Source organism: Candidatus Binatota bacterium, from assembly GCA_012960245.1.
In the GTDB taxonomy this organism is placed as follows: Bacteria; Desulfobacterota; Binatia; order UBA1149; family UBA1149; genus UBA1149.
This window is the reverse complement of sequence record DUBO01000038.1, coordinates 1-57,671: the sequence shown is the minus strand read 5'-3', so window position 1 is coordinate 57,671 and position 57,671 is coordinate 1. Positions and strand designations below refer to the sequence as shown.

The 57,671-nt window shown below is 65.2% G+C and carries 50 protein-coding genes (1 of these 50 running past the window's edge); 30 read left to right on the top strand and 20 right to left on the bottom strand.

Annotated elements, in window-relative coordinates:
- Positions 1-269, top strand: the 3' end of a protein-coding gene (locus EYQ35_06420; GenBank protein ID HIF63768.1) for a hypothetical protein. The gene continues 337 nt to the left of window position 1, outside the view; the window shows 269 of its 606 coding nt (coding positions 338-606); the start codon falls outside the window, past its left edge; the stop codon is at positions 267-269.
- On the opposite strand, the gene EYQ35_06415 is transcribed toward EYQ35_06420, so the two are convergent.
- Complete coding sequence (locus EYQ35_06415; GenBank protein HIF63767.1) at positions 257-1,321, bottom strand: phosphotransferase family protein; 1,065 nt, start codon at positions 1,319-1,321, stop codon at positions 257-259. The genes EYQ35_06420 and EYQ35_06415 overlap by 13 nt on opposite strands.
- A 30-nt stretch (positions 1,322-1,351) precedes the next feature.
- On the bottom strand, positions 1,352-2,686 hold the full coding sequence (locus EYQ35_06410) for an acyl-CoA dehydrogenase (protein ID HIF63766.1): 1,335 nt from the start codon (positions 2,684-2,686) through the stop codon (positions 1,352-1,354).
- 151 nt (positions 2,687-2,837) lie between these two features.
- Here EYQ35_06410 and EYQ35_06405 point away from each other — a divergent pair, with 151 nt between their 5' ends.
- Both EYQ35_06405 and arsM read left to right on the top strand, forming a co-directional pair.
- Positions 2,838-3,107: a transcriptional regulator gene (locus EYQ35_06405; GenBank protein HIF63765.1), complete on the top strand. Its 270-nt coding sequence runs from the start codon at positions 2,838-2,840 to the stop codon at positions 3,105-3,107.
- Positions 3,108-3,116: 9 nt separating this feature from the next.
- Positions 3,117-3,935 (top strand): arsenite methyltransferase, encoded by an 819-nt coding sequence (arsM, locus tag EYQ35_06400; protein HIF63764.1) that lies wholly within the window; start codon positions 3,117-3,119, stop codon positions 3,933-3,935.
- Between the two features lie 66 nt (positions 3,936-4,001).
- Here the strand turns inward: arsM and EYQ35_06395 are convergent, their stop codons facing one another.
- A complete protein-coding gene (locus EYQ35_06395; GenBank protein HIF63763.1) occupies positions 4,002-5,726 on the bottom strand; it encodes a CoA transferase in 1,725 nt (574 codons plus the stop codon).
- Here EYQ35_06395 and EYQ35_06390 point away from each other — a divergent pair.
- Entirely contained in the window at positions 5,341-7,092 is a 1,752-nt protein-coding gene (locus EYQ35_06390) for an amidohydrolase (protein ID HIF63762.1), read from the top strand. The genes EYQ35_06395 and EYQ35_06390 overlap by 386 nt on opposite strands.
- Here EYQ35_06390 and EYQ35_06385 read toward each other — a convergent pair.
- Complete coding sequence (locus tag EYQ35_06385; protein ID HIF63761.1) at positions 7,082-8,152, bottom strand: alpha/beta hydrolase; 1,071 nt, start codon at positions 8,150-8,152, stop codon at positions 7,082-7,084. The two genes, EYQ35_06390 and EYQ35_06385, sit on opposite strands and share 11 nt — an antisense overlap.
- Before the next feature lie 92 nt (positions 8,153-8,244).
- On the opposite strand from EYQ35_06385, the gene EYQ35_06380 reads away from it, so the two are divergent.
- Complete coding sequence (locus EYQ35_06380) at positions 8,245-9,066, top strand: taurine dioxygenase (GenBank protein ID HIF63760.1); 822 nt, start codon at positions 8,245-8,247, stop codon at positions 9,064-9,066.
- Between the two features lie 2 nt (positions 9,067-9,068).
- On the opposite strand, the gene EYQ35_06375 is transcribed toward EYQ35_06380, so the two are convergent.
- The gene (locus tag EYQ35_06375; GenBank protein HIF63759.1) at positions 9,069-9,806 is read right to left on the bottom strand and encodes a GMP synthase; all 738 of its coding nucleotides are present in this window, start codon (positions 9,804-9,806) and stop codon (positions 9,069-9,071) included.
- Between the two features lie 66 nt (positions 9,807-9,872).
- Here EYQ35_06375 and EYQ35_06370 point away from each other — a divergent pair, with 66 nt between their 5' ends.
- Together EYQ35_06370 and EYQ35_06365 are read left to right on the top strand one after the other, a co-directional pair.
- Complete coding sequence (locus tag EYQ35_06370) at positions 9,873-11,240, top strand: alanine:cation symporter family protein (GenBank protein HIF63758.1); 1,368 nt, start codon at positions 9,873-9,875, stop codon at positions 11,238-11,240.
- 80 nt (positions 11,241-11,320) lie between these two features.
- Positions 11,321-12,316, top strand: coding sequence for an LLM class flavin-dependent oxidoreductase (locus tag EYQ35_06365; GenBank protein ID HIF63757.1), 996 nt, complete (start codon positions 11,321-11,323; stop codon positions 12,314-12,316).
- A 10-nt stretch (positions 12,317-12,326) separates the two neighbouring features.
- Here the strand turns inward: EYQ35_06365 and EYQ35_06360 are convergent, their stop codons facing one another.
- On the bottom strand, positions 12,327-13,034 hold the full coding sequence (locus tag EYQ35_06360) for an SDR family oxidoreductase (protein HIF63756.1): 708 nt from the start codon (positions 13,032-13,034) through the stop codon (positions 12,327-12,329).
- A gap of 209 nt (positions 13,035-13,243) precedes the next feature.
- Between EYQ35_06360 and EYQ35_06355 the strand changes: the two genes are divergently transcribed.
- Genes EYQ35_06355 through EYQ35_06345 form a run of 3 tightly spaced genes read left to right on the top strand, consistent with a single transcriptional unit; the run spans position 13,244 to position 14,985 of the window.
- Entirely contained in the window at positions 13,244-13,456 is a 213-nt protein-coding gene (locus EYQ35_06355; protein HIF63755.1) for a hypothetical protein, read from the top strand.
- Positions 13,457-13,474: 18 nt separating this feature from the next.
- A complete protein-coding gene (locus EYQ35_06350) occupies positions 13,475-14,599 on the top strand; it encodes a phospholipase (GenBank protein HIF63754.1) in 1,125 nt (374 codons plus the stop codon).
- Entirely contained in the window at positions 14,596-14,985 is a 390-nt protein-coding gene (locus EYQ35_06345) for an MAPEG family protein (protein ID HIF63753.1), read from the top strand. Before EYQ35_06350 ends, EYQ35_06345 begins: the two co-directional genes overlap by 4 nt.
- A gap of 38 nt (positions 14,986-15,023) precedes the next feature.
- Here EYQ35_06345 and EYQ35_06340 read toward each other — a convergent pair whose 3' ends face one another.
- Positions 15,024-15,401, bottom strand: a complete 378-nt coding sequence (locus tag EYQ35_06340) for a hypothetical protein (GenBank protein HIF63752.1) — start codon at positions 15,399-15,401, stop codon at positions 15,024-15,026.
- Positions 15,402-15,430: 29 nt separating this feature from the next.
- Complete coding sequence (locus tag EYQ35_06335; GenBank protein ID HIF63751.1) at positions 15,431-16,708, bottom strand: cytochrome P450; 1,278 nt, start codon at positions 16,706-16,708, stop codon at positions 15,431-15,433.
- A gap of 141 nt (positions 16,709-16,849) precedes the next feature.
- Here EYQ35_06335 and EYQ35_06330 point away from each other — a divergent pair, with 141 nt between their 5' ends.
- A complete protein-coding gene (locus EYQ35_06330) occupies positions 16,850-17,953 on the top strand; it encodes a hypothetical protein (GenBank protein ID HIF63750.1) in 1,104 nt (367 codons plus the stop codon).
- Between the two features lie 6 nt (positions 17,954-17,959).
- On the opposite strand, the gene EYQ35_06325 is transcribed toward EYQ35_06330, so the two are convergent.
- Together EYQ35_06325 and EYQ35_06320 are read right to left on the bottom strand one after the other, a co-directional pair.
- Positions 17,960-19,156 (bottom strand): hypothetical protein, encoded by a 1,197-nt coding sequence (locus EYQ35_06325; protein HIF63749.1) that lies wholly within the window; start codon positions 19,154-19,156, stop codon positions 17,960-17,962.
- Positions 19,156-19,443: a metal-sensitive transcriptional regulator gene (locus EYQ35_06320; protein HIF63748.1), complete on the bottom strand. Its 288-nt coding sequence runs from the start codon at positions 19,441-19,443 to the stop codon at positions 19,156-19,158. The genes EYQ35_06325 and EYQ35_06320 overlap by 1 nt, the downstream gene beginning before the upstream one ends.
- 262 nt (positions 19,444-19,705) lie before the next feature.
- Between EYQ35_06320 and EYQ35_06315 the strand changes: the two genes are divergently transcribed.
- Genes EYQ35_06315 through EYQ35_06305 form a run of 3 tightly spaced genes read left to right on the top strand, consistent with a single transcriptional unit; the run spans position 19,706 to position 25,171 of the window.
- A complete protein-coding gene (locus tag EYQ35_06315) occupies positions 19,706-22,507 on the top strand; it encodes an exo-alpha-sialidase (GenBank protein HIF63747.1) in 2,802 nt (933 codons plus the stop codon).
- A gap of 59 nt (positions 22,508-22,566) precedes the next feature.
- Positions 22,567-24,144 (top strand): propionyl-CoA carboxylase, encoded by a 1,578-nt coding sequence (locus EYQ35_06310; GenBank protein ID HIF63746.1) that lies wholly within the window; start codon positions 22,567-22,569, stop codon positions 24,142-24,144.
- Between the two features lie 49 nt (positions 24,145-24,193).
- Complete coding sequence (locus tag EYQ35_06305; GenBank protein ID HIF63745.1) at positions 24,194-25,171, top strand: TIGR03560 family F420-dependent LLM class oxidoreductase; 978 nt, start codon at positions 24,194-24,196, stop codon at positions 25,169-25,171.
- Positions 25,172-25,225: 54 nt separating this feature from the next.
- Here EYQ35_06305 and EYQ35_06300 read toward each other — a convergent pair whose 3' ends face one another.
- Positions 25,226-29,182 (bottom strand): hypothetical protein, encoded by a 3,957-nt coding sequence (locus EYQ35_06300; GenBank protein HIF63744.1) that lies wholly within the window; start codon positions 29,180-29,182, stop codon positions 25,226-25,228.
- 432 nt (positions 29,183-29,614) lie between these two features.
- On the opposite strand from EYQ35_06300, the gene EYQ35_06295 reads away from it, so the two are divergent.
- Together EYQ35_06295 and EYQ35_06290 are read left to right on the top strand one after the other, a co-directional pair.
- A complete protein-coding gene (locus tag EYQ35_06295; GenBank protein ID HIF63743.1) occupies positions 29,615-30,466 on the top strand; it encodes an SDR family NAD(P)-dependent oxidoreductase in 852 nt (283 codons plus the stop codon).
- A complete protein-coding gene (locus tag EYQ35_06290) occupies positions 30,463-31,131 on the top strand; it encodes an SAM-dependent methyltransferase (GenBank protein ID HIF63742.1) in 669 nt (222 codons plus the stop codon). Before EYQ35_06295 ends, EYQ35_06290 begins: the two co-directional genes overlap by 4 nt.
- A gap of 31 nt (positions 31,132-31,162) precedes the next feature.
- On the opposite strand, the gene EYQ35_06285 is transcribed toward EYQ35_06290, so the two are convergent.
- From EYQ35_06285 to EYQ35_06270, 4 genes are all read right to left on the bottom strand, one after another.
- Positions 31,163-33,388 carry a DUF3604 domain-containing protein gene (locus EYQ35_06285; protein ID HIF63741.1) on the bottom strand — a complete coding sequence of 742 codons (2,226 nt, stop codon included), beginning with the start codon at positions 33,386-33,388 and terminating at the stop codon, positions 31,163-31,165.
- A 96-nt stretch (positions 33,389-33,484) separates the two neighbouring features.
- Positions 33,485-33,775, bottom strand: coding sequence for a 4Fe-4S dicluster domain-containing protein (locus EYQ35_06280; protein HIF63740.1), 291 nt, complete (start codon positions 33,773-33,775; stop codon positions 33,485-33,487).
- An 11-nt stretch (positions 33,776-33,786) separates the two neighbouring features.
- Positions 33,787-34,290, bottom strand: coding sequence for a hypothetical protein (locus EYQ35_06275; GenBank protein HIF63739.1), 504 nt, complete (start codon positions 34,288-34,290; stop codon positions 33,787-33,789).
- A complete protein-coding gene (locus EYQ35_06270; GenBank protein ID HIF63738.1) occupies positions 34,278-35,468 on the bottom strand; it encodes a ferritin-like domain-containing protein in 1,191 nt (396 codons plus the stop codon). Before EYQ35_06270 ends, EYQ35_06275 begins: the two co-directional genes overlap by 13 nt.
- 100 nt (positions 35,469-35,568) lie before the next feature.
- On the opposite strand from EYQ35_06270, the gene EYQ35_06265 reads away from it, so the two are divergent.
- The 8 genes from EYQ35_06265 to EYQ35_06230 all read left to right on the top strand — a co-directional run bounded on the left by EYQ35_06265 (position 35,569) and on the right by EYQ35_06230 (position 43,326).
- Positions 35,569-36,198 carry a TetR/AcrR family transcriptional regulator gene (locus EYQ35_06265; GenBank protein ID HIF63737.1) on the top strand — a complete coding sequence of 210 codons (630 nt, stop codon included), beginning with the start codon at positions 35,569-35,571 and terminating at the stop codon, positions 36,196-36,198.
- Between the two features lie 27 nt (positions 36,199-36,225).
- Positions 36,226-37,044 carry an SDR family oxidoreductase gene (locus EYQ35_06260; GenBank protein ID HIF63736.1) on the top strand — a complete coding sequence of 273 codons (819 nt, stop codon included), beginning with the start codon at positions 36,226-36,228 and terminating at the stop codon, positions 37,042-37,044.
- A 76-nt stretch (positions 37,045-37,120) separates the two neighbouring features.
- Positions 37,121-38,302: an alpha/beta hydrolase gene (locus EYQ35_06255; GenBank protein HIF63735.1), complete on the top strand. Its 1,182-nt coding sequence runs from the start codon at positions 37,121-37,123 to the stop codon at positions 38,300-38,302.
- Between the two features lie 99 nt (positions 38,303-38,401).
- Positions 38,402-39,268, top strand: a complete 867-nt coding sequence (locus EYQ35_06250; GenBank protein HIF63734.1) for a gluconolaconase — start codon at positions 38,402-38,404, stop codon at positions 39,266-39,268.
- Positions 39,269-39,280: 12 nt separating this feature from the next.
- Positions 39,281-40,255: a hypothetical protein gene (locus EYQ35_06245; GenBank protein ID HIF63733.1), complete on the top strand. Its 975-nt coding sequence runs from the start codon at positions 39,281-39,283 to the stop codon at positions 40,253-40,255.
- Complete coding sequence (locus tag EYQ35_06240; protein HIF63732.1) at positions 40,252-41,130, top strand: NAD-dependent epimerase/dehydratase family protein; 879 nt, start codon at positions 40,252-40,254, stop codon at positions 41,128-41,130. Before EYQ35_06245 ends, EYQ35_06240 begins: the two co-directional genes overlap by 4 nt.
- Entirely contained in the window at positions 41,127-42,083 is a 957-nt protein-coding gene (locus tag EYQ35_06235) for an alpha/beta hydrolase (GenBank protein HIF63731.1), read from the top strand. Before EYQ35_06240 ends, EYQ35_06235 begins: the two co-directional genes overlap by 4 nt.
- The gene (locus tag EYQ35_06230) at positions 42,037-43,326 is read left to right on the top strand and encodes a hypothetical protein (protein ID HIF63730.1); all 1,290 of its coding nucleotides are present in this window, start codon (positions 42,037-42,039) and stop codon (positions 43,324-43,326) included. Before EYQ35_06235 ends, EYQ35_06230 begins: the two co-directional genes overlap by 47 nt.
- A gap of 24 nt (positions 43,327-43,350) precedes the next feature.
- Here the strand turns inward: EYQ35_06230 and EYQ35_06225 are convergent, their stop codons facing one another.
- Positions 43,351-44,610, bottom strand: a complete 1,260-nt coding sequence (locus EYQ35_06225) for an alpha/beta hydrolase (GenBank protein ID HIF63729.1) — start codon at positions 44,608-44,610, stop codon at positions 43,351-43,353.
- Positions 44,611-44,901: 291 nt separating this feature from the next.
- Between EYQ35_06225 and EYQ35_06220 the strand changes: the two genes are divergently transcribed.
- Both EYQ35_06220 and EYQ35_06215 read left to right on the top strand, forming a co-directional pair.
- Positions 44,902-47,397, top strand: coding sequence for a hypothetical protein (locus EYQ35_06220; protein ID HIF63728.1), 2,496 nt, complete (start codon positions 44,902-44,904; stop codon positions 47,395-47,397).
- A 77-nt stretch (positions 47,398-47,474) separates the two neighbouring features.
- On the top strand, positions 47,475-48,656 hold the full coding sequence (locus tag EYQ35_06215) for an acetyl-CoA C-acyltransferase (protein HIF63727.1): 1,182 nt from the start codon (positions 47,475-47,477) through the stop codon (positions 48,654-48,656).
- A gap of 18 nt (positions 48,657-48,674) precedes the next feature.
- Here EYQ35_06215 and EYQ35_06210 read toward each other — a convergent pair whose 3' ends face one another.
- Positions 48,675-49,199 (bottom strand): hypothetical protein, encoded by a 525-nt coding sequence (locus EYQ35_06210; protein HIF63726.1) that lies wholly within the window; start codon positions 49,197-49,199, stop codon positions 48,675-48,677.
- A 95-nt stretch (positions 49,200-49,294) separates the two neighbouring features.
- Here EYQ35_06210 and EYQ35_06205 point away from each other — a divergent pair, with 95 nt between their 5' ends.
- From EYQ35_06205 to EYQ35_06190, 4 genes are all read left to right on the top strand, one after another.
- Positions 49,295-50,734 (top strand): DUF3179 domain-containing protein, encoded by a 1,440-nt coding sequence (locus EYQ35_06205; GenBank protein ID HIF63725.1) that lies wholly within the window; start codon positions 49,295-49,297, stop codon positions 50,732-50,734.
- A 111-nt stretch (positions 50,735-50,845) separates the two neighbouring features.
- A complete protein-coding gene (gene lpdA / locus EYQ35_06200; GenBank protein HIF63724.1) occupies positions 50,846-52,240 on the top strand; it encodes a dihydrolipoyl dehydrogenase in 1,395 nt (464 codons plus the stop codon).
- Positions 52,233-53,171, top strand: a complete 939-nt coding sequence (gene lipA, locus EYQ35_06195; protein ID HIF63723.1) for a lipoyl synthase — start codon at positions 52,233-52,235, stop codon at positions 53,169-53,171. The genes lpdA and lipA overlap by 8 nt, the downstream gene beginning before the upstream one ends.
- 190 nt (positions 53,172-53,361) lie before the next feature.
- Positions 53,362-53,898 carry a hypothetical protein gene (locus EYQ35_06190; GenBank protein HIF63722.1) on the top strand — a complete coding sequence of 179 codons (537 nt, stop codon included), beginning with the start codon at positions 53,362-53,364 and terminating at the stop codon, positions 53,896-53,898.
- Between the two features lie 12 nt (positions 53,899-53,910).
- Here EYQ35_06190 and EYQ35_06185 read toward each other — a convergent pair whose 3' ends face one another.
- The 3 genes from EYQ35_06185 to EYQ35_06175 all read right to left on the bottom strand — a co-directional run.
- Positions 53,911-55,323 (bottom strand): phosphatidylserine/phosphatidylglycerophosphate/cardiolipin synthase family protein, encoded by a 1,413-nt coding sequence (locus tag EYQ35_06185; protein HIF63721.1) that lies wholly within the window; start codon positions 55,321-55,323, stop codon positions 53,911-53,913.
- 9 nt (positions 55,324-55,332) lie between these two features.
- On the bottom strand, positions 55,333-56,511 hold the full coding sequence (locus EYQ35_06180) for a lipid-transfer protein (protein ID HIF63720.1): 1,179 nt from the start codon (positions 56,509-56,511) through the stop codon (positions 55,333-55,335).
- Positions 56,508-57,671: protein dehydratase (locus EYQ35_06175; GenBank protein ID HIF63719.1), on the bottom strand; the 1,164-nt coding region annotated here is incomplete at its 5' end. The genes EYQ35_06180 and EYQ35_06175, both read right to left, overlap by 4 nt.

Sequence of the window (57,671 nt, the reverse complement as noted above, 5' to 3'; positions counted from 1 at the left end):
TGCTGTTTACCTGGTTCGTGGCGCAGAACGTTTTTATTGAAACGGTAGTGTACCACGAGCAGGTGAGCGCTGGTTTCAGGCTGTCCTGGGGGCCCATGATGCCGGGAGGTCCGTGGTTCAACCCGATCCTGTTCGAGCTGGGAGGGCGTCCCGTGCAGCTGCAGACCCAGTCGCCGTGGCTGTTGATGACGCCGTTGTTCTACTGGATGACGATCGCCTGTTACCGGCGCTGGGGCGGAGGCAATTCGGGTGGCGCTCAGCTGTCGTAGTCGGTACTGCGCGCGAGCTCGGCAGCTCGACGTGCCATGTCGAGCACCACGTCGCCGAACATCGCCATCTTGGGGTTGTCTGCGCCGCCTTTCTTGTAGCGCGCATAACCACCCTCGAGAACACAGGCCATCTTGAAGCGGGCCAGCACGACGTAGTAGTCGATGTCGTCGGTGCTTCGTCCGCTCACGCGCGAGTAGCGTTCGCACAGCTCGTCGCGGTTGGGCATGCCGGTGTAGTCGACGTAGCCCGAGGCCGAACGGTCCTCGCCCTCGTCGGGCCAGCCCATTATCACCCAGGCGAGGTCGAGCAGGGGGTCTCCCACGGTGGCCATCTCCCAGTCAACGATGGCGGCCATTCGCGCGGGCGCTCCGTGGCGGAACATTACGTTGGCAAACTGGTAGTCGCCGTGCATTATTCCCGGCCGGTAGTCCAGCGGGCCGTGTTCCGACAGCCAGCCGGCGGCCTCGTCGAGTCCGGGCAGCTCGCGGAACTTGAACGAGTCGAGGTGAGCCGTCCATCTCGCCACCTGCCTTTCGTGAAAACCGTCCGGCCGCCCGAAACCCTGCAGGCCGTTGGCTTCCCAGTCCACGCGCGACAGCCTGGCTATGGCGTCCACCAGTTCCCAGGCCAACGATCGGCGTACCACGAGGTCCTCGTCGAAGGGCTCGGGCCAGCCGTCAAGGTTCATGCACGACCAACCGTCGACGTGCTCCATCAGGTAGAAACACGCACCCACCAGGCCGATGTCTTCGCAGGCGGCCAGCACCCGCGAGTGGGGCACGTCGGTGTCGCGCAGGGCGCTCAGCACGCGGTACTCCCTGAGCATGGTCTCGTTACGGCCGCGGGGCACTTCCAGGGGCGGCCGTCTCATGACCAGGCGTTCGCCACCGCGCTCGAGCAGGAAGATTTCGTTGGACGCGCCGCCGCTTATGAAGCTCGCCTCCACCGGCGAGCCGGCGCCGGGCAATCCTTGCTCGTCCATCCAGCGGGCCAGCGCCAGGGGATTGACGGCTTTCTGGATGTGCTCACTGCTGTCCTGCTTGTCGGGCATTGGTTTTTTCTCGGCGCCGTGGGGAGTAGTTCAGAGGTTGGCGATTTCGTTTTCGAGGGCGTCGGCCACGCGACGGCGGGCTTCCTCGGTTCGTTCGGGCAGAAAACGATCGGGCCACGGGCCATCGGCTGGCTTGTAATCCTTGAGCACCTGCCTGGCGACGGTGATCTTGTGCACCTCGCTGGGGCCGTCGGCCACGGCCATGATGGGTACGGTCATCCACAACCGTGCCAAGGGCATTTCGTTGGAGCAGCCCAGCGCTCCGTGCACCTGCACCGCCCGCCTGACGACGTCGTGCAGCACCTCGGCCATCTGTATTTTTACGGCCGCTATGTAAGTGCGCACCTGGTCGCGGTGGCCCTGGGCAATCTTCTCATCGGCGCTGTTCGCCTGGTCTATGTGCCAGGCGGTGTAGAGCACCAGCAGTCGGAACTGCTCGATCTGCAGGAAGCTGTCGGCTACGTACTGCTGCATCATCTGGTGACGGGCGAGTTCTTTGCCGCGTGTGCGGCGGCTGAGCATGCGCTCGCACATCATGTCGAAGGCGCTCTTGACCATGGCCATGGTGCGCATGGCGTGGTGCACGCGGCCGCCGCCCAGCCGGGTCTGCGCGATGGCGAAGGCCTGGCCCTCGCCGCCCAACAGGTGGTCGGCGGGTACGCGCACCTTGTTGTAACGCAGGTGCGGGTGGCTACCGGTGCCCAGGGGCTCCCAGCCCAGGCCGGTGTTGCGTATAACCTCGAGCCCCTCGGCGTCGCCGGGCACGAGAAACATTGACGCGCCCTGGTACACGGGCACCTCGGTGTCGGTGATCGCCATCACGATGATGAAGTCTGCGAAGTCGGCGTGCGACGAAAAATATTTTTCGCCCTCGATGACCCAGTGGTCGCCGTCGCGCGTGGCGGTGCAGCGGAACTCCGACGGGTCGGAACCCGCCTGCGGCTCCGTCATTGAAAAACACGATACCATTTCGCCGTCCATCAGCGGCTGCAGGTAGCGGGATTTCTGTTCGTCGCTGCCGTAGTGGGCCAGGATCTCGGCGTTGCCGGTGTCCGGCGCCTGGCAGCCGAACACCGCCGGGGCCCAGGCAGAGCGCCCGAGGATTTCGTTGAGCAGCGCCAGCTTTAACTGTCCGTAGCCCTTGCCGCCCAGCTCGGGTCCCAGGTGGCAGGCCCACAGGCCCTGTTCGCGCACCTGCTGCTTGAGCGGATCGGTCAGGCGCTTGAAATCAGGGTTGCTGCGGTCGAAGGGTGCCGTTGGGTCGGGAAAGGCCAGGTCGAGGGGCTCGATTTTCTCGGCTACGAAGCGGTCGGCCCAGTCGAGCTTTTCCTGGTATTCGGGGTCTGTCTGAAAATCCCATGCCATAACCGCTCTGTTTACCCACCCACCGCCTCTATCGGAAGGGGAAGAGGTCGCAATTCTGCTTGACTAGATACGATAGTTGCTTAATAATGGAAATATGGAAACAAGGATAACGAGAACGGCGCCCCCCGTAGAAACGGCCGTTGCGGTCGAAATGTTGGGGGCACTTGCCCAGGAGGCCCGGCTCGAGATATTCCGCCTGCTGGTAAAGGCCGGTCCCGGGGGCCTGGCAGCCGGCGCGGTGGCCGCAGAGCTGGGCCTGGCCCCGGCCACGCTGTCCTTCCATCTCAAGGAGCTCAGGACCGCCGGCATCGTGATTTGCCAGAAGCGCGGCCGGTCGCGTATTTACAGCCCCGACTTCGAATCGATGAAACAACTGGTGGGGTTTCTCACCGAGGACTGCTGCCGGGGACTGGCAGCGTGAGGATGAACGATGAGTGCTGAAAATCGACCGGCCGACAACGAGCAACTGAGAGACGAGGTGCGCAAGGGTTACGCGCGGGTGGCCGTGGACGGTTCGGCCGTCGGTACCGAAGACGTCAACGCCGCCAGCGCGCGGGTGGGCTACCAGGCCGAGCAACTCGAGGCCGTGCCCGACGGCGCCAACCTGGGCGTGGGTTGCGGTAACCCGACGGCTATTGACTCGCTGTCGGCGGGCGAGGTCGTGGTCGATCTCGGCTCGGGCGCCGGCATGGATTCGTTTCTCGCGGCTGCTGCGGTCGGTCCCACGGGTCGCGTGATCGGCGTGGACATGACCGACGAGATGCTCGAAAAGGCGAGGGTCAATGCCGAGGCCGGCGGCTACCAGAACGTGGAGTTCCGCAAGGGTTTCATCGAGCAACTGCCGCTCGAAGACGAAAGCGTCGACGTCATCCTGTCGAACTGCGTCATTAACCTCTCGCCCGAAAAAGAGAAGGTCTACGCCGAGGCCTACCGCGTACTCAAGCCCGGCGGGCGCGTGATGGTGAGCGACATCGTGCTCGACCGCGAGCTGCCCGCCGAAGTGCTGGGCAGCATCGACGCGTGGATAGGCTGCGTGGGCGGCGCCTCGCTGCGAGAACGTTATCTCGACACCATACGCGAAGCCGGTTTTGCCTCTGTGGAAATCACGAAGGAGTCCTGCTTCGGCGACATGTTCTCACTCGACGACCCCGACGTGGCGCGCATGATCGAGTCCATGGGCATAAGCCGCGAGCAGGCCGACGAGTACCGCAAGGCCATCGTCAGCCTGCACATACTGGCGCGCAAGTAATGGCGTGGGCCCTTCCAGGGGCCGAAAGATCTTGCCGTCAGCTGGCACGGCCAGGAGCCCAGCCGATCAGCGCAGCTTGGTGAGGTCGAGCCCGCCGAAGGCTTCGCGGTTGGCGCGGTCGCGCTCCTCGATGCGGGCTATGTGTTCCTCGTCGGTGCCGAGTTCGACCAGCAGCTCGCGGCTGTGTTCACCCAGCAGGGGTGAGCAGCTACCGAGTCCACCCGCCTGCTCGTCGAAGACCAGCGGCGGCCTGGGCAGCCTCGACTTGCCGCCCAGCGGGTGCTCGACCTCCACCAGCGTGCCCGAGTGCTGCACCTGCGGGTCTTCGTGCACGTTGCCGGGACCGTTGACCGCGGCCACCGGGATGTCGAGCTCGTCGAGCAGGCTGCACACCGCCTCGGTGTCGTGGCCGGCGAGCACGCGGTTCATCTCATCTGCCAGCTCACCGCGGTTGGCAACGCGGCCGGCAAAAGTGGCAAAGCGTTCGTCGCTGTGCAGTTGGCAGCCCAGCCCCTCGCACACGCGGGCGAAGTCACCGTCGACTATTACGATCATGGCTACGTGGCCATCGCTGGTAGCAAACAGCGGAAAGTAGTCGGCCAGTTCGCCCTGTTCGCTGATGTCGTCGCCCAGTAGCGTGTGCCGCCACATGGCGTCGGGCCACAGGAAGTATAGTCCGGCGTCCATCATGGACACGGGCAGAAATTGTCCGCGGCCGCTGCGTTGGCGCTGCAGCAGGGCTGCGGTCACGGCCTGGGCAGCGGTCATGCCCGCCACCTTGTCGAACAACACCGTGCGCACGTTGGCCGGCTTGCCGTCCTGCCCGCCCGCTCCCTGGGCAACGGCCATGCCGATGGTGGCCTGGACCAGTGGGTCGTACACGCGCCGGCGGGCGTAGGGGCCCGACTGGCCGTAGCCGGTGATCGACGCGTAGACCAGCCGCGGGTTGATGCGTGCGAGCGATTCGTAATCGAGGCCCAGCGCAGCAGTTTTGCCGGGCCGGTAATTCTCGATGAGAACGTCGGCGGTTTCGACCAGCCCCAGCAGCACGGCCTTGTCGTCGTCCTGCTTGAGGTCGAGCGCAACCGAGCGCTTGTTGCGGTTGATGGTCGAGAACATGGCCGCCGTGCCGTTGCGGATGTTTCCCATGAAGCGCGCGAGGTCGCCTATGCCCGGCGGCTCGATCTTGATGACGTCGGCGCCCTGGTCGGCCAGTATCATTCCCGCGAGCGGGCCAGACACGGTGGAGGTGAGTTCGATTACCCGGTAGCCGGCCAGCGGCCCAGCGACGGTGCGTTGGCCGTAGCCCTTGTTCTCCATGGGGGTAATATTTTGACTCGCCCACGCTGTGTCCAATCCCGAAAGGGGGTTATCGGACGCCTCCCCGTTTTGATAGGGTTCGCGCATGCTCCATACGATTTCAGGTTGGCGCCAGCATAAGCTGGCTGTTTCGGCGATCTGCGTGGCTCTTACCGCCGCTGCTGCTTGCACGCGTGCACCGGCCGTCACGGTTTTCACGGCCAGGAGCGTGGTAACCATGGACCCGGCTCGTCCCCATGCCGAGGCCGTGGCGGTGGCCGATGGAAGGATCATCGCGGTGGGCAGCCGCGAGGAGCTCGCGCCGCTGGCCGGCTGCAATGGGTGCGTCATTGACGAACGCTTTGCCGACGAGGTGCTGTTGCCCGGCTTCGTGGAGAACCACCTGCATCCCGACATGGCCGCAATGCTGCTGGCGTTACCCATAACGGCACCGTTTGACTGGGAGCTACCCGGCGGAACGATCAAGGGCATACGCGGCAGGCCAGCTTTTCTCGACAGGCTGCGCGAACTCGATGCCGCTCTTGACGACGCTGAGCAGCCGTTGATCACCTGGGGCTACCACGATTTCTTTCACGGTGCGGGACTCGACCGTGACGCGCTCGACTCGGTGTCGACCACGCGCGCAGTGGTGGCCTGGCACCGTTCGTTTCACGAGGTCATAGCCAATTCGGTCGCGCTCGAGTGGATGGGAGTCACCCGCGAGACGGCGGCGCGCTTGCCCGGTGTCGCATTGCGCGCAGATGGCGAACCCACTGGCCGCCTGTCGGAGCTGGGGCTGCTGGTCGCGCTCGGCACTCTGTCCCCGGTGGTGCTGGGCGAAGAGGCCATGGATCGCGGTCATTCCATCGTGCGGCAGATGATACACAGCGGCGGCATCACTACGGTTGTCGACATGGCCTACGGTATGTTCAGCGACGAGCGCGAGTGGCCGATTCTCAAGCGTAACCTCGACCGCGACGACGTGCCTTTTCGCACCCGCCTGGTGCCGCTGCCCTTCGCGTTGGGACGTGAGTGGGGCGATGAACTATTCGATAAAGTAGAGGCCCTGCCGCAACGCAACAGCGAGCGCCTGGCCTTTTTGCGCCAGGTCAAGATGATAGGCGACGGCGCGTTCTTTTCCCTGTTGATGCGGATGCAACCGCCGGGTTACCTGGAGGGGGGAGTGGGCGAGTGGAACACCGAGCCAGGTCGCATGGCCGACGGTCTCGCGCCCTGGTGGAAAGCGGGCTACCAACTGCACGTGCACAGCAACGGCGACGCGGCCCAGGTGGCGGTGCTCGACGCGCTCGATCAGCTGCAGGCCGAGCACCCGCGAGAGGATCACCGCTTTACCTTTCATCACTTTGCGCAGGCGCGCCCGGCCGAGTTGGATCGCCTCGCCGCGGCCGGCGCGTTGGTGTCAGCCAACGTGTACTACAACTACTTCATGGCCGACATATACGCCGAGCGTGGGCTTGGCCTGCCGCGCGCAGAAAAGATCACGCCGCTGGGGTCGCTGGTCAAACGCGGGGTGAAGGTGTCGCTGCATTCCGACCTGCCCATGGGGCCGGCGCGCCCTCTGCTCGCGGCCTGGGCCGCTGCCACTCGGCTGACCCATGAAGGCAATACCCGTGGCGCCGACGAGGCGCTTACCCCGGGACAGGCCCTGCTCGCGATCACCAGCGACGCGGCCTACGCGGTCGGTATGGAAGACGAGCTGGGCAGTATACGAGTGGGCCTCAGGGCCGACTTCGTGGCGCTACCCGACGATCCGCTGGTAGTGGGCGTCGATGCGTGGCCCGACCTTATCCCGGTGGCCACCGTGCTCTCGGGTAAAGTTTACCCGGTCAGCCGATAGCCGCCGACAGCGCCGCGGCTGCTTCTGCCATTGCGCTTCGCGATCCCTCGCTTATCCAGGTGGTATTCGCGAAGCCGTGTACCAGGCCTTCGTGGCGTTTCAGGGTAACCGGTACGCCTGCTTCCTTCAGTCGCTCGGCGTATGCTTCGCCCTCGTCTCTGAGGGGGTCGAAGCCGGCCGTGGTGACGTAAGCCGGTGGCAGGCCCGAAAGGTCTTCTGCCAGCAGTGGCGAGGCAGAGGGGTTTTCGGCGTTTTCGCGATTGCTGGCGCTATAGTGGTCGATGAACCAATCCATCTGGTCAGCGGTAAGGAAGAAGCCCTCGGCGAACAGGCGATACGACTCGGTCCGGTTGGCGAGGTCGGTCACGGGGTAGATGGGCATCTGGAAAGCAGGCGTGGGTCCATCGTCGCGGGTTGCGCGTAGCGATACCGCGGCCGCCAGGTTACCGCCGGCACTGTCCCCGGCCACGGCGATCCGTGCCGGGTCGACAGCCAGGCTGTCGGCGTGCTCGACCGCCCAGCGGAACGCGGCGAGAGCATCGTCACAGGCGGCTGGGAAAGGATGCTCGGGAGCAAGACGGTAATCGATCGACAGGACTTTTACGCCGGCCTCGCTGGCGAGAAAGCGGCAGGGCAAATCGTGGGAGTCCAGGCCACCGATGACCCAGCCACCACCGTGGTAGTACACCAGCAGTCCGCCACCGTCCTCGCACCCAGGTGGTACGTAGAACCTTGCAGGGATGTGCCCGGCCGGACCGGGTATTACCAGTTCCCGTACGGTTTCCATCTGGATCGGAGGCCCGCTTATCACTGCCACCCCACTGTCCATCTGCTCACGTACCTCGGCCACCGTCATGTTGTCGAACGATCTCTCTCCCGCAAGCTGGGTCAAGCGAATCAACAGTTGCGTGTCGCTGTTAAGGGTCTGCCCGTCAATCTCGATATGGCTGCCGCCGGACAGCAGGCGCTGCAGGCGTTCGGGCAGTGCCATCATCGATCGCAGCAACAGGCGTTGGGCTTTTTCAGCGAGGCTGAGCGGGCGTGGTTCCATGGTGGTCATCCTCCGCGGTAACACGATTACGATATCGCGGAGGGTGAGACCAGAGCCGGCGGGCAGTTACATACCGGGGACAAGATGATAAAAGTCTTCGGGTGGAAGTTTTTCCTTCAGGGGCGGCCCTCGGGGCCGAAGTAAGGGGGCTTGGTCTTACCCGCGAATTGACGGGTACAGAGATAGCAGGGGTGATGGCGGCGCTGGTCGAGCACAAGGTGCTGTTCTTTCGCGACCAGCCTCTTGAGCCAGCCGATCACCACCGCTTTGCGTCCTGCTTTGGTTCGTTGCAACGCCACCCGGCGTTTCCCCACGTGGACGACTACCCCGAGCTCACCATACTCGAAAGCGACCGCGCGCGTCCTTCAAAAATAGACAAGTGGCACTGCGACATGACTTACCTCGAGTGCCCACCGCTGGGCAGTGTGCTCAGGGGTACAGTCATTCCTGACGAGGGCGGCGACACCATGTGGATTAATACCGAGGCAGCATGGGCAGCGTTGCCGGCGGCCCTCAGGCAACAGCTCGAAGCAATGACCGCCGAGCACAGCTTTGCCCACGGCTACCGCGAGAGCCTGGCCGAACCTGGTGGTAGGGAGCGGCTGGCCGTGGCGGTGGCCGACAACCCGCCTGTGCTGCACCCGGTGATGCGTCGTCACCCGGTGAGCAATCGCCCCTGCCTGTTCGTCAACAGCCTGTTCACCACCCGCTTGCTCGGCGTCGAAGAGCAGGAGAGCGAGCAGTTGCTTGCCCGGTTGTTTGAGCACCTCGAGAAGCCGGAGTTCCATTGCCGCTTTCACTGGGAGGTCGACTCGATCGCTTTCTGGGACAACCGCGCCACGCAGCACAAGCCGGTACAGGATTGGTGGCCGGCGCGCCGTTGCCACCAGCGCATTACCATAGAGGGCGACCGACCGGTGTGAAGTCAGTCGCTGTCGGCGGCGTCACGAAAAAACTCTACCGCCCACCGGGCGATGACCCCGCCGTCGGTGTCCTCGGCCAGCGAAGCCAGTGACCGGTTCCACAGATCATCCGCGTACAACCCGCGCCTGCTTTCGTACAAGCCCAGCGCATACTCGGGGCTGAACTCCGGATGGCCCTGGCAACTCATCACGTGCTTGCCGATGCGGTACATAGAAACAGGGCAGGAATCGCTGGAGCCCACGAGGCTGGCACCGTCGGGCAGGCGCGTCACCTGGTCGCGGTGGCTGTGTATGAGCCGCAGCTCACCGTGCGTGCCGGCAACGCTATCTCCGCCGGCAACGGCCCAGGGAAACGGCGACTCGATGCGCGTGCTGTGCACACCGAGCGTCCACCCCTGCTCGGCCAACTCAGTGCGGCCGCCCAGTGCGCGGGCAACCAACTGGTGGCCAAAGCACACGGCGAACAGCGGCCAGCTCGCTTCGGCCAGCCGTACGACGTAGCTCTCGAGCGGAGCGATCCACTCCAACTCGTCGTAAACACTGTGCCGGCCGCCGGTCATCAGGTAGCCATCGCAATCGTCGATCGAGTCGGGAAACTCGCCGCGATGCACATCCCAGCAAGCGAACTGCAGAGAGGGGTCCACGCCACCGAGCAGGCGGGCGAACATGTCGCTATACTGGCCGTGCGTGGCGGCGAGCGCGGGCTGGACTGAGTCGGTGAGAAGGATGCCTATCTTCATGGGGGGAACAGTTTGAACAGCATAGACGTCGCGGTCAACGAAGTCCTTGGTCCCGTGGCCGACGCCATGGCCGCGGTAGTTTTCTACGCTGTACCCATAGGCGACGCGCAGGTGCCGCTCATCGTGGCCTGGTTAATAGGCGCGGGCCTGTTTTTTACCTTCTACCTGCGCTTCATCAATTTTCGTGGCATGGCCGAGGGCCTGCGCATAGTTACGGGCAAGCGCCGCTCACCGAATTCAAGCGGGGAGATCAGTCCCTGGGGCGCGCTTTCGACGGCCGTGTCGGGCACCGTGGGCATCGGCAACATAGGCGGCGTGGCCGTGGCGATTTCAATGGGTGGCCCCGGGGCGACGTTCTGGCTCCTGGTCGCCGGCCTGCTGGGCATGGCCAGCAAGTGTGCCGAGTGCGTGCTGGGGGTACGCTACCGCCAGGTCGACGAGAACGGCCAGGTGTCGGGCGGCCCCATGTACTACCTGCGCGCGGGTTTCGCCGAGCGCGGCTGGCCGCTGGCTGGTCGAGCGCTGGGCGGGTTCTACGCGGTGGCCATAGTGCTGGGCTGCCTGGGCGCGGGCAACATGTTCCAGAGCAACCAGGTCTTCGAACAACTGCTGGTCGTGACCGGTGGTGCCGACGGCCCCATGGCCGGGCGCTCACTGGAGGTGGGCCTGCTTCTGGCCGTGGCCGTGGGCCTGGTGCTGGTGGGCGGCATACAATCCATAGCCCGTGTCACCACTCGCCTGGTGCCGTTCATGGCCTTGTTCTACTGCCTGGGTGCGCTGCTGGTCATCGGCCTTAACTTCGACAAGGTCCCGGGTGCGTTTGCTTCGATATGGCACGGGGCGTTCTCGCCCGAGGGCATAAGCGGTGGCGTGCTGGGCGTGATGATGCTCGGGTTTCGCCGCGCGGCTTTCTCAAACGAGGCTGGACTCGGCTCGGCCGCCATCGCCCACTCGGCGGTCAACACCCACCACCCTGCAACCGAGGGCCTGGTCGGATTGCTCGAACCGTTTATCGACACGGTCGTGATCTGCACCATGACGGCGCTGGTGATCCTCACCACGGTGTACGAACCATCGCTGGCGGGCAGCGGGGTACAGGGAGTGGCGCTTACCTCGCGCGCTTTTGAGAGCACGCTGTCGTGGTCGCCGGCAGCCGTCGGCCTGGCCGCGCTGCTGTTCGCGTACTCCACGATGATCGCCTGGGGTTACTACGGGCTCAAGGGTTGGACCTACCTGGTGGGCGACTCGCGCGTGGCCGAGCTTTCTTTCAAGTTGGTCTACTGCGCTTTCGTCGTGCTGGGCTGTGTGCTTGATCTTGACGCCGTGCTCACCATGTCCGACGCGCTGTTGTTCGTAGTAGCGCTGCCCAACGTCATAGGACTGTACGTGTTGGCGCCGCGCATACGCGAGAGCCTCGACGACTACTTCTCCTGACCACGGCTGGCGCGCCGGTTGCCTTTGCGACCTGAGACGGCGACACCTTGTCGGCGCCGCTGGCGCGCAAGGGAGACGTCATGGAGTATGCAGTAGTAGTCGGGGGAGGGCAGGTCGAGCAGGAAGGGCACGGGCTGGATGCTTTTGTTGAGCAGGCCCAGCTGGCCGAGTCGCTGGGTTATACGACCGTCTTCGTGCCCGACCATTATCTTTTTGAACAGATGGGCGAGCTCAAGACCGAGCAGCCAACCTACGAGTTGTTTGCGCTGCTTGGTGCCATCGCCCAGCGCACGCGTAGCATCAAGCTGGGCAGCCACGTTGCCTGCACGCTGTTTCGTCACCCGGCCATGCTCGCTCGCCAGTTTGCCCAGCTCGACGAGCTCAGTGGAGGTCGCGTGATTGCCGGCGTAGGTGCCGGCTGGACGAGGGCCGAGTTCGAGATGTTCGGCCTGGACTTTCCGCCCGTGTCCGAGCGCCTGCGCATGATGGACGAGGCGGTAGAGATCATGCAGGCACTGTGGACCGGTGAGCCTTGCAGCTTTGACGGCGAGCACTATCGGCTGCACGACGCCGTGGTCAGGCCGACCCCGACGCAACAGCCGCGACCACCGCTGATGCTGGGCGGCGGTGGCAAGGGCATACTCAGGCGCGCCGGGCGCTGGGCCGATATTCTCCACATGGTGCCCGAGATCGGCAAGGCCGGTACGACCACGTTGGAAAGCGTGAGTGCCTTCGGCGACGAATCGGTCGCCGAAAAGCTCGCGCTGGTGCGGGAGGAGGCCAAAGCCGCTGGCCGGACGGACGGTGCCGTGCGTTATGCTACGACGATTTTCGTTTACCAGCCCGCCGACAGCGAGAAGCAGGCCGCCGAGACCGCCGAGGGCGCGGCTGCCATGTTCGGGCTCACGGCCGAGCAGTTCTGCCGTCACCCGGCCGTGCTCGCGGGCACTACCGCTCAGATGGTCGAGGAACTGCAGCGCCGTGAGCAGGTGCACGGATTGTCCATCGTTGCGCTGGAGGCAACCGGGCTCGACAGTATCCGCAATTTCGCCGAGCGTATAATCGCCAACGGCTAACGGAGTGGACTCAGGCCGCCGGCCAGGCCGTGCCGCCGTCCACCTTGATTACAGAACCGCTGGTGTAGCTCGAAGCGTCGCTGGCCAGGTACAACGCCGCTCCCACGATCTCGTCGGGTTGGCCGCCGCGTTGCAACGGTATGTGGGCGGTGGCGCTCTGCTCGAAGGCATCCATGTCCCAGGCCTTGCTGATGTCGGTGAGAAACGGCCCGGGCATGATGCAGTTGACCCTGACCGAGGGAGCGTAGGCGCGGGCCAAGCCCAGGGTGAGCGCGTTGAGCCCGGCCTTGGCCGTGGCGTAGGGCAGCTCGTTGGGCGTGGGCTGCACCGCGGCGATGCTGCTCACGTTGATAATAGACCCGCCGTCGCCCGCCGCCATTCGCTCGCCCACGAGCGCCGACAGCCTGAAGGGCCCCTTGAGGTTTACGCCTATGACCTTGTCGAAGAGTTCTTCGCTCACCTCGGCGAGCGAAGGGTACAGCGGCGACATGCCGGCGTTGTTTACCAGCACGTCGACGCGGCCGAAGTGCTTGTAGGCCGTGTCGACCAGCTCCTGGCACTGCTGCCAGTGGCCGGCGTGAAAGCCGACCCCCAGCGCGCGTCGACCGGTGAGCTCGGTGAGCTGCGTGGCCAGTTCCTCGCATGCCTTCTCCTTGCGGCTGGCGACCACCACCTCGGCGCCCGCACGGGCGAAGGCCATCGCCATCTCCTTGCCCATGCCGCGGCTGCCGCCGGTGACGAGAGCCACGCGGCCCTCGAGATTGAAGAGATCGTTTGCCTGGGAGTCGTTTTTTTTCACGATTTTTCCTGTTTTCACGGGTGGCGTGACTGTCTTTCTGCCTGATGTGCGCGGCTGATACGAGGCATTTGCCGTTGCGTTTTGGTCGGCAGCGAGCAGCGCGGCTGCAGGCGCGCTACAATGGCCCGATGAACAATGTCATCAACGGTCGCCGTGCCAGCTGGATGTGGGTCGCCCTGCTGCTGGGTTGTTTCATGAGCACCGGCTGCCTGCTGACCAAGATCGTTTCGGTGCCGCTGCGGGTCGCCGGTGCGGTGGTTTCCATAGTCCCGATCGCGGGCAACCAGGCCCACGACGCCATCGACGCCACGGCCGACACCCTCGACGAACTGCCGTTCTGATTGCCGCGGGGTACGTAAGTGGCTGATGATTACGAAGCGGTGATGGCGGCTGCGGTGGGCCCGCTGCTGGCCACTCTCGACGGCTTCGAACAGGTGCAGCGCCGCCTCCATCCGCCCGAGCTGCCCGCCCTGCGTGCAGCCATGAAACCGGTGGGACAGCGCCTCGCCTCGGGGCTGGACGGTATTGCAGCTGCCAGCCCGCCCGAGGCCTTGCGCGGCTTCAATGACCAGCTGTTGGCCGGTGGCCGATCGCTGGCCGAGGCCTTCGATCTTTTCTGCTCAGAGGCGTCGGCCGAGCAGGGCATCATGCAGGTGCTCGCGTCGATGGGTGCCTTCACCCGTTCGCTCGAACAACTCTACCCACTGCGCACCTTCCCGCCGCTCGGGCGATTCTTTGTCGAACAGGAGTTTCACGATCGCCTCGACGAGCTTGATCCCGAGCCGCGCGAGGGTGTGGCCACGGGCGTGCACCTGGGCGGTGACGCCAACGATCGCAAGGCACGCGGTGGCTTCGCGCTCTACGTTCCCGAGTGGTGGGACGGCAGCGCCGAGATGCCGCTCGTGGTAGCCCTGCACGGAGGCTCGGGCGACGGGCGCGGTTTCATGTGGAGCTGGCTGAGGGAGGCCCGCGGCCGTGGTTTTTTTCTGCTCGCTCCTACCGCCCAGGGCTCGACCTGGTCGATGATGGGCGAAGACATCGACGGCCCGGCCCTGCGGGCCATGGTAGAGCTGGTCGCCGAGCGCTGGCCGGTAAAGCGCTCGAGCATCCTGCTCACCGGCCTGTCCGACGGCGCGACATACTCGCTGCTCACCGGCCTTGCCGAAGATTCACCTTTTACTGCGTTTGCTCCGATGTCGGGGGTACTGCACCCCGGAAACCTCGAGCGAGGCAACATGCAGCGCGCCGCGGGCAGGCGTATTTATCTCGTGCACGGCGCCCTGGACTGGATGTTCCCGGTGGAAACAGCGCGTTGGGCCGCCGGGCAGCTCCGGGAAGCCGGCGCGGATCTTGTATACCGGGAGATAGACGGTCTGTCGCATACCTATGCCCGTGACGAGAACGACCGTATACTGAGTTGGTTCGATGCTTCGCTGGCCCTGCCCGGCGACGGCGAGAAGAACAAGGGAGGAAACGAAACATGACTACCGATCTATTGATGCTGGTTTACTGTTGCACCCTGGCGCTGCTTAGCCCCGCGTTGTACCTGGCCGGACGTTTCGGAGCGGCTGGTGGCATGGAGTGGCTGATGGGCAATCGCGACAGCGCGCTCGAAGTGCCTGAGTGGACCGATCGTGCGGTACGCGCTCACTACAACCTCATCGAGAGCCTGGTGCCGTTTGCCGCTCTCGTGCTGGTTGCCCACACGGCGGGCCTTGCCAACGAGACCACGGCCCTGGGGGCCACGGTGTTTTTCTGGGCCCGCGTTCTTTACGTGCCCGTGTATACGGCCGGCCTTCAGCCCTGGCGCACGCTGGTCTGGTTCGTGGGCCTGGGCGGTCAGCTCGTCATACTCGGACAGCTGATCTGAGCTGGCAGCTTTTCTGCTGGCGCGGGCCGCCGTTCGGCTCAGCTACGCCAGGCCAGCAGCTGCAGCATCGGTTGGCCGGTGAAGCGCTGGGTGCCGAAGACGTAAACGAGACCGATTACTCCGTCGAAGACCACCAGGGCGTACAGACCGGGATGGGCCAGGCCCGCGGGCACCGCGTATATAACCGAGGCGACGGCGGTCAGTCGCACAAGGCCCTGCCAGACGATTACCGGGGCGCGCGCGGCGATGTCTTTTGACGCCCACACGAGGCAGGCGGCGGCCATCATCAGGAACATGCCCAGGGTCATGTTGGCCACGAAGTGGTCGGGGGCGGGGGCGGCCAGCGCGCCTCCCCAGGTGGCCAGTCCCACCAGGTAGTCCAGGGCTCCGGTAATAAGAACAAATTTCTGCAACATGCTTGTCTCCCCTTTTCTGTGCGCGGGACTCAGCCCTCGCTGGCCTCGGCGTCAAACTCAACCTGCATCTTTTTCAACCCGGTAACGAAGTGGGACACCAGCGGTCGTGCTTCACCCACCAGGCGCGGGTTGCGCAGGCGCGGAATGATTTCTTCGAACATCACCGAGAGTTCCAAGCGCGCGAGGTATGCCCCGATGCAGTAGTGGTGGCCTATGCCGAAAGTGCGGTGTTCTCCTCTCAGGTCGTGCATCCGCTCGGCGCGGGTCACGTCAAAATGATCGGAGTCGTCACCGAATACCGCTTCGTCGCGGTTGGCCACCGGGTAGAACATTTTCACTATGTCGCCCTCCTTAATTTCCATGTCGCCCAGCGTGAGGTCCTTGGTGGCGGTGCGCTGCATGAAATTAAATGGAGGGTGAAATCGAAGAATCTCTTCAACCGCGCCGGGGATCAGCGAAGGGTCGTCGACGAGTTTCTGCAGCTGGTCGGGGTATTCCATCAACAGTCGCATGCCCTGGCCCGTGGCCGTGCGCGTGGTTTCAACACCCCCGGCGATGAGTATGAGACAGAAGCAGCAGAATTCGAACTCGTCCAGCGCCTCGCCTTCCACCGCGCCGGTCAGCAACGCGTCGAGCACGGTGCCCTTTTTAGGGTTGGCCTTGTGTTCGGTCGCCAGCCCCATCGCGACCTCGAAGATCCGCGCCGCCGCGAGTTGGCCGTCCACCGAGCTTACGTTGAGCTCGGGGTCGTCCATGCCGAGCATGGTAGTGACCAGCTCCGAGAACTCCTGCCGTCCCTCGGTGGGCATTTCCATCAACTCGCAGATGACGAACAGCGGCATTTCCGATGCGACCTCGGACACGAACTCGCAACTTCCACGCGGCGCAACCTTGTCGACTATCTCGCGAGCTCTCTCTCTCATCATCGGTTCGAGCTTGTCGATGGCCCTGATCTTGAACGCGTTGCTTACAACTTTGCGATACTGGTTGTGCTCAGGCGGGTCCATGTTGATGATCAAGCGGCGCACTATATCGCTGACCCCGGGGTCCTGGTCGCCCGGGAGGGGGTGGGAACCGTTGGTCGCCGACGAGAACAGCTCCGGGTGCTTGGAAATATAATCGATCTCCTCGCGGCCGGTGATCGCCCAGAACTTGTCGCCGTGCTCGGTTTTATCCTGCAGTGCGACGGGGCACTCTCGTCTCATGGCGGCCAGGTCTTCGTGTGGAAGCCCCTGGCTCATGAGCTCTGGGTTCATCAGGTCTAACTGGTGGGGGCACGAGGCCCCACGCGGAATGTTATCGGCCATGTTATTGGTTTTCCTGGTTACCAGGCCCGTGTCTGCACATAGTAAAGTTCGCCGCTAGCCCAGAGACCGTAATGCAGTGACACGGTTTCGTCCAGCAGCGGGGCTTGGCATGGGTGCTACCGGGGGGCACTGTGGCTGGCGATGTCGACTACTGGCCACCTGGACTTACCTGTGATCGACCGGGCAACACCGGCCTCCGTTCCGGCGGGGTGCAGGGCACTGGGAGAGGGCGATCTGCCCCTGCTACTGGGGCCCGCCGGCGTGGACTCCGGGCCGGGGCTGGTTTCCTGGCTACTGCGCAACAGCGACTGGGTGCAGGCGAGGCTGGTCGAACACGGGGCGCTGCTGTTTCGCGATTTCAACATCACCGACGCTGTCGGCTTCGAGGCCGTGGCCCGCGCTGTCGCGCCCCGGCTGGGCAAAGAGTACCTCGGCACCTCGCCCCGCGAGCCGCTGCAGGGCAGCGATTACATTTTTTCTGCCAGCGAGTTGCCCGCCCACTTTCCCATAGCCCAGCACGCCGAGATGACCTTCGTGGCCAATCCTCCCGGGAAACTGTTTTTCTGTTGCTTCGAGCAACCGGGTGAAGACAGCGGCGAAACACCGGTGACCGACCTGCGCAGGGTGTGGCGCGAACTCGACGAGGATTTAAAGGCGCGACTGGTCGAAGGAGGCCTGCGCATCGTGCGCAACTACTGCGGTCCCGGCGTGAAGTCCCGTAGCCCGTTTCAGCTCAAGGGCTGGGACGAGATGTTCGGCACCACCGACCGCGTGGCCGTGGAAACCAAGTGTCGCGAGCAGGGGTTTGATGTCACCTGGCTTGACGACAACGGCCTGCGCCTGGTGAGTACCCAGGCGATCAGCAGGGACCATCCTGAAACGGGCGAGGCTGCGTGGCACAATCACCTGCAGGTGTTTCACTTGTCGTCTGCCGCCGGCGAGTACCGGCGTATTTTCAGGATGCGGCCAACCTTGCGAAACTTCGCGGTGTGGCAGTTCGCGAAACTGCTGACCCTGCTGCAACGCTTTACCCGCAGCAGCGAGGAGCAGGCCATGCACTGTACCCGGCTTGACGGCAGCGAGATCCCGAACCGCGACGTGGCGGCAGTATTCGACGCCATCTGGCGCAATATGAAGGTGACGTCCTGGCATCGCGGCGACGTGCTGGTGATAGACAACCATTCCACCTCGCATGGCAGGCTACCCTACTCGGGGCCTCGCGAGATCGCCGTGGCCTGGTCCTGACGGCAGTCAGTCACCCGTGGCCGGCAGGGGGGTGTAGCCGGCCTCGCTTATCGCTTCGCGGACCTTTTGCTCGTCGACATCGCCCCATACGCTGGCGCCGCCCGGCTCGAGCACGACGACCGCCGATTTGACGCCCGGTGTCGCCAGCAGCGCTGTCTCCAGTCGCGTGCGGCAGTTGTTGCAGGTCATGCCTTCGACGGTCAGCTCGAGGTCGGCCGTCCTGCGCGAGGTCATGGCCCGGGTAAGCGCCGTGCGCAGTTCGCCCACGGCAAAGCACGCGAGCACTCCCGTGAGCAGCAACGCCGAGCCCAGTTCCCACCAGGCCGGCCCGTTGCCGTGGTGGGGCAGGGCAGCGGCTCCCACGGGCAGCAGCGAGTCGAACAGCAGGCCGGCTGCAATGGATCCGACAACGATGGTGCCCAGGTACACGGCCAGCGTGCGGCCACCCAGCGCCCGGTAGACGGCACCGATGGTGGCCACGTTGGTGGCCGGGCCAGCCATGAGAAATACCAGCGCGCTGCCCGCGGGCAGGCCACCGGCAACCAGGGCCGCGGCTATGGGCACCGAGCCGGTCGCGCACACGTACAGCGGCACCGACACGGCCAGCACCGCCAGCATAGAGGCCATGCTGCCCAGCCCGGCCAGTGAGCCCGGCGGTACCCAGGTCGAGATTGCGGCCGACGCCAGCACGCCCACGGCGATCCAGCGCCATATGGTGCGCAGGATACTGATCGAGTGTGACGCCATTCCCCGCAGGCTGCGCTCGGCCTGTTCGTCGGGCGACTGTTGTTCGTCGCCTTGTACGGCTCCCGGCGAAACCGCGCCCGCCAGGTAACCGCCGGCTATGCCCGTGACCGCGGCCGCCGCTATCTTGAACAGGGCAAAGGGCCAGCCGAGGAACGACGCGCTCACCAGGGCCGAGTCAACACCGGTCTGCGGCGTGCTTATCAGGAATCCAACCGTGGCACCGCGACCGGCGCCGTCGCGACGTAACCCCAGCGCGGCGGGGATGACTCCGCAGGAACAAAGCGGCAGCGGCACGCCCAGCGCGACGGCCTTGAGAACGCCCAGCCGCCCGCCCAGCTCGCGGTGTACGAAGCCGGCCGGGAGCGCGACGTGCAGCAGACCGGCCACGACGGCGCCCAGCAGCAGCCAGGGTGCCAGCGAGAGCATCACGCCCCAGGCTTCGGCCAGGAAAACCATCAGCGCGCCCCTATGCGGCTGTAGCGCGAGAACACTTCCATCAGCTCGTCTACCTTGGCCGCGCGGTCGTCGGCGCTGCCGCTTTCAAACGCGTGGCTGACGCAGGTCTCGATGTGGTTCGACAGTATCATCTCGCCCGCGCGCCCGAGCGCGCCCTGGGCGGCCGCGACCTGGGTGAGCACGTCCACGCAGTAGGTGTCCTGCTCCACCATGCGCCGCAGGGCCGCCACCTGCCCCTCGGCCCGGTTGAGCCGGGTCAGAACCTTCTTGCGGGTCTCATCGTCCATGCCGGGAATATACCCCCGGGGGGTATATATGTCAAGGGGGATGGGGGTGCCGGCAAGGGCCGCCTGGCGGGTGCCTGAACGGCTACCCCCCGGTTGCGCCAACAGTGTTTTCGTCTCCCAGCAGGCGTACGCGGGCAATAAGCGCCTGTAACCCGTTACCGGCGTCGTTGGCATTGCCGTACGGGTAAAAGTTTATTAGCGTGCCCGGACACTCCCGTCCCCGCGCTGGGCCGCGGCCGATGGGTAAAGGGGGCCTTACGGCATGGATTCAGACGTGGTTTCAATTTCAAGGTTGGAGACTGTCCGGAGCGTTGTGAGCGTAGCGGCTTTAACGGTGGCGGTGCTGGCGATGCTGGTACTGTCGGCCGCACCGGTGGGAGCCGCCGGCATGAAGTTCGGAGATGCGGCGCCGCTTAACAGCTACGCTGCTGTTGATTTTCATGGTGGGTATAGCAGTTCTAACGGGGACAGGGTCCCCGAGCTGACAACCGACGGCGCCGGCAACTGGGTGGCGGTGTGGAGGAGTGAATACGGCACCGGCGGCATAGGTGGTGATTGGGACATCCTGTTCGCGCGCTCGACCGACAACGGCGCGACCTGGAGCGCGGCCGCACCGCTTAACAGCTACGCAACAGTTAACACTGACTGGAATTGGAACCCAATCAACAACGGCGGGGGGGTCCCGGTGACAACCGACAGCGCCGGCAACTGGGTGGCGGTGTGGACCAGTGGGTACCCGACTACTGATCCTGCCATCATGTTCGCGCGCTCGACCGACAACGGCGCGACCTGGAGCGCCGCTGCGCCGCTTCACAGCCCAAGTACTGGTGACGGTACTATTGACTGGTCCCCCCAGCTGACAACCGACAGCGCCGGCAACTGGGTGGCGGTGTGGTGGAGTCGCTACGGTAATGATTCTGACATCCTGTTCGTGCGCTCGACCGACAACGGCGCGACCTGGAGCGCTGCGGCGCCGCTTAACAGCTACGCTGCTGTTGATTCTCCTGGGTGGGATGGTGATTCTGACTTATTCCCCCAGCTGACAACCGACAGCGCTGACAACTGGGTGGCGGTGTGGTGGAGTCGCTACGACACGGGCGGCATCGGTAGTGATTATGACATCCTGTTCGCGCGCTCGACCGACAACGGCGCGACCTGGAGCGCTGCGGCGCCGCTTAACAGCTACGCTGCTGTTGATCCTGGTGGTGACTATGATGACCTGCCCCCCCAGCTGACAACCGACAGCGCCGGTAACTGGGTAGCGGTGTGGGGGAGTAAATACGACACGGGCGGCATCGGTGATGATTATGACATCCTGTTCGCGCGCTCGACCGACAACGGCGCGACCTGGAGCGCGGCGGCGCCGCTTAACAGCTATGCTGCTGTTGATTCTGATTCTTCGGATTTTTCTAGTCTTTGGAATTACTCCTACCCCCAGCTGACAACCGACAGCGCCGGCAACTGGGTGGCGGTGTGGGAGAGTTCCTACGATACGGGCGGCATCGGTGATGATCCTGACATCCTGTTCGCGCGCTCGACCGACAACGGTGCGACCTGGAGCGCTGCGGCGCCGCTCAACAGCCACGCTGCTGTTGATTCTGTCTGGGACTTCGTCCCCCAGCTGACAAGCGACAGCGCCGGCAACTGGGTGGCGGTGTGGGCGAGTGAATACGACACGGGCGGCATCGACAATGACTGGGACATCCTGTTCGCGCGCGGGGCGATCTGCGGCGACGGCATGGTCGGCCCGGGCGAAGACTGTGATCCGCCGTTCAGCGAGGGGGGTAGTCCCTTTTGCTTCGACGATTGCACCTCGGCGTTCGAATTTCCGGAGGGCGCCCCGGGCTGCATTGCCGCCATGAACAAGGCGGCGTTCAAGCTGGCCAAGGTCCAGGAAAAAGAGAATGCCTCCTGCGTCAAGGATGCCGGTCGCGGGCGCGAGGCCAGCGTGGCCGAGTGTGTTCGGGCCGATCGCAGGGGCAAGGTGGCAAAGGCTATCGCCAAGCTGGAAAAGGTGGACACGACGAAGTGCGAAGTCTTCGCGCTCAATCCGGCGCCCCCCTATGGCTACGTGGCGGCGGCCGACGCCGCGGCCGAGGTGCTCGACCACGAGGTAGGAACGCTCGTTGACCTGCTGGGTGACGACGCCGACGCAGCGATTATCGCGGATGACATTGACCGGGACGGCGCTCGCTGCCAGGCGGTCGTATTCAAGGCCATGGGCGGGGTAATGAAATCGGGCCTGGGGAGCTTTGCGTACTGGAAGAAGAAAGGCCTGCTCGAAGTGCCGGAGTTGCCGGTACTTCCCGGTCCGCTGGTCGAAGGCTTCGAGGCGATCAAGACTGACGCTCGCGGCAAACTGGCGCGGTCGGTCGCCAAGGTAGAGAAGGCGGTGTTAAAGAAGTGCGCGACGGTGGATCTCGGGCTGGCGTTTCCCGGTGAGTGCGCACTCGCTGACCGCTCTGTCGCGCCGGCGGCGTTCGTGGACTGTGTCCAAAGGGTCGCACTTGCGCGCATGGCGCGGCTGATCAACGGCGTTGACAACCTGGAGTATGACTGCGACCAGTTCGACAACGACGTGACGGACGGTAGCTGCTGGCCGTGGAAGCTGTTGCCCTGCGTCGTGGCGTCGTCGCCTGCCTGCGCGGGCACCTGCCCGTATCCTCAGCTCTGTGAGCAGTCGGGTGTAGTGACTGCCGCCCTGTGCGAGTGCGTTGACCCGCCGGGGGATCCCTGCGAGTCGCTGGCCGGACCCACCTGTGACGGGTGGTGTAGCACCCCCGGCCAGGTCTGCGAGTACAGCGCCGGACTGCAGGAGTGCGAGTGCGTTGACCCGCCCGAGGACCCCTGCGAGTCGCTGGCCGGACCCACCTGCAACGGGGTGTGCATTAATCCCGGCCAGGTCTGCGAGTACAGCGCCGGGCTGCAGGAGTGCGAGTGCGTTGATCCACCCGAGGACCCCTGCGAGTCGCTTGGCGGACCCACCTGCAACGGGGTGTGCGCCGATCCCGCCCAGGTCTGTACCGTCGATCCCACCGGCGCACCGGGCTGCCTGTGCCTGTAGAAAGAGGTGGGTAAATGACGCGGCCTTTCATCACGGCCGGGGTTTGCTAAAACCAGTCCGTGGGCTGGGACAAGGAAACCGAGGGGATACGGGCGCGCCGCGAGGCCGCGCTGGCCATGGGCGGCGCCGAGGCCGTTGAGCGTCAGCACGGCAAGGGCCGCCTGACGGTGCGCGAGCGCATTGACGTGCTGGTCGACGAGGGGAGCTTCGCCGAGCAGGGCCCGATGGCCGGTCACTCCGAGATCGACGACGAGGGACGCCTGGTCGAATTCACGCCGGGCAACTACGTGCTGGGCATGGCGCGCCTGGACGGTCGGCCCTGCGTGGTAGGGGGCGAGGATTTCACGCTCAAGGGCGGGTCGCCCACGCCGGCCGGCCTGCGCAAGAGCGTCTACGCCGAGCAACTGGCCGTGCAGTACCGGGTGCCCCTGGTGCGCCTGCTCGAGGGCGGCGGCGGCAGCGTGGCCGGAACACGTGGCGGCAAGAACGCGGGCAAGGGTGGCGGCGGAGCCCACGCCGGCGATCCGGTTTACGTTACGCCCAGGTTCATGTCGTTTGCCGAGGCCATGGCGGCGGTGCCCGTGGTGTCGGTGGCACTGGGGCCGGTGGCGGGTTTCCCGGCTGCGCGCCTGGTGTCTTCTCACTTTTCCATAATGGTGCGCGATACATCCCAGGTGCTCATCGCCGGGCCGGCGGTTGTTGAGCGCGCGCTGGGCGAGAAGAAAACCAAGGAAGAACTCGGCGGTGCGGCCGTGCACATGCACAGCGGCGTGGTCGACAACCTGGCCGACGACGAAGCGGGTGCGCTGGCGCAGGTAAGGCGCTTTCTTTCCTACCTGCCCACCAACGTCTGGGAGCCGGCGCCCCGGGTGGCCTGCGACGACGATCCATCCCGGGCCGAAAGCGAACTCAACTCGATCATCCCGCGCGACCGTCGCAAGGCCTTCGACATCAGGCGGGTGTTGGAACTGGTATTTGACGCGGGCAGTTTCTTCGAGATGTCGGCCGGCTACGGGCCTTCGCAGGTCACCGGCCTGGCGCGACTGGACGGGCAGGCGGTGGGCGTGTGGGCCAACGACTGCCGCTTCTGGGCTGGCGCGATGGACGCCGACGGGGCGCAGAAGGCCAGGCGTTTCATTGACCTCTGTGACAGCTTTCACCTGCCCATCATCAGCCTGGTCGACGAGCCCGGTTTCATGATAGGCACCGGTGCCGAGGCGGCCGGCACCATCCGCTACGGCGCGCAGACCATATTTGCGGCCAACCAGTCATCGGTGCCCTGGGCGGCGGTTCACCTGCGCAAGGCCTTCGGCGTGGCCGCCGCGGCCCATTTCGGCCCGGACTCGTACGTGCTGGCCTGGCCCTCGGCCGAGAGCGGCGCGCTGCCCGTCGAGGGTGGCGTGGCGGTGGCCTTCGGACGCGAGATAGCCGCCGCCGATGATCCCGACGCCCTTCGCAGCGAGCTCGAGGAACAGTTCGCCGCCTCGCGCACGCCGTTTCCGCGCGCCGAGTCCTTCGGTGTGCACGATCTCATCGAGCCCGCCGAAACCCGCGAGCGCCTGTGCCGCTGGGTGGAGTGGATACAGCCGCGCCTGGCCACGCTGGTGGGGCCCACCAGTCATACGGTTCGCCCTTGAAGCGGGCCGCCTGATTGCCAGAGCGGGGGCGCTCGCCTAACTAACCGTCATGGCCGTTGAATATGGAACGTTCGTGCCGCAGGGCTGGCGCATGGAGATGCAGCATCTCCAGGGCGGCGAGTCCCAGTGGAATGCCTTGACCGCGAGTGCGCGCGCGCTTGAAGACGCTGGCTACGACTCGTTGTGGTTGTACGACCACTTTCACACCGTGCCGCGCCCGGCCATGGAGCCAACCTTCGAGTGCTGGAGTACGATGGCCGCTCTCTCGCAGGTGACAAGCCGAGTGCGCTTGGGACAGTTGGTGACCTGCAGCGCCTACCGTAACCCGGCTTACCTCGCCAAGCTCGCCAGCTGCGTGGACGTGATGAGCGGCGGCAGGGTCGACCTGGGTTTAGGCGCCGGCTGGAAAACCGAGGAGTTCGAGGCCTACGAGTACCCGTTTGCCGGCATACGCGAGCGGCTCGACCGCATGGAGGATACGGCGCGCATCTGCCGGGCGATGTTCGCAGACGAGAAAGCCACCGTGGAGGGTGTGCACCACCGGGTGACCGACGCCATAAACGAGCCAAAGCCGCTGCAGGCCGGGGGGCCCCCGATATGGATAGGCACGCAGGGCGAAAAAGTCGGCCTGCGCATGGTGGCCGAAGTGGCCGACGGCTGGAACCATAACCGCGGGCCCGACGAGTACGAGCGCAAGCGCGAGATCCTTGCAGGGCACTGTCGCGACCGCGGCCGCGACCCCGACAGCGTGCGCATATCGGTGGAGAACACCTGCGTGATCTACGAGAGCGAAGCCGAGCTACGTGATTTTGCCGCACGCTGGTGGCCGCACTACAACGAAAAACAACTCACCAAGTTCCTGGCCAATTGCTGGACGGGCCGGGCCGAAGACATCGCGGCCGAGATAAGGTTTTTTACCGAGCGGGGCGCGTCGCTGGTGATCTGCTGGTTCCAGGACCTCTGCGACGCCGGCGGTGAGGATTCGCAGGCACGCCGATTTATGCGCGAGGTAGTGCCGCTGGTCTGAACGACCCGCGGCCGTAGCCGCGTCGGCCTGGTTTCGGCCGGCGCGGCTGCAGGCTCACTCGCTGCTGTAACAGGTAAACTTGAGCGTGTCCTTGTCCTTGGTTGCGCGCAGGGTTTCCGAGGCTACGGTTTCTACGCCGGCCTTGAGCTTGCCCTTGGCCTTGGAGCGTCCGTTGAGCGGCACCTCGAGTTGGAATGTATTGGTGCAGGCGTCGCCGTTGTCGTAGCCGAGACCCGAGAAGGTCACCTCGTTGAGCCTGCGGCCACCGATCGTTGCCTCCACGTCGAGCTCCATCACCGCGGCCAGCAGCGCCTCGGCCGCCTCGGCCTCGTGCAGCTTGCGACTGTTGGGCCGGGGTTTCTTGAGTTGGAACAGGTCGGTCGCTGTCGGGGTGCAGACCGGGTCGAGGGTCTTCTTGTCGAACAGGCGACTGTCGTCGACGTTCAGGCAAAGGCCGATTTCGAAGATACACACCCCGTTGGCTTCGCCGTCCTTGTCGCAATTGGCGTCACCATCGGTGCAGTCCTGCTTGTAGTTGAGCAGGCCTCTCCTGTCGTACTTGTCCTCGGTGTTGAAAGGATTGACCACGCTCCACTCGAGGTGACAGTCGGTCTTCTCGCTGCCCTTGCCTGGTATAAGGTCGCCGGAAAGTTCTCCGAAGTAGTACTCGGAGAAGTTGCAGGTCTGCCAGGGCCAGGAGTTGCCGGCCGTGTCGCAGCAGTTGGCCACGCTGGCTTCGTCGACCCCGGGCGCGTCCGTGCAGTCTGCTACTGCCGCGGCGGGCCCGCAGGTGCCCACGTTCTGGTGTTCGGCGTCGCCGCATTTCTGGACACTGCCGGGCGCCGAAGTCCCAAAGCCGGCGTAGTCAAAGTTCTTGCCCTCGCGGCGCAGCAGCAGGTTGTTTTCAGCCATGCTCCCGCCACCGTTGCAGGGGGCAAAAGCACCGCAGTCGGCGTTGTCGTCGCAGGTCAGCGACGCGTCGAGATCACAGGTCCCGAGGTCAACCGTGCCATCGTTATCGGCGTCGTCCCAGCAGAATCCCAGCGTGATGGGCACGAGGAATGACTGTCCGTGCGGCAGTATTATGTACTTGTGAACTGACGATCCACCGGCCTTCTTCAGCTTGATCGGGTCGCCGCCTATCAGCGGGTTGGTCGAAGCGTTGAGCCCTGTGGACACAGAGATACTGGTGTCGGCCGCCAGGGCGCCGGCAGGGATGGTTACGCTTAGACAGCCACCGAGGCTGAAGCTGCCTCCTGCGGCCCCGATGCTCTCGCCGCCCGACAGGCCGGCGTCGCACTTCGAGTTGTCGTTGTTGGCCGGGCAGGCGTCGCATACATCGCCACCGTCACAGCAGCCCGCTTCGTTGGCGCCCAGGGGAGCCGAGCAGTCTATGCCACCGAAGCCGGTGTCGGTGCCTCCAGGGGGACAGTCACTGTTGAGCTGGTCCGGGTTGTACTCGGCGGCGCAGTTGTCATCGGGACCACAGATCAGGTCGCCGTCGGCGTCGGTGTCGTCGCAGCTATCGGCGGCCTCGTCACAGCTGAAGCACACGCCCAGCCCTGAACAGGGGTCACCGGCGCCGGTGCAGACCGCGGCCTGGCAGGTCTCAATGCCCGTGCAGTAAAGCCCGTCGTCCGAGCAGGCCGTTCCGTTGGCCAGGGCCGGATGCGCGCAGGCGCCCGCGCCGTCGCACTCGTCGTCGGTGCACTCGTTGCCGTCATCGATGCAGGCGGTGCCAGCGCTCACGTCGCAGCTGTTGGCCGCCTCGTCGCAACTGTCGGCGCACTCGGCGCCACCCGCGCAGGGGTCGCCGGCGCTGGTGCAGGACGCGGCCTGGCAGGTCTCGGTGCCCGTGCAGTAAAGCCCGTCGTCCGAGCAGGCCGTTCCGTTGGCTACGGCCGAATGCGCGCAGGCGCCCGCTCCGTCGCACTGGTCGTCGGTGCATTCGTTGCCGTCGTTCGTGCAGGCTGTTCCCGCACTCACGTCACAGCTGTTGGCCGCCTCGTCGCAACTGTCGGCGCACTCGGCGCCACCGACGCAGGGGTCGCCATCGCTGGTGCAGGCTCCAGCCTGGCAGGATTCTGAACCAGTACAGTAAAGTCCGTCGTCGGTGCAGACAGTGTCGTTGGCCACGGCCGGATGCGCGCAGGCGCCCGTGCCGTCGCACGCGTCGTCGGTGCATTCGTTGCCGTCGCTGGTGCAGGCTGTATTCACCGCCACCGCGCAGCTGTTAGCTGCTTCGTCGCAACTGTCGTCGCATTCGGCGCCACCCGCGCAGGGGTCGCCGGCGCTGGTGCAGACCGCCGCCTGGCAGGTCTCGGTGCCAGTGCAGTAAAGTCCGTCGTCGGTGCAGGCAGTACCGTTGGCCACCGGCGTGAACACGCAGGCGCCCAGCGCGCAGGAGTCCGAGGTGCACTCGTTGGCGTCATTGCACACCAGGGTCAGGCAGGGGTCGGGGGCGGGTTCTTTTATTACGTGCGTGCTGCCGTTGGGGTCGCCTATGCCCGAGCCGCCAACCGAGAGATCGAGGGCGCCGTCGTCATCGAGGTCGCCGAGGTCTACGCCCCAGCCGAGATTACCGTCGTTGACCTTGCCGTACCAGACCACGGGTGCGGTGGATATGGACGTGGTCAGGGCGCCGTAGTTTCCGCCCGTCAGCGCAAAGACGCCGCCGTTCTGGACCATTCCGCCTCCGGAATACAAGGGCGCGCCAATGTAGAGTTCGAGCTTACCGTCACCGTCGTAGTCGGCGGCGGCCAGGTCTGTGCCGAGGCGATCAAACGCCGCGTCGCCGTCTCCTATGCAACTGTCGGCGCTGGAATAAGGCGAGGGAAAGTCCACCGGGTAGACCGCGGGCGAAGCCGCTATGGGTCCGTACTTGATGTACACGCGCGATTCCACCGCCACGCCGTCGCTGGGAGACCCGACCACGAGGTCGTCGATGCCGTCGGCATTGACGTCGGCCACGTCAATGCCCTGGCCGAACCAGGCGTCGTCTTTCTTCATGTCGATGCAGGCCGAAGCGACGCAGGAGCAGGAGCCGCCACAGGCCGGCGCGCCGTCCATGATGCTCAAGGGCTGGGAGACGGGATTGTTGATGGGGCCGTTGGCGCAGAAGTTGAACTCGACCACGGCCGCGGTTCCAAGCAGGTACACGCGTCCAGCGCGGGCGAATCCGTGGCGGTGTATGGGTGCGCCGACCACGAGGTCGACCAGTCCGTCGTTGTCTATATCGCCGGCTGCCGGGTAGCCGAACATTTCCAGTTGCGCGCCACCGCTCATTATCGAGTAGCCGTTGCCCCCGGTGTACAGGCGCCAGTTATCGGCAAATATTTCCTGTCCCCACACAAGTCCCGCCGACTTGTGCAGCACGTGGATGGCACCGCCATCAACCTTTACTCCACCCGCGAGGCCGGCCACCGGATCGGCCAGTGGGTCACCGATGATGAGGTCGTTCTGCCCGTCGCAGTCGATGTCGGCAATCTCAAGGCCCAGGCCAAAACCGCCGCTGCCCGTCAAGGCCGTGGGTGCGTTGATGCGGAAGGCGTTGGGCGCGACGGCGCCGGCTTTGCAAAGCACGCTCACGTCTTCGGGCGCTGCTCCCATGGCGATGGGCCCGCGTACAAGGCACACGTGGTCGCTGCCGGGCACGCCTATGGCGATGTCGTCAAAGCCGTCAGCGTCAAGATCGCCCACGGCCACGCCGCGGCCCGAATCGGTGGCCAGCGCGCCACCGCCCAGGTAATCGTGGCCGCTCACGGCCTGGGCCGAGACCTCGGCCGGTACCGCCTGGGCCTGCTGGGCTGTCAGCGTGATGGCAAGCACTGCCAGCGCGAGCAAAGAAAAACCCCGCACTGCGACGCAAGCGGCGCCTGGGCCCATGGGATCGCTGCGGTAAATCGATGAATGGTATTCAGTGGTCATGTTATCTGTCCCCCCGGCAGGGGCCCCTGTAAGGCTCCCGCCGCTGTATTCTTTTCCTTTAACGTTGCAATCGCTGTGCCGCATCCGACACAAGCGCCGCGAGGCGCTACTACCCGCCGGGCGTCCATGCTCCGGCACTGTAGCCGCTAAGCTGGGTTTTCACCTGCCGTAGCATCCGGCTGCTTGCTGCCAAGCCTGGTTTGCAGTGGGCCGTGGGAGGGCCGGCTGGAGATCCTCCCGCTTCGGCCCCCGTAGACCCCGCTCATTGTCCAGTTGAGCGGCAGCAACCGGCACCTGTCAACGGGCGCCAGCTCGTGGAGGGGGATCTGGCGGCCAGCGGGTGGCAAAGGGACTTCTTTTCGTTGAAGAGCAAGGCGTCGGCTGTGTATCAGCCGCATGGCCCCGACCCCTGCATAAGGGGGTGAAGTGTCGCGGTTGCAGGGCCACGGCTGAGCGTATACCCAATGGGCGAGCAGCCGCAGCGCAACGGTTGCCACCGACAGAGAGGCTTACAGGATGAACTACAGGGGAAAGGTTGCGGTGGTCACGGGTGCTTCGTCGGGCATAGGCTACCAGGCGGCCCTGGCACTGGCCGAGCGTGGTTGCACCGTGGTGGGTGTTGCGCGCCGGCAGGCCGAGCTCGAGGAACTCACCAGCCGCTGCCAACGGCACGCGTCGGATTCCACCTTCATGGTCGGCGATCTCGGTGAGCGCGCCTTCGCCGAGCACGTGGTAAACGACAGCGCTCGTCGCTTCGGTCGGCTCGACATCCTGGTCAACAACGCGGGCATCCCCATTCACAAACATATCTACGATGTTACGCCCGAAGACGTGGAGATGGTGATGCGGGTTAACTTCATGTCGAGCGTGTGGACCACGCTGGCGGCTATTCCCCACATGCTGTTGCTGGGCGAGGCGTGGATAGTAAACGTGTCTTCGTTTGCCGCCCAGGTCGCGCCGCCGCGCGAGACTGCCTACACGGCTTCAAAGGCGGCAATGGATGGTTTTACCGAGGGGCTATGGACCGACCTGGCGGGGTCGGGCATCCACGCGGGACTGGTCATACCGGGGCCCATCGATACCGAGATCTGGGACAAGGACGAAAGTCACAGTGCCTACAGCGGCAACCTGCACCCGCCGTCAATAGTGGTGGATGCCATCCTCGGGTGCATTGAGAACAAGCTGCGCGAGGTGGTCGCTCCGCGCTACAGTCCGCAGCTGCTCGCCGCCCGCTGGATGAGGTTTCTCCTCCCGTCACTCATGCTCAAGGGCATGAGCTGGATGGAGCCGGTCCCCGAAGACGTCGTGGAGAGCGCCCGCGCCGCGGCCCGGCGAAAGCGCGACGGTGAAGGGGGGGGCATGGGATGAGCCTTCTGCCGACGCCGCTCAGCGAGGGACTGTACGAATACCTGTGCGCACATCGCAGCGGGCACGACTCCGGGCACCGCTCGCTGCTCGAAGAGCTGGCCGAGGAGACCCTGGCCATGGGCGACATCTCGATGATGCAGATAGCGCCCGACCAGGGAGCCCTGTTGACCATGCTCGTGCGCTTGATGGGTGCCCGCAAGGCAGTCGAAGTGGGTACCTTTACCGGCTACAGCGCGATCTGTATCGCCAGTGGGCTCGCGCCGGGGGGCAGCCTGCTCTGTTGCGACGTGAGCGAGGAATGGACCTCGATGGCCCGTCGCTACTTCACGCGCGCCGGGTTGGACGACACCATAGAGCTGTGTATCGCGCCTGCCGCCGAAACCCTGCGCGCATTGCCCGAAGAAGCCGACATTGACTTTGCCTTCATCGATGCCGACAAGACCGGCTACCGCGACTACTACGAGCAGTTGTTGCCGCGCATGCGCGCGGGAGGGTTGATCGTGTTCGACAACGTGCTGTGGCTGGGGCAGGTGGCGCGCGAAAAGGACCAGACCGAAGACACGGTAGCAATCCGCGAACTGAACGATGCCGTGGTCGCCGACCCGCGCGTTGAAGCAGTGATGATAAGCGTGGCCGACGGCCTGCTGCTGGCGCGCAAGCTCTGACCGCCGGCCTCGCTTTCAGCTACTCCCGCTCTCAGCTGCCCGCCGGCGTCAGGAATATCGGCGACGACCAGGCGCGGTGGGCGGCCGGCTCCAGGCAGTCGTCGTCGTAGTCGGTGCGGTAGTCGCCGTAGCAGGGGTCGGGCTTGCAGTCGCCCTGCTCGTCAAATTCGCACCGCGATCCGCCGGCGTTCACCGTGGGCGTGGGCTCTTCGATGGCGCGCGCGTAGTAGAGCGCCTCGCGGCCGCTGCCCAGGAACTCGGGGTCGTCGAACTCTACCGTGCAGCCGTCGGCGTCGGCCGGGCAGTCAAAACTGCGCCAGGGGTCGTCGATGAGGTCGGCCACGTCCTCGTCGGGCGATTCCTGCGGCCTGATGCGCACCACGTCTATGCGGGTTATCTGCCGGCGTTTTTCGCCCGGGTTGTAGCACTCGCCACGGCAGAGGTAGGCCAGTCGCTCGGGTGACAGGGCCGACAGTGATTCTTCGGGGCAGCCCTCGGTCTGCTCAAAGCTACCGGCTGCGCGCACGCGCAGGCGCGGGTTGTTGGCCAGCTCGAGTTCACTGCCCATGGGCAGCACCTCGCCGTCGGGGCCGTTGAGGAGGTCAAACCAGAGCAGTATGCGCGGGCCGCTGGTGCCGTAGATCTCGCGGCGTGCCATCGAGTCCCATATCGCTCCGCGATCACGCGCCGGGGAGTGCACGGCCACCAGGCCACCGGTCATGAAGAACGACGCCTGTCGTTCGAAGTCGACGATCTGCGTACGCATGGCGGCCGGGTCGCCCGGCGTGACCTGCTGGGAGCGGTCGCCTGCCGGGGCGAGGTAGCTGGGCATCAAGCGCTTGGCCCAGGTCTCGTCGCGGGCGCCGGCGGCCTCGGTGTTGGCCTGCCGGTCAAATTCCTTGAAGCCGGTACCGGGGCGGGCGGTGTGGTTGTCGCTCGACGCCATGAAGCCGAAGCGAAATCGTCGTGGCTCCTTGTCTTCGTCCTCGAAGTTCGAAATCGCCATGATGTACTGGGCCGAGCTGGCCGGGCGGTAACCCATCGAGGGTATGAAACAGTCGCTGCATTCGTCGCAGTTGCCCCACTCGACCAGCGGCGCCCACGGGATTGTCAGTCGTCCCGATGGGCTCGCGGCCAGGTAGTTGGCGCGGGCCTCGACTATCTTCTCGCGGCACTCGTCCGAATCCCGGTTATCGCAGAGATCGCCGATGATTTCGCCGGCGCGCCAGCAGCAGGCCTCGAAGCCGGGTTCGGGCGCTGGGCAGGCATCGGCTCCTTCCTGTTCGATATCAGCGGCTCGCCACGAGCGGTACTCTTCGCTGTTGCCGTGGCCCGAGAAGACCTCGATCAGGGTCTGCCGATCGGCGTCGTGCATGGTTCCGGACAGTTGCTTGTCCCAGCTCGAGCCGGGCGGCGAATACAGGCCCCAGGTGGTGCCGTGGGGAATAACAATGGACTCGTGTCCCCACTGCGCGAGTTTTTCGTAGAGCACGTCGGGTGAGACCGCTTCTTCGGAGCAGTCCGGTGGCAGCTCGCGCGTGTCTACGCCGTCAGCGCAGATGGGAGTCTCGCCGATTTCTTCCTGGAAGGTGTTGGCGTTGAGGTAGCGCTGGGCGTTGGGGAGGTCGGCGACGACCGGGAACCAACGCTGCAGAAAACTCTGCCGGGTGCGCATGCCTTGTCCGGCGAGGCCGCCCGCGTGTATGGGCCGGGTGGGGATCATGCCGTCGTCGAGGTCACGCAGGATGACGTTCTTGTGGCCGTAGTGCGTGTCGCGGGTGAAGCCTATCTGCGTCCACTCCCAGCCCAGGTAGGCCACCACGTCGGGGTTGTCGGGGTCACCGGCCAACTCGTTACACTGGCGAATGGTGTCGGTGGTTTCCTTCCAGCGCAGGGGCGTGATGGCCTCGGCGTGGTCGTTGATGCTCCAGAAGTCGAGGTTGGAGCAGTAGCGCGCAAAGTCGCAGGCGTCGGCCACCGGGTGCGCGCCTTCGCCCTGGAGGATGGGCAGGCTCATCATGAAAGCGTCGGCCGAAAAGGTGGAGTGTACGTGCAGGTCGCCGAACAGGATCTGCTTGTCTGTTGCACCGGCTTTCGCACGGTTGGCCAGGACATTGGCGGTCGCCGCCTGGCGGGCCGTCTTGTCGGCTGCCATGGAGTCGGGCTGGCCCGCGCCTTCTATGCTGCCCGGGCCCTCGTGTTGCCCGCAGGCGGTAAGCAACAGGACGCAGGCAATGGCTGTATAGAATTTGTTCATCGGCAAAGGTAACCCCCTGTGGTTTCGCGGAGCGCGATTTCGCGCAGCGTGAGCCTGCGGAATCTAGCCGTACCGCCGCGCTGAAAAAAGCGCGCGTTACAGCGGCTGGGGACGGGCTTCTGCCCAGGACTGGAGTTTATTGATCTGCTCGAGGTCGCCATCTTTGCTGGCTATGCCCTCGTTGCGGGCGTCGTGTATGCAGTCGACCGGGCACAGCGGCACGCAGAGGTCGCAGTCTATGCACTCCTCGACCACGATGGCGAAACGGCCCAGAAAATCGCCGGGAACCTCGTAGACCGCCTCCACCTTGCCCGGGCAGGCGTGATCGCAGGCGCCGCAACCAATGCAGGTGTCGTCTACGTAGTAGTGTCCGTGTCGGCGGGGCATGAGTAACAGGCTCAGGACGCGGGAAAGCTGGTCTCGAAGCTCGCCGAAGCGTTAAAAAACTCCTGCAGGCTCTGGTTGAAACGAAAGTACATGTCGCGTCGCAGGGGGTCGTCCGAGCTCAGGCGCAGGGGCGTGCCCATGTGGCTCAGGCGGTTGAGCGTCTGGTCGAGGGCAGGGCGACCTTCGCCCGCGGCGATGCTTTCTATCATCGCCTGCCAGGTCGCGAGATCGGCCTCCAGCGTGAAGTCGGCACGCGAGGCTTCGCTCGCGTCGACCACGCGCACGTCCACTGCTTCGAACTCATCAAAGCTCACCTGCACGGTCAGCGCTTCGGTACCGGTCACCGAGAAGCCGGCCACGCAATCCGTGTAGCCGAGTTTTTCCTGCCGCGCGCGGTTGTCGTTCATCATCGCGGCCAGGCGCTCGAACCACGCGAGCGAGGGGAACTCTATAGCGTTGGCCGTCCCGGCGGCAGCGCGGCCCTGTTGCTGCGGCTCGGGCATTACTGCAACCACGGTGCCTGGATCGGAATGCCGCAGCGCTCGCTGCGATCGAAGCCGGCGCGTTGGCAGCGACCGAGGTACTCCTCGATGAAGTCGCCCCACAGGGCACCGGCCTGCTCCAGCCCCTGCTCTATGCGGTCGAGCCCGCCTCCCAGGAGTATGGACAGCGGTTCCACCAGCGCGGCCTCGGTAAAGGCGGTGAGAATCACCATCTCCCCCACGTCGGCAAAACGGTGCATGTCTTCAAGCGCCGCGTCGCGATCGGGCACGTTGTCGAGGTGGTTCTTGAGTTCCATGACGCCGTAGCTCACGTGGCGGGCCTCATCCTGCAAGCAACGGCGAAAGATTTCCTTGTCCACGTGGGTCTTGGCTATCATTTCGCCCGAGCGGAATATGGACAGAACCAGGCCCTCGCCGAGCAGGTTCAGCAGGAAGGTACCCATGGTGTGCGATGGTGCTTCCATGATGGCCTTGAGCGCCCACTCGAATCCCGGCGAGGCATGCAGCAGGCCACCGCCGGCAATCGCGCGCTTGCGGAATACCTCCTGGTGGCGGGCCTCGTCCATCAACTGGGTGGCGAGAAAACTCTTGACCTCGAGAAAGTCCTGGGGAATGCGGTACAACCACTTGGCCGGGAAGTCACCGGCCACGAACTCGACTTCGGTCAGGAAGGTACACAACTGGCAGGTGGCCTTCTCGAGGTCATCGGGCAGGGGCTCGAGCTCGTCCCAGGGAATGTCGCGTGTGGCGTTCCACTGCCTGGCCTTGGCCTCTTCGTAGAGGGTGATGACGTTTTCGGCCCACAGCTCGTTGCGATCGACGACATCGTAAGCAGAGACCACGGGCATGCGGTCCGCGTAGGGCTCGCGTACCGAACCGCGCGGTGCAAAGTTGAGCCAGTCGGCCTTCTCGGGCATCTGCCCGTAAGGTTCGACCCGGTTCGTGTCGGTGTAGGTCATGCCGCGCGACGACGGTTTTGCCCGCCGGCCCCAGTTAGCCTTGTCGGTCTCCATCCAGTGCAGCGAGAATCTTCCGGCGTGAAGACGTTCGTGGTTTTCCTCCAGTATCTCGGCCCAGGTGTTCATCTGTTGGCCGAAGGCCAGCTCGTAAGACTCCAAGCTTTCTTCGGGCACGGCGTGTTCGGGGGGCAGGGGCTTGAGGTCAGTGGGACTGGCGGCTGGCTTGCTCATGGTGGCTCCTGTTTTTGCTCTCACGGGCAGCTTGCTGCCCGGGCGCTTCGCTTACAACGACTATTGACAAATCACTCAATAGTCGTCAGAGTGTACCCCACTGGAGCCCACCGTGTCAAGGATCGTGCAAAACAACGCAAAAAAACGCCGGCGATTGTCTCCCGAACAGCGCAGGAGAGAGCTCCTCGAGGCTGCCATAGCGGTGTTTGCTCGTTTGGGAGTGGGCCGCGCGGGCCACTCCCAGGTGGCCGAGCAGGCGGGTTGCGCGGTATCAACGGTGTTTGTTTATTTTCCCAGCCGCGAAAGCCTGGTGGAAGCGGTGGTCAGCGAGGTGGCCGATTTTCTCCTCGAGATGGCCGAGAGCGTTCACGGCCGCGGTGGCCCGGCACCGGAGGTCGTGCACCGTCACGCTCGGGCCTTCGTGGAAGGTGTCACTCGCCGTCCCGACGTGGCGCGCGTGTGGCTCGACTACAGCACCGCGGTGGGCGAGGACACCTGGCCGCGCTACCTCGAGCTACAGGAAGAGATCGTGGCCATCATGCGTGACACCATTGAGCGCGGGCAGGCCGAGGGCAGCGTCGCCGCCGACGTGGACGCAGACGACGACGCCAGGTTGGTGGTCGGCTCGGCCCACATGCTGGTTCAGATGAAGTTCGCCGGCCGGCCGGACGACCAGGTCGAGCACTTTCTCAACACGCTCGTCGGCGTGACTATGCGCCCGCCTGCGTAAGCTGCTCGATAGCCCCCACAAGGGAGCATGTATCATCGGCGCTTGCACTGGGCGCGGGGGGACTGGATGCTGGCCGCCATGCCGGCTCAGGGTAGTACTGCCGCTGAACTTGCCGGCCGCGTGGCGGTCGTCACCGGAGCCTCGCGCGGAATTGGCGAAGCCGTTGCCCGCTGTCTTGTTGATGCCGGCGCCAGGGTGGCCTTGCTGGCCCGCGGACGTGAGCGACTCGAGCGCGTCGCCGCCGAGCTGGGCGCGCAGGCGCTGGCCGTACCGACCGATGTTGCCGATGCTGACAGCGTGCGCGCTGCTTTTGTCACCGTGGCGCGCGAAATGGGCGGCCTCGACCTGCTGGTCAACAACGCTGCCATCGGCTGCCTGCACTCAATAGAAAACGCGTCGGACGAAGACCTGCGCGCAACCGTTTACACCAACCTGGGCGGCCCGCTGTTGTGCAGCCGTGAGGCTGTGCCGCTTATGAAAAAATCGGGTGGAGGGCAGATCGTCAACATAGGCTCGGAGGCGGTGCTCAATCCGTTTCCGTTGTTGTCGACTTACACCGCCACAAAGGCCGGACTCGAGTTGTTTACGCGTGGCCTGCGGGCCGAGTTGCGCGGTGACAACATCCGCGTGACCCTGCTCAGGTCGGGCGCCACCGACGGTGGTTTCATGGAAGACTGGGATCCGGCCGAGGCCGCGCGCGCGATCGAGCTGTGGGACGAGCAAGGCTACCTCGCCTTCGCCGGCGCTCCCATGCAGCCCTCGACCGTGGCCGAGTCGCTGTTGCACGCCGTCACCCGCCCGGCAGGCGCGAGCGTGGATACCGTTGAGCTGAGGTCTGCCGGCTGACCGCCGGCGGTCTGGGTGACGGTAACCGCACAGAAAGCTATTGACAGCAGTCCCCCTGCGGGTTTAGCTTAAGCAGTTGGGAAACTACCTGGACAACCTTGCCCTGTCTGCTCGGTCCGCCGTTAATACGCTCAGCGATACCTGGAAGGGATACCGCGAGAACGATATGCGCCTGCGGGTCCCGCGGCCCGGTCCGTCGCTGGGAGCTATGGCCGAAGCGGCGCTGGACAGGGGTTTTGCGTTGGCCGCCAACCTTGCGGCCGGGCGTAACCTTGAAGAACGAATCTCCAAGGGCTTCGCCCAGCTCGCCGACGCTGAGCAGTTGTTTGAGCGACGCGGTTGGTTGGCCGACCCGTCCAGCTACCACCGCGACCCGCCGCCGGTGGAAGAAGTATCGCTGGGGCGCGCCGTGTCTCAGCAGGGGCTCCGGCGGTTGCAGTACCAGCAGTTGAGTTACCCCAGCCTCTACGAGCCGTGGCCGAGCGAGCCGGGGCGCGAACGCTGGCAAGTCATAGAGCCCAACCGTCGTTTTCATGCTTACGTGCTTCGCTACCCTGGGCCGCCGCGCCCCTGGTTGGTGTGTGTACACGGCTTCGGCATGGGTGGGCCGCTGACCGCGTTTACCGGATTCAACGCGCGGAAACTTCACAGCGAGCTCGGCTTGAACCTCGCGTTTCCCGTCCTGCCGCTGCACGGTCCGCGCGCACCCGGCAGGACGAGCGGCCGTGAACTGCTGGCCGCCGACTTCATGACCATGGTCTACTGCTTCGCGCAGGCTGCCTGGGATCTGCGGCGACTGGTCGGTTGGCTCAAGAGCGAAGACGACCAACCGGTGGGCTTGTACGGATTGTCGTTGGGTTCACTCGCCGCTTCGCTCACCAGCGGACTGGAGCCGGCCGATTGCGTGATTGCGGGCATACCCGCCGTCGATTTCGCTGGCCTGGTGCGTGACAACGAGATCCCGATACCTGGTCGCAAGCCGCTCGCAAGCGAGCAGGGCTACCAGCTGCTAGCGCGGGTGACCAGCGTTATAAATCCGCTGAGCTTCGCCCCGCAGGTGGCCAGGGACAAGCGGTTTATTTTTGCGGGTCTCGCCGACCGCCTGGCCCGGCCTTACCAGGCCGACGCGTTGTGGCGGCACTGGGAGCGACCGCCGGTGCACTGGTTCGACGGTGCCCACGTTACTTACCTCATGAAGTCCAGCGTGCAACGCTTCGTTGAGTCGTCGCTGGCCACCGCCGGCTTTGTCTGGCACTGACGCCCCCGCTTTGGTCTCAGCTTTTGTTTCTTCTCCCCGACGCGTGTAGCGACGGTCACTGGCGCGTTGATTTTTCGTGGCGCGTCGCGGGGGCCTGCTATGAATTATAAAACCGAAACCCTGGTGTCCGGCCTGGCCTTTGGCGAGGGGCCGAGGTGGAAGGACGGCCGCCTCTACTATTCTGACATGCACCGTTGCGTGGTGGAGTCCGTGGACGAAAGCGGTTCTGTCGAACTGGTGTGCCGGGTGGAGCAGTCGCCCTCGGGCTTGGGCTGGTTACCCGACGACGGTGCGGCCGACGCGGGGCGCATGCTGGTGGTTTCCATGCGCGACCGTCGCTTGCTGCGCCTGGACCCCGACGGCCTGGTCGAGGTGGCCGACTTGTCGGGCCTGGCCACCTGGCACTGCAACGACATGGTGGTCGATGAGCAGGGGCGCGCTTATGTCGGAAACTTCGGCTCGGACATCTACGGTGACGATCCCACGCCCAGCGACGCGCTCTTGCTCATGGTCGAACGAGACGGTGCCGTCAGTGTAGCCGCCGACCAGATGAAATTTCCCAACGGTACCGTGATCACGCCCGACGGTAGTACCTTGATCATCTGCGAAACCTTTGCCGGCTGCTTGACGGCCTTCGACATAGCCGCCGATGGGTCGCTGTCGGGCCGGCGCAGCTGGGCCAAGCTCGAGGGCGTGGCCCCCGACGGGTGTTGCCTGGACGCCGAGGGCGCAATCTGGGTGGCCACGGTGTTCGGAAACCAGCTGTTGCGCGTGCACGAAGGGGGCCGCATCAGCGACCGCGTAGAGCTGGCCAGCGAATCGTTTGCCTGCATGCTGGGAGGTGAAGATGGTCGTAGCCTGTTCATCTGTGCGGCCACAACCTCGGAACCCGAAGAAGCGCTCGAGCAGCTGGGTGGCAGCATTGAGCTGGTGCGCGTGGAGGTGCCCCACGCGGGGCGGCCGTGAAACCTCGGTGGCATTGAAACCCAGGTGGCATTGTTGTTGAAAGAGACGGTCGCGGTTGCCCTTGGCCTCCTCGTCGCGGGTTGCAGCCTGGGCACGGGCTGGCGCAGTGCCCACCACCGCGATCACCCGCTGGTGGGCAGTTGCTGGTCGGTGGACGCTGCCGCGTTGGTTGACTGCGGAGAGGTGAGGGAGGCTGCTCGAGGCGCACGACTCGTGTTGCTCGGCGAGCAACACGACAACCCCGATCACCATCGCCTGCAGGCCGCGGTTCTTCGCGGGCTGGTGGACGCCGGTCGCCGTCCGGCGCTGCTGCTCGAGATGCTCAGCCCCGCCGTGGCCGAGCAGGCCTGGGCCGCCTGTCGAGACCGAGGGCGGCGAGGCTGCACGGCGGCGGAGTTGAGGCGGGAGTTGGACTGGGACTCGAGTGGCTGGCCGGACTGGCAACTGTATCGCCCGATTTTTAACGTGGCGCTGGAGCGAGACCTGCAACTGGTAGGCGCAGGGATAAGCCGGGGCGAGGCCCGCGGACTTTCGGCGCCGGTGGATACTCCGCTCGATGATAAGGCCGTCGGCGAACTCAGGCGCGAGATCATCGAATCGCACTGCGGCTACGCCAGTGGCCACATGGTCGACGCCATGGTCGTGATTCAGCAGTCGCGTGACTCGCGCATGGCCGCCGCGCTGGCAGGCCACGACGGTGCCGGAGAAGACGGTGCTGGAGAAGACGGCGCTGTGTTGATCGCCGGCCTGGGCCACACGAGGCTCGACCGCGGCGTAGCCTGGCATCTCGACTCGCGTACTCGCCGACAGCTTCTGTCCCTGGCTTTCGTGGAGGTGATCGCGGGCAAGCGGAGTCCGGACGACTACGCCGAACACTTTGACGGTCGCTTGCCGTTTGACTACCTGTGGTTTACACCCCGAGCCGATGATCTCGACCCCTGCGAACGCTTCGAGCAGCAGTTGAAGGCCATGGGTAAACAGCCTTGAGTGCGGGAGTCGTGCTCGTGGCCGGCTGCGGGCGCGTGGGCTCACGCGTGGCCGGGATGATGGCCGAGGGCGGTCGCGATGTGTACGGGCTCAGCCGCAAGCCCGCTGTCATGCCCGATAACGTGAGGCCGCTTGCCGCCGATCTCAGCGACGCGGCCTCGCTGTCGGGCTTGTTGGAGAGCGCGATACCGGGCGGCGTCGACCTCGTTGTATTTACGGCCTCGCCTGATCGCGGCGACGAGCAGGCCTACCGCGCGGTGTATCTCGACGGGCTGGCCACGCTGCTGGCGACCCCGGCCTGCGCGGACTTGCGCCGCCTGGTCCTTGCCTCGAGCACGGCCGTGTACGCGCAGGATGATGGCGGCTGGGTAGACGAACACGGCGATACCAGGCCGCTGCGTTTCAACGGCGCGGTCATGCTCGAAGCCGAGCAACTGGCCCGCGCCCGAACGCGGGCTGAAGTGGTCGTGGCCAGGCTGGGGGGCATCTACGGCCCCGGCCCGGGCGCGTTCCTGCGCTCGGTCGCCGCGGGCGAGCTGCGCCTCCCCGACCGTCCGGCCTGGACCAACCGGGTCCAGGTCGACGACGCTGCCCGTGCGCTGCTGCACCTGGCCGAACTGCCGCAACCCGCTGCGCTGTACAACGTGGTCGATGACACCCCGGCCACTCGTCACGAGGTCGCCGCCTGGGCGAGGGGGGAGCTTGGTCTGCCGGACCTCCGACTCGAAGGTCCAGGTGGAAACAGCGCCGGCAAGCGTTGCAGCAACGCGCTGCTGCGTGCCAGCGGATTCAGCTTGCTCTACCCCGGCTACCATGAGGGCTACAGGGGGCCGCTGGATGAACTTGCGGCGGAGAAAAAAGGGAGAGTCGGGTGATAGTTGCAGGAGTAGCAGGGGTTGCTCGCCTGCTGGCAGCGTTTTTGTTTTCGCTACTGGTCCTTCTGCCAGCGCAGGCCGTCGCCGATGAGACCGTGCCGCTGGACGTGGCTGAACGCGAGCGGCTGGGCGGCAGCTTTCTCGAGCTGCCGGACGGCTGGGTCCACTACCAGGTCAGCGGAGAAGAGAACGCTGACACGGTAATCCTCGTGCACGGGTTTTCTGTACCGTCTTTCGTCTGGCGCGGCGTCCTGCCTTACCTGCTCAATGCCGGCCTGCGGGTGGTCGCCTATGACAACTACGGCCGAGGCTTTTCAGATCGCCCCGGACCGCCGTACGACCTCGAGCTTTTCGACCGGCAGCTCGATGGCGTCATCAATGGACTCACGGCCGAGGGTGCGCGCGTGGGCCTGGTGGGCTACTCCATGGGCGGTGCCATTGTCACCGAGTACGCCGCGCGGAGGCCCGAGCGCGTGGCGGCCGTGGGGCTGATCGCTCCGGCTGGCTACCCGGTGGGCTTGCCTCTGGCGGCCAGGTTAACGCGCCTGCCGCTGGTGGGCGAGTGGTTGTTCGCGCAGTTCGCTCCGCGGGTGCTCAGCTCAAGGGTCGAGGAGATGGCGGCCCTGGCAGGTGCGCCGCGTGACTTCGTGGAGCTCTACAACGAGCAGCTCCGCTACCCGGGCTACGTTGAAGCCCTGGGCTCCACGCTGGTCGAGTACCCGCTGAGCGACATGCGCGAGCGCTTTCGCGTACTGGGCGCGAGCGCGCTGCCGGTGATGGCGGTGTGGGGCGACTCCGACAAGGTGGTGCCCTATTCGAGCTCGAAACTCCTGGCTGAAGACGTGCCGGGTCTCGAACTCAACACCATCGAGGGTGGTGCCCACGCCATAACATTTACCCGCCCGTATGAGGTCGGCCCCTACCTGGCCTCCTTCTTTCGCAAGGGGGAGTAGTGGCCCCTTTTGCGTTAAAGGTAACGGGGCTGCCGGTGGAGAGAACGTGAACTTCGTAGAATTTCACAACGACGAGTTGCCTCGACGCATACAGGCGGGCAACGGCCGCCTGGCGGCCGCGGGCACGGTGGGCCTGGCAGGCATCGCCTTCGAGGTGGACGGAGCCAGTTACACTTACCTGCCCGGACCCGACGGGGTGGAAGTAGTGGCGGGAGACGAACGCGCGGCCTGCGTGGTGGCCATGAGTGCCGTGTCCTGGGGCGAGTTCGTCGAGCAGATGCGTACTGTGCCCTCGCTGCTGTACTCGGGCATGCTCAGCCTTGAGCGCGGTGACGTGGAGCTGCTGTTGCGCTGGGAACAGGCCATAAGGGCCTTGCACCACGGCCTGCCGGTGTTCGTACCCGGCGAGCTCGATCTTCGCGACAAGGACGGCGGCAGGCTGGACATCGAGCAGGTTTTCCCCGCAGATGTTGGCGCCGCCGAGCTCGGGCTTTTTATTCGCGAGGCCGGCTTCGCCGTCGTGCGCGGGGTGTTTTCTGCAGACGAGATCGCCGTGCTGCGAGCCGACGCCGACAGTGCGGTAGCCGCAGCCCGGCAGGGGGACCGTCGCAGCTGGTGGGCGCGCAGCGCCGAGGGCGAGACCCGCTTGTGCCGCGTGACCTATGCCAACCTCTCGTGTCCCTCCATAGCCGCCATCTGCGACGACCCCCGCGTGCGTCGCCTCGTGGCGGCTTTTGACGACAGCCTGTTGCCCGGCCCCGACCGTCTTGACGGCATAGCTATCATCATCAAGAACCCGGACATCGCCGACGGCCTGTCGGATCTTCCATGGCACGTGGATTGTGGCATGGGTGGCCACGCCCTTCTCTGCCCGGTGGTGCAGGTGAGTGTGCTGCTCGAGCCCGCCAACCCTGATACGGGTACGCTCAAGTTCCTGGCCGGAAGCCATCGCTTTGCCTGCTCCGCGCCCGCGGCCCAGGAGGAAGTCGGCCTGCCCGTGGTCACGGTCGCTGGCGAGCCCGGCGACCTGCTGATGCACCTGGGCGACACCATGCACGCTGCGCCCGCGCCCCTGGGCTGCGGCTCCATGCGTCGCTCGCTGGTGACCTCGTTCTACCAGCCCGCGGTGCTCGACGTCATAGAAGAGGGCTGCGGTTTTAACGATGTACTGCTTTCAAACGACGACGGTCACGTGGATAACCTGGCCGACGTTGTGCGCGGAACGCCATCCGGAAAGCCATAGCCGGGAAAGCTATAGCCCGGAAAGCTATAGCCCCGAAAGCCAATCCGTTATCTCGGCCAGCGCGAGGTCTCGTCCCCAGGCATCGCTGTCCGCCAGCGGGTGGCCGTAGTGATCGCCGGGCAGCTCGACGAATTTTTTGTCGGCGCTGCCCAGCGATTCAAAAATAGCCTGGGCCTCGGAAGGAAAGATCGCGTTGTCGCCCGTGTAGTTGATCATCAGTGCCGGGATGGTCACGTCGCTGCCGCAGCGGGTAAAACTCGCGCGTGAAGACAGCCCCGACCAGGTTGAGAGCCAGGCTTCGGGCGTGGTCGTGCGCGCGAATCCACGCGGGTTGTAATTGATGAGGTCGGGCCGATGGTCAAACAGCGAGCCGTAGTCACGCGCCGAGGGGTCGAGCGTGAGATCCACGCAGCGCGGGTCTGCCTCGGTGCGGTAGGTGTTAAGCAGCGTGTCGGCGGTTGCCGCGCGCCAGGCGTCGCGGTCGTCGGGCTGTTCGGCCAGCCGCTCGAGGGCCGCCGTTCTCACGCCAAGTATCTTGCGTGCACGCGCATCTATGCGCTCCACGCGGGCGCGCTGCCCGGCGCGGTAGCGCTCGACAAACTCGTCGGTGTAGCGGGTTTCACCGGGTGGAAGGCCAAAGCCGTTGGCCGGGTCGTAAAGATCCAAGGAGGGCAGGCAGGAAACGGGATCGGACTCGTCGCTGACCGACGCGTCGATGACCTGCAACAGAAAATCCCCCTCGCCGGGGTGCGCAGCCAGGAAGACCACGGCGTCGGCCATGGGCATTTCAATTTTCCGCAGGTCGCCGCCTGCGCCGCCCAGCGGTGCGGGTCCCGCCGGCGTATCGGTCACCCGCTGTTCGGGCGGCAACGCGGACTGTTGCAGGTAGTAGCTGTACAGTGAGCCGCCACCGCTGTTGCCCAGCAGCACTATTCTCTCGAAGCCGAGCTCGCGCAGGCGTAACAAGCCCGCGGCCGCGTCCATGAGCAGTTGTTCGTGGACGGCGGTCGAGTCGTTGCCCAGGCAGCGGCTGTTATGCGCGAACACCGCGTGGCCGGCCTCGAGCAGCGGCGGCACGGCGTAGTGACGCGTAAAGTTGGCCTGAGGGTGCAGCAGCGACACCACGGTGCGAGGCCGCTCGCCCCGTGGTAGCCACAGGGTGGCCTGGGAGTTGCCCGAGTCGGCGGCCACCAGGCCGTGGCTCTCAATGCGGTAGTCGCCTGGTTCGCGCGTGAACTCCATGGCCCGCAGCGGGTTATCGTAGCGTGCAATTCGAGTGGCCATCGTGGGTAAATGTAAATTGCGCGCGCGACAAAGGCCAAGGGTGGCGGGAACAGTGGGCAACTAGCTCGGCAGGAACAGCCCCCCCCCTCGGGGGTAGGCCTCGGTGCAGCACATGCCTTGCCCCTTGCCGGGTTTCCGCCCCTCGGTAGAGGCTCAAGCCCGGCAAAAACGCTCACGGGCTGTCTTTCCCACGCCGGGGGGCTGCTGAGCTTCAATTTATCCCCCTCAATCTTAAGCAGTCCGCCGCATCTGCCGCCTTCGCGCCGGTGCGCCTGGACTCGGGGTAAAAGAATGAACATCAATAAGTTATTGACCGCGCTGCTGCCGGTTGTTTTTGTAATGCTTTGCGCTTCATCGGCCCAGGCCGACCACGATTGCGTGTTCAGCACGACCAGCGTGGGCCCGGTGGATACGGCCAACGGCTATCCTCTTTACTACCAGGACAGTGGAGCCTTGGCGCTCGACCTCTGCCTGGACGCGGCCAACTGTCTTAATCACGTTGCGGGTTCGGAGCTTCCCGACCCGTCGGCGGCGGCGTCTTTTCCGGGCAACTGGCCGTCCAGCGCCTGGTGGTGGCGGGCCGAGGCCACGGCCACGTCTGCTTCCGGGGCCACGGCAACACTGGTTATGGGCCTGCGAACAGCGCTTGACGGGGGCCTGCCTGTTGACGGCAAACAGTTTGCCGAGGCTGTAATCCTGGTGACCGCTTCGGGTCTCGTGCCTGGCGGCGAATATGATTTCAAGCACCCCTTCGGCAGCGACGAGGCCACGGCAGCTTCCGACGGCACCCTGGTGATAGAAGACATCCAAGGATTTCTCGTCGGCCCGCCGGGCAACCTCGCCTCGTTTGCGGGTATCAACAACAGTCGTGTTGGCCCTTTCCTGGTCTTTGATGATCCCGACCCCAATCGCGCACCGGCGCCCGGCTTCGTGGGTAACCCGGTCATAGCGCATCGCGTAGCCGGTAGCCCCTGTGGCGACAACCACTTCAAGGTGAACGGCCCCGACCCGTTCGGCAACTTCCTGACCGAGGAGTTCAAGGTGCTCGGTCGCATGATAGATGTGTGCGGCAACGGCGTGCTCGACCTGGGTGAGCAGTGCGATGACGGCAACAACACAGACGGCGACTGCTGTTCGGCGACCTGCATGGACGAGGATCCCCTGGTCGTCTGCGACGACAACAACGGCTGCACCGACGAGCTCTGCCTCGCGGGCGTGGGCTGCAGTAATCAGCCCAACACCCTGGCTTGCGACGACGGCAGCGTCTGCACCACGGTTGATTCCTGCTGGGACGGCAACTGCCTGGGAAGCATGCCCCTCGATTGCAACGACTCCAATCCCTGCACCGAGGACAGCTGCGACGCCTTTGCCGGTTGCGTGAATGACGACGTTTCGTTGGCCTGTGACGACGGCAACGCCTGTACCACGGCCGACACCTGTTCGGGCGGGGTCTGCGTGGGTGGTGCCGCTCCGGACTGTGACGATGCCGACGTGTGCACCGACGACACCTGCCACCCCTCGGCGGGCTGCGTCAGCACGAACAACACCGCGGCCTGCAACGATGGTAACGCCTGCACAACGGGTGACACCTGCTCGGCCGGGGCCTGCCTGTCCGGGCTGTCAGTGGACTGCGAGGACGGCAACGGGTGCACCGACGACAGTTGCGACCCGGGTACCGGTTGTCGCAACGACGCCAATACCCTGGCCTGCGACGACGGCGATGCGTGCACCACGGGTGACACCTGCTCGGCCGGTACCTGCGTGGGCGGTGCTGCTCCTGACTGCGACGATGGCAACCAGTGCACGGCAGACTCCTGCGTGTCGCCCACTGGCTGCGATAGTGTCAACGTCTCTATAAGCTGCGATGACGGCAACGCCTGCACCACGGCCGACACCTGTTCGGACGGACTCTGCGTAGGCGGACTGCCGCCCGACTGCGACGACGGGAACGGTTGCACCGACGACGGCTGCAACACGGTGACCGGCTGTACCAATAACGACAACTCTCTGCCTTGCGACGATGGCAACGCCTGCACCACGGCCGATACCTGCGCTGCTGGCGGCTGCGTGGGCGGTGTGGCTCCCGACTGCGAGGACGGCAACGTATGCAGCGACCACTCCTGCGATCCTGCGAGCGGTTGCTTGCAGGCTGCCAACACGGCTGCCTGCGAGGACGGCGATGCTACCACCCTGGGCGACACCTGCGCCAACATGGGCTGCGTGTCAGGGGCATTTGGATGTTCGCCGGCGCCGCTCCAAACCTGCACGAGTCCCTTGTCTGCTGGCCGCAGCGTGCTCGAGATCAAGGACAGGCCCGGTGAGACGCGTGACAAGTTGCTATGGAAATGGCTGCCCGGTCCGGCCGTGAGCACCGCTGATTTTGGCAACCCGGTAAGCGGCGAGCTCGGCTACGCGATGTGTATCTGGGACGAGGATGCCGGGGTACCGACGCTGGCATCGCAGCAGCTGGTGCCCGCTGGTGGTACTTGCCGCGGCAAGGACTGCTGGCATGAGCGTCGGCACGGCTTGGTCTACCGCGATGACTTCGGCAGTCACGCCTCGGGTGTGCGCAACATCAAGCTGCGCAGTGGCGGCGACTTCCAGTCGAAGATCAAGGTCAACATTAAGGGCGCCGGTCTCGACATGCCGCCGCTACCCGTATCGATGGACTCCCAACTCACGGTTCAGTTTATTAACGAACAGGGTGGCTGCTGGACATCGACTTACAGCGCGCCGGCTATAAAGAACAAGGCGGGCAAGTTCCTGGGCAAGTCGTCGGGCAACTGACCCGGGCGACTGACCCGGGCGACTGACCCGGGCGACTGGGGTTTTCATTTGCGGCCGCATCGCGCTTCGATGAAGCGATGAACGATGATCCGGTAGTAATAGTGGGCTGCAGTCGCACGCCGATGGGTTCGTTCCAGGGGGTGTTCTCACCGGTGAGTGCCACGCGCCTGGCTTCGGTGGCTATAGAAGGCGCGTTGCAGGGTGCCAGTGTGGATCCAAGCACCGTGGATCAGGTGTTGATGGGTTGCGTGTTGCCGGCCGGGCTGGGGCAGGCGCCGGCGCGACAGGCTTCGCTCGGGGCCGGCCTCGGTAACGACGTGCCCTGCACGACGGTTAACAAGATGTGTGGCTCGGGCATGCAGGCGGCCATGCTGGCGCACGACGCCATAGCGGCCGGTAGTGCATCGCTGGTGGTGGCCGGCGGCATGGAGAGCATGACCAACTCACCCTACCTGTTGGAGAAAGCCCGGCAGGGGCAGAGGCTTGGTCATGGTGAAATAAAGGACCACATGTTCCTTGACGGGCTCGAAGACGCCTACGAGCCGGGCCGACTCATGGGTAGTTTTGCCGACGACACTGCGCGCCATTTCGGCTTCACGCGCGAGCAGCAGGACGACTACGCGCTCGAATCGCTGGCCCGCGCATCGCGCGCCGCTCAGGACGGCAGCTTTGCGCGCGAGATAAGCCCGGTAACGGTTTCTGCCCGCGGCAATAGCGTGGTGGTCGAGCTCGACGAGGGGCCGCCCAATGCGCGGCCCGACAAGATCCCCACGCTCAAGCCGGCGTTTTCGGCCGACGGCTCGGTGACGGCCGCCAACTCGAGCTCGATATCCGATGGCGCAGCCGCCCTGTTGCTGGCCCGTCGCAGCAAGGCCGAGGAATTCGGCCTGCCCGTGCTGGCAACTCTACGTGGCCACGCCGTCCACGCCCAGGAGCCGGCCTGGTTCACGACCGCACCCGTGCAGGCAATCAGCCGATTACTCGAGCAGGTGGGCTGGGACAAGGGCGAGGTCGGGCTGTTCGAAATCAACGAAGCCTTCGCCGTGGTGGCCATGGCGGCCATGCGCGAGCTCGACCTGCCGCACGACAAGGTCAACGTGCACGGCGGCGCCTGTGCCCTGGGGCACCCCATTGGTGCGTCGGGCGCGAGGATCATCGTTACGCTCCTGGCCGCCATGCAGAAGTACGATGTCAAGCGCGGTGTTGCTTCGCTGTGTATCGGCGGCGGCGAGGCCACCGCGGTAGCCATTGAGCGTTAGGAGCCCGCGAGTCTGCGCCTACTCGGCCGCAGCAAAGCTGGTCTTGAGCACCGACACTGTCGTGAGTAGCAACCCGGCCACGCAGGCGCCCGAGCCGGGCAGCGCCAGCCACGCGAGCGACTCCTTGGCCGCACCCGTGCTACCCAGCCCCGGCGCGCGTAGTCCGGCGAACATCCAGAACATAGAGTAGGCCAGTGCGCCGGCTCCCAGCAGCAGGGCAGCAGTACGTCGGCGGCCGGCTGGTACAGGCACCAGTGCCATCAGCCCTATGAGCGCCAGGGAAGTGGTGCCCAGTCCGTTGGCGTGCAGGTGGGCGCGCTTGAAGTAGGTCCAGGACTTGCTGCTGACCTTGTCGGCGGCAGCCTGCTCGCCGCTGTATTTCTGGGCGAGCACCGCCTGCGCTTCGTCGTGCAGGTGTCCCTTGATCGAGTCCTCGGCCGCACCGAAGGACAGCCCGAGTCCGAAGCCGTACAAAAGGGTGAGAAGGGCCAGGCTGACCCCGGCCCGCATGGTTTTAATGGCGCTTTCAGTATCGCTGTTCATGTTGTTGTTCTCTCCTGGCGGCAGTTTTTCAGGCTGGTGCGTTGCTTGCCCTCTGGACGGGGTAACCATTGCAGCGCTTCTGCGTATAATACCGCATGGCAGGCTGCCGCGCTTCTATTGGCCGATTGGCCACGCTGGGTTTTCCAGCCCTGCTGTTGCTCTTCGCCTTCTTATCAACCACGGCGGCCAGGGCCGCCGACGGGCCTTTCTTGAATGGCTTCGACCTGGGCCAACGGTCGGTGGAGCTGCGGCTGGTGGTGGCGGGCGGCCCCCCGCGCGGTGGCATACCCGCGCTGACGGGGCCGGCCACCGAAGCTGCGTCGCAAGCCTCCTGGCTGGCCGACGACGATCGCGTGGTCGGGGTGGTCATCAACGGCGAGGCCCGCGCTTATCCTCTACGCTTGCTCAACTGGCACGAACTGGTGAACGACAGCCTTGGTGACACCCCGGTGGTGGTGAGCTGGTGTCCGCTGACGGCCAGCGCGGTTGTTTTCGACCGACGCGTGGGTGGTAGCGAACTCAGCTTCGGCGTGTCGGGCCTGCTGTACCGGGGTAACGTGCTCATGTACGACCGCGACGGCGAGAGCCTGTGGTCTCAGCTGGGCGGTGCTTCGGTGGCCGGGCCGTCGAACGGAAGCACGCTGACGGTTCTGCCCTCGCGCGTCTTGCGTTGGGCACAGTGGCGGCGGCAATACCCCGACAGCAGCGTGCTGTCGCTCGACACTGGTCACAGCCGCGACTACTCCAGGAATCCTTACGCCACTTACGAGACTTCCGACGACCTCATGTTTCCGGTCGATATCATAGACGGCCGCCTGCGGCGCAAGCAGAAGGTGCTGGGGCTGCAACTCGGTGGCGCCAGCAGGGCCTGGTCGTTGACCGACCTCGCCGCTGCTCCCGACGGCGCGGCTTCCGACGGTGGCCTGCTGGACAGCGTGGGTGGGCACAGGGTGAAGGTCATTGTCGATGAGCACGGCGCCCGCGTGTTCGAAGGCGACCGAGAACTGGCTTCGACCGTGGCTTACTGGTTTGCCTGGTCGGCCTTCAACGAGCAGACCTCGTTGTGGCCGTTGCAGGCCGTTTCGCTGCCGGTCGAGTCAGCTGGCGGCTCGCAGGGTTCGCAGGGCGAAGGCGAGGCAGGGCGCAACCGCGCGGGCCAGATAGAGATCACCGAACGCAGGGGCTACTGGACCTCGCCCGGGGTGGGCTTCTCGTTGGCCGGCGAGGCGACGACAAAGGCTGGCCTGTACGTGGTGGCCGGCGAGTTGCGCAACCGCTCGGCCGAGCCGGTTCAGCACGTTGTGCTGCGCTACGAGCTGCTCGACGAAGAGGGCCGGGTGCGGTTTCGCGCGGATGGCTACAACCACCTTGCCGAGGGCTTGTTGCCCATAGAGGGCGACCCCGATCCAGCGGCTACCCTGGCCACGGTAAAGGCCCTCGACGCGGGTGCTGCGGATTCGTTTCGCATGTTGATTCCGGCCGGCGACCTGCCCGAGTTCAGCGACTACAGGATAAGCGTAGTCGACGCGCGCTGAGCGGCGACCGGCGGCCCTTTGAAAAGCTCCCGCGTATGCTGTTGAAAATGGCCATGGACCGGCCAGGCGGCCGGCTGCAGTGGGCGGAACAACAGCGTGGCGAAGAATAGCGTGGCGACAAAACGAGACCTGGTAATTATCGGTGGTGGCCCCGGCGGCTACGAAGCCGCCTTGAGAGCGGCTGGGTTGGGCATGTCGGTGACCCTGGTCGAGCGCGAAAACCTCGGCGGGGTGTGCGCCAACCGTGGCTGCATACCCACCAAGACCCTGCTGCACCTGGCCGACACCCGGCGGGCCCTCGTCGAGGCGGCCGACTACGGTGTGCGGCTGGAGCAGACCGGGTTTGATTTTGCCCTGGTCGTTCGGCGCGCCCAGCGCTCGGCTCGGATTGCGTCGGGTGGCGTCAAGCAGTTGCTCAAGAGTGCGGGCGTCGATGTGGTGGCGGGGAGCGCCCGCCTGTTGGGTGGGCTCGTTGTCGAACTGCAAGGCACCGAAGGCAACGGCGAACTACGCGCCGACAAGGCGGTGCTGCTTGCCACCGGCTCTCGCCCGCGCACGCTCGCGGGACTGGAGCCCGACGGTCGCCTGCTGTGGACGGTCGAAGACGCCTTGACCGCAGCCTCGCTGCCGGCCTCGCTGTTGGTGGTCGGCTCGGGCGCGGTGGGCATGGAGTTCGCGAGCTTCTATGCCGACATGGGAAGCAGCGTGACCGTGGTAGAACTCGAAGAACGCCTGCTTCCCGGCGAGGACGAAGAAATATCAGGACTCGCTCGCCTGGCGTTCAAAAAACGCGGCCTGGAAATCCACTGCGGCACGAGCGTGCAATCGCTGGACAAGAATGACGACGGGCTCGCTTTTGAACTGGCCGGGGAGACCGCCGGCAGCGTGTCGGTCGAACGCGCCCTGGTGGCGGTGGGAGTGACTGGTAACAGCGACGAGCTGGGCCTGGAGAATACCGGGGTAAAGCTCGACGGCGGCTTCGTGGCCACCAACGAGTGGGGAGGCACGGGAGAACCGGGTATCTATGCCATTGGCGATCTCGCGGGCCCGCCCTGCCTTGCCCACAAGGCCGCTCAGCAGGGCAGGGCCTGCGTTGAGCATATAGCCGGGCTGCCTGGCGCGCGCCCGGTGGACCGCGAACGGATTCCGGCCTGCGTTTACACCCACCCGGAAATAGCCAGCCTGGGCATGAGCGAGGCCGTGGCCCAGCAGCGCGGTCACGAAACCAAGGTGGGCCGTTCGTTTTTCACCGCCAACGGCAAGGCGACCGCAACAGGTAACAGGGAAGGCCTGGTCAAGACCGTGTTCGACGCGGCCAGCGGGCGATTGCTGGGAGCGCACATGATCGGACCGGGCGTGACCGAGCTCGTGGGCGAGCTCGTGCTGCTGCAGGACATGCAAGGCACGGCCGAGGATCTTGCTCGCACAATTTTTCCCCATCCCAGCTTGTCGGAGGCGCTGGGCGCCTCGGCGCAGGACGCGCTGGAGGCCGGCAAGGGTGGCTGAGGTCGTGGCCGATGTCGCTGCGGCTGGACAGGGTGCGCCCGCGTCGGGCAGCCTGCCACGGCGTAAGCCCGAGTGGCTGCGCGTAAAGCTGGGTACTGCCCAGCTGCTTGCTCCCACCCGTAGAACGCTGCGCGAGCTGGGCCTCAACACAGTCTGCGAGGAGGCGGCCTGTCCCAACCTTGGCGAGTGCTGGCAGCAGGGACACGCCACGGTGATGATACTGGGCGAGGTCTGCACGCGGGCCTGCGCCTTCTGCAACGTGGCTACTGGCCGACCACGGGCGCCCGACCCCCTGGAGCCGGCAAGGGTGGCGCGCATGGCCGAACGGTTGGACCTGCGTCACGTCGTCATAACTTCGGTTGATCGTGACGACCTGGCCGACGGCGGCGCGTCGCATTTCGTGGACTGTGTCGATCGCCTGCGCGAGCGTTGCCCCGACACCACCGTTGAGCTGCTGGTGCCCGACTTCCTGCGCAAGCCGGGGGCGGGCGAGCGCGTACTGCGTTCGCAGCCCGACGTTTTTAACCACAACCTCGAAACCGTGCCGCGCCTGTACCCAAGCGCGCGGCAGGGAGCCGACTACAGTGTGTCGCTCGGGCTGCTGGCGCTGGCAGCCAGGGCCGAGCCCGCGCTGTTTACCAAGTCGGGCTTGATGGTCGGGTTGGGCGAAACCCGCGACGAGCTGCTCACTGTAATGGACGACCTGCGCGAAGCCGGCGTTGATTTTCTGACCATCGGCCAGTACCTGCAGCCCACCCGTCGCCACCTGCCCGTGCAGCGCTACCTGCCTCCCGAGGAATTTGAGCAGCTGGCCGAGCAGGCCCGCACGCGTGGCTTTACAATGGTGGCTTCTTCGCCACTGACGAGGTCTTCGTACCACGCGGCTGAGGACTTCGCCCGCCTGCGAGCGTTGCGTGCGGATGCCAACTGACGACACGGTGCTTGAGCCCGCGCGCGGGCCGACGTCGTTGTTGCCGGCGGCGGCACGGCGGCGGCGATGGCTACGGCCGTTTTGACAATTGGTGGGTAGCAGGGCGGCGCGTTGCACGGTAAGCTGTTCGAACGGGGCGCGTTGCTTGGGTATTCCATTGCAACGCGCGCGGGAAAGTGAGGATGAGTAATTGACCCAGGAAACGTTCTGGCGCCGCTGTAGCAACTGTAAAAAATCGCTGGGCTTCGACTCGGCTTACTACAACTGCAGCGTGAGCACCTGCAATCGCAAGGACAAGTCGCTGGTGTTCTGCTCGCCTGAATGCTTTAGCGCGCACCTGCCGGTGATGCGCCACCGCGAAGCCTGGGCGGAGGAGAATCGCTCGCCTTCGCGCAGTACCTGGGAGCAGGGCCAGGCCGGCGCACGGGAAACCGCCGTGCCAGCCGCTGCCGAGCTAAGCAATGCGCCGCCTGCTGCCGATAAAAGTGAGCCACCGGCTGCCGAAGAAACCGAGGCTGCCGTGGTGTCGCTCAGTTCACAGGACATTCCCCAGGACGTGCTGGTGGTGGCGAGCAAGCTCAAGGCCTATATCCGGGCGCGCTCGGGCATGAAAACCTCGGACTCGGTCATGCAGGCGCTGTCGAGGCAGATGCGGCGGCTGGCCGACGACGCCATCCTGCGCGCCGGCGAGGCGGGTCGCAAGACGGTGATGGATCGCGATTTCTAGGCGCGCAGGTTTCTAGAGACCCCAGCGGGCCGGGTCCAGCGCCACGGCCATGCCGCTCAGCGGCTTGTCTGCTTCGAGCCGCCGGCGGTTGGCGCGCGCGGTTTCGGCAAACAGCCGCAACGCCGCGGTCACTTCGAGCCCAGCTGTGTCACGGCCGAGTTGCTCGCCCAACAACTCGCACCTGAGCGCGCGGGTGACGTTTTCGTCCCAGAAGCTGGCGTTCATCTCGGTGTCGCCCAGGAACGATCGCGCCATTGTGTTGCACGAGCCTATGGTCGTAAAGCAGTCGTCGACCAGCATCATCTTGGAGTGCACGTACACGTGTTCAGGCGCGCTGCCGTCAATGGCCACCATGGGCGCGGCCAGCGTAAAGTTTTCATGTTCGCCTAGACGACCGAGAGCCTCGAATACAGGTTTGGCCAGTGGGTTGTCGCGAGCGGCGGCGACCTCGGGCATGGGCAGTCCGGGCACCAGGGCGGCGACCAGCACGCCCCTCTGCATGGCCGCGGACAGTTCTTCTATGACCTGCGGGCAGATCAGCATCTGGTTTTCCAAGTAAATCGCTTCGCGCGCGCCCTCGATCGCAAGCGTGTATTGCTCTCGTATGCTGGACTCGCCGTTCTCGATGGCGTAGCCCGGCGCACCCGGCGCGGCGTGGCCGTTGCTGTAGAGCGAGGCCTGCACGCTGCGCGTGACCTGTACCGGCACGTTTCCCGCGGCGGCGGGAAGCGCGAGTGGAAACTCGAGGTCGCCGGCCACTGATAGGTCCGGCCACGCGCCACAGCTGTCGTGACGCTCACTGGCCTGGTTCCAGCGCTGCACGAAGTTGTGGGCCACGTCGGCCACCGCGGGGCCGTGGATTTCGAGGTAAACGTCGTGGATATTGTGGGAGTCTGCGCGCCTGCCCGGCTCGACGACTATGCCTGCGTTCGCGCTGTGCCCCGGCCAGCTGATGGAGCCGCTGTCCAGGTTTATGCCACCCACGAAGGCCAGCGCGCCCTCGCGGCCCGCGTCGACCACCCAGCTTTTCTGGTGGTGGCAGTGCTTGGCGAAGCGATCCCAGCGCGCCAGCCAGGCGGTGTTGCGTGACTCGAGCAGTGCCCTGTTGCCCGCGTCGCCGGCAAAGTGCTCGGCGCCTTTTATCATGCGATCGATGTCGGGCTCGCTCCAGAACAGCACGCGGATTTCGATTCCCCGTGCGGCTGCAGTGTCGAGCAGGTCAAAAAAACCACCACGTCCGCCGGGCATGCGCGTGGACTGCTCGAGAAAGGCCACCGTTATCCAGGCGCTGTGCTGCGCCGATTCAACGGCTGTGCAGATGCGCTCAAAGGCCGGCCCACCGTCGACCAGCGGGCGCACGAAGTTGCCCTCGCGAAGCGGATAGCTGCCCGAAGTGGACGGCCCTATGTGCTGTCCGTCGCGCATCCCCGCTGCTCAACCGGGTTGCGATAGGATGGCAGCGCTCGTGGGCACGGCCGTACCACCGGTGACGAGTACGTTGCTGACGTCCGGCACCTGGTTGACCGACGTGCCGCGTACCAGGCGCACCGCCTCGGCGACTCCGTTCATGCCGTGTATGTAGGCTTCGCCCAGTTGGCCACCGTTGGTGTTCATGGGCAGCTTGCCGCCCAGTTCGAGGTTGCCGTCCTTGATGAAGTCCTTCGCCTCGCCGCGCGCGCAGAAGCCGAACTCTTCGAGTTGGGGTAGCACCAGCGGCGTGAAGTGATCGTAGATGATGGCTGCCTGCATGTCGTCGGGGCCAAGGCCCGTGTCGTTCCATAGTTGGCGCGCGCACAGTCCCATTTCGGGGATACCGGTTATATCGTCGCGGTAGTAGCTCTTCATCATCTGCTGGTCGTCTGCGCTGCCCTGGGCCGCCGAGGCGATGACCACTGGCTTGTTGGGCAGGTCGCGGGCGCGCTCGAGCGTGGTTACCAGCAGCGCCTGGCCGCCGTCGCTCTCCTGGCAGCAGTCGAGCAGGTGCAGGGGCTTTACGATCCAGCGACTGGCCTGGTGGTCTTCCAGGGTGATGGCTTGCTGGTAGAAAAACGCCGCCGGGTTGGTGGCGGCGTGACGCCGGTCGGCCACCGACACCCTGCCGAAGTCTTCGCTGGTGGCACCGTACTGGTGCATGTAACGGGTGGCGAACATGGCTACCCACGACGCTGGCGTCAGCAGCCCGAAGGGCAGGCACCAGCCGAAGTCGACCATGATGGGGGTGGGCGCGTTGTCGAGGCCCTGCACCCCGGCGCCGAAACGGGTCTCTGAGCGTTCGTTGAAGGCGCGGTACACGAGCGCGTACTTGCACGCTCCCGTGTGCACGGCCATGGCGGCCTGGTGCAAGGTGCCGCAGGCGGCGCCGCCGCTGTGGTGTATGCGGCTGAAGTGGGTGAGCTCCTTGATGCCGAGGCTGCGTGCGACGTCGATTTCGTGGTTTTCCTCGACCGTGAAGCCGACCATGCCGTCGATCTGTTCGGGCAGCAGGCCGGCGTCGGCGATGGCCGCGTCACAGCACTCGACGGCAAGGCGCAGGGTGCTGCGGCCTGAATTCTTTGAGAACTCGGTGGCGCCAATTCCCACGACGGCGGTCTGTCCTGCAAACGACATGCTCACCGGGTCGGCAACTCCAGTTCGACGGTGGCAGTCACGTGGTCGCCGAGATTGTTGGTGCCGGTCACCAGGAGCTCGACTACCCCCTTGCCGTCGCGCAGCTCGGTCGACTGCACCTGCCCGGTGTAAGTCAGGGTGTCGCCGGGAAAGTTGGGCACCCCGAGTCGCAGCGACAGCTTGCGAAAAATCACGTCGGGGCCGGCCCAGTCGGTGACGTAGCGGTTGGTGAGCCCGGAGGTGGTCATGATGTTCATGAAGGTGTCGGGCGAGCCACGCTTCTTCGCCAGGTCGGGGTCGTGGTGCACGTCCTGGAAGTCGCGGCTTGCCATCGCGCCGGCAACGATGAGCGTACGCGAAATAGCGACAGGGCAGGGCGGCAGTTCCTGCCCCGGTTCAAGGTCTGCAAAGAGCAGCGTCGACTCGCGGCGAACGGGCCGCGCGCGCCTGAACAGCGGCAGGCTCAGCCCGGGGTCGGTGGCCTCTATGGCCAGCTCCACCGGCATGCCTATTTCCACGTCTTCGGGTTTAACTCCCACGAGGTTGCTGATGATACGGGTGCCCTCTTCGAGCTCCACCAGCACGCCGACCAGGGGGTAGTCGAACATGGGAAACTGCGGGTGGTGGACCTCCACGAAACTGTAGACCGTGCCTCGGCCCTGCGAGACCAGGTAACCGAGCTCGTAACTGCCGCAGCCCGGGCAGCGAACGACGGGCGGGTGGTGAAGCCCGTCGCAGCTGTTGCACTTCTGGATGCGTAGTTCGCCCTGGTCGATCCCGTCCCAGAAAAACTTCGTGTCGCGGCTGATGGCCGGCCGCGGCCTGGGTATCTTCTCGAGGCCCTCGAGTGCCGACGCGTCCATGTTGACGGTGCCGGTGCCGGGTTTGAACTTGAGTATGGTGAACTCCATGCGCCCAACGCTGTTGCCCTGCTGGTCGGCGAAGTTGCTCTCGGTGGTAAAGAAGTGGCCCACGCCCAGCGCGGTCTGCTTCTCGTCCGACACGCTGGTGATGACCTGGCTGATGGTCAAGCGATCGCCGGGCCTGAGGTAGCGGTGGTACTCGTGGCTCATGCCGGCGGCGACCACCGAGGTGAAACCGGCGGCGTCGAGTTGGTTGAGCACCGGCACCATGCCGGCTTCTTCGCCGCTGGATGATTCCTGTCG

Bases quoted from the DNA above. Each gene is read 5' to 3' on its own strand.
- EYQ35_06415 (HIF63767.1), bottom strand. From the start codon at position 1,321: ATGCCCGACAAGCAGGACAGCAGTGAGCACATCCAGAAAGCCGTCAAT.
- EYQ35_06410 (HIF63766.1), bottom strand. From the start codon at position 2,686: ATGGCATGGGATTTTCAGACAGACCCCGAATACCAGGAAAAGCTCGAC.
- EYQ35_06405 (HIF63765.1), top strand. From the start codon at position 2,838: ATGTTGGGGGCACTTGCCCAGGAGGCCCGGCTCGAGATATTCCGCCTG.
- arsM (HIF63764.1), top strand. From the start codon at position 3,117: ATGAGTGCTGAAAATCGACCGGCCGACAACGAGCAACTGAGAGACGAG.
- EYQ35_06390 (HIF63762.1), top strand. From the start codon at position 5,341: ATGCTCCATACGATTTCAGGTTGGCGCCAGCATAAGCTGGCTGTTTCG.
- EYQ35_06395 (HIF63763.1), bottom strand. From the start codon at position 5,726: ATGCCCTTGATCGTTCCGCCGGGTAGCTCCCAGTCAAACGGTGCCGTT.
- EYQ35_06385 (HIF63761.1), bottom strand. From the start codon at position 8,152: ATGACCACCATGGAACCACGCCCGCTCAGCCTCGCTGAAAAAGCCCAA.
- EYQ35_06375 (HIF63759.1), bottom strand. From the start codon at position 9,806: ATGAAGATAGGCATCCTTCTCACCGACTCAGTCCAGCCCGCGCTCGCC.
- EYQ35_06370 (HIF63758.1), top strand. From the start codon at position 9,873: ATGGCCGCGGTAGTTTTCTACGCTGTACCCATAGGCGACGCGCAGGTG.
- EYQ35_06365 (HIF63757.1), top strand. From the start codon at position 11,321: ATGGAGTATGCAGTAGTAGTCGGGGGAGGGCAGGTCGAGCAGGAAGGG.
- EYQ35_06360 (HIF63756.1), bottom strand. From the start codon at position 13,034: ATGGGCAAGGAGATGGCGATGGCCTTCGCCCGTGCGGGCGCCGAGGTG.
- EYQ35_06355 (HIF63755.1), top strand. From the start codon at position 13,244: ATGAACAATGTCATCAACGGTCGCCGTGCCAGCTGGATGTGGGTCGCC.
- EYQ35_06345 (HIF63753.1), top strand. From the start codon at position 14,596: ATGACTACCGATCTATTGATGCTGGTTTACTGTTGCACCCTGGCGCTG.
- EYQ35_06340 (HIF63752.1), bottom strand. From the start codon at position 15,401: ATGTTGCAGAAATTTGTTCTTATTACCGGAGCCCTGGACTACCTGGTG.
- EYQ35_06335 (HIF63751.1), bottom strand. From the start codon at position 16,708: ATGGCCGATAACATTCCGCGTGGGGCCTCGTGCCCCCACCAGTTAGAC.
- EYQ35_06330 (HIF63750.1), top strand. From the start codon at position 16,850: ATGTCGACTACTGGCCACCTGGACTTACCTGTGATCGACCGGGCAACA.
- EYQ35_06325 (HIF63749.1), bottom strand. From the start codon at position 19,156: ATGGTTTTCCTGGCCGAAGCCTGGGGCGTGATGCTCTCGCTGGCACCC.
- EYQ35_06320 (HIF63748.1), bottom strand. From the start codon at position 19,443: ATGGACGATGAGACCCGCAAGAAGGTTCTGACCCGGCTCAACCGGGCC.
- EYQ35_06315 (HIF63747.1), top strand. From the start codon at position 19,706: ATGGATTCAGACGTGGTTTCAATTTCAAGGTTGGAGACTGTCCGGAGC.
- EYQ35_06305 (HIF63745.1), top strand. From the start codon at position 24,194: ATGGCCGTTGAATATGGAACGTTCGTGCCGCAGGGCTGGCGCATGGAG.
- EYQ35_06300 (HIF63744.1), bottom strand. From the start codon at position 29,182: ATGCGGCACAGCGATTGCAACGTTAAAGGAAAAGAATACAGCGGCGGG.
- EYQ35_06295 (HIF63743.1), top strand. From the start codon at position 29,615: ATGAACTACAGGGGAAAGGTTGCGGTGGTCACGGGTGCTTCGTCGGGC.
- EYQ35_06290 (HIF63742.1), top strand. From the start codon at position 30,463: ATGAGCCTTCTGCCGACGCCGCTCAGCGAGGGACTGTACGAATACCTG.
- EYQ35_06285 (HIF63741.1), bottom strand. From the start codon at position 33,388: ATGAACAAATTCTATACAGCCATTGCCTGCGTCCTGTTGCTTACCGCC.
- EYQ35_06280 (HIF63740.1), bottom strand. From the start codon at position 33,775: ATGCCCCGCCGACACGGACACTACTACGTAGACGACACCTGCATTGGT.
- EYQ35_06270 (HIF63738.1), bottom strand. From the start codon at position 35,468: ATGAGCAAGCCAGCCGCCAGTCCCACTGACCTCAAGCCCCTGCCCCCC.
- EYQ35_06260 (HIF63736.1), top strand. From the start codon at position 36,226: ATGTATCATCGGCGCTTGCACTGGGCGCGGGGGGACTGGATGCTGGCC.
- EYQ35_06250 (HIF63734.1), top strand. From the start codon at position 38,402: ATGAATTATAAAACCGAAACCCTGGTGTCCGGCCTGGCCTTTGGCGAG.
- EYQ35_06230 (HIF63730.1), top strand. From the start codon at position 42,037: ATGAGGTCGGCCCCTACCTGGCCTCCTTCTTTCGCAAGGGGGAGTAGT.
- EYQ35_06225 (HIF63729.1), bottom strand. From the start codon at position 44,610: ATGGCCACTCGAATTGCACGCTACGATAACCCGCTGCGGGCCATGGAG.
- EYQ35_06220 (HIF63728.1), top strand. From the start codon at position 44,902: ATGAACATCAATAAGTTATTGACCGCGCTGCTGCCGGTTGTTTTTGTA.
- EYQ35_06215 (HIF63727.1), top strand. From the start codon at position 47,475: ATGAACGATGATCCGGTAGTAATAGTGGGCTGCAGTCGCACGCCGATG.
- EYQ35_06210 (HIF63726.1), bottom strand. From the start codon at position 49,199: ATGAACAGCGATACTGAAAGCGCCATTAAAACCATGCGGGCCGGGGTC.
- EYQ35_06205 (HIF63725.1), top strand. From the start codon at position 49,295: ATGGCAGGCTGCCGCGCTTCTATTGGCCGATTGGCCACGCTGGGTTTT.
- EYQ35_06185 (HIF63721.1), bottom strand. From the start codon at position 55,323: ATGCGCGACGGACAGCACATAGGGCCGTCCACTTCGGGCAGCTATCCG.